Below are 57,671 nucleotides of genomic sequence, written 5' to 3' on the forward strand. Positions count from 1 at the left end.
GTGAGCTAACTTACTCGTCGATCACTTCGGGTGTCGCCGAGCGAACGTCGAACGCCGGGCTCTCGATGGGTTGAACGATGCTACAGACGTCGGCGTGCAGCGAGTAGGGCAGTCGGGCGACCCGCCGGCGATCGGCCGTCACGACGGGGTCGATCGGGATGTCGTACGTCTCGAGGAGGAGGTCGTTCAACACTTCGTGACTCTGCTCATCGTACCGGTGCGCCGGGTCCGTATCAAGGAGGTAGACGTGGACACCCTGCCCGCTGTACACGACCATCGTCTCCTCGGCATCGAAATCGTCTTCGAAGATATCGCGCACTTCGAACCCGTACTCGATGGCACGGTTGACGTCTTCGAAGGCGTACGGATACCCGGTTGGCTCGGCGTCGAGAATGCCGGCGGCGTCAAGAAGCGCCTCATCATCTCGATCGTCGACGTCGTCCGAGACGGCATCCGCAGCTCGTTCTCGGGCGATCTCCTTGGCGTCGATATCGACGAGGAGGACCCACGGTCGCTCCCAGTGATCCAGCGCGTAGTAAACGGCGTCGGGCCGTGGGTCCGGCTGCTCCAGTACCTCCGGATCAGCAAGCGCGAATTCACTCCGCCCCAGCGGGTCGTTGCGAGCTGGATGCCGAATGAACTCAACGACGTCCTCGAAGTCCTCGAACTCGGGCGTCGTTCGATCCTCTGACGCATCTGTCTGCCACGTATCCCGCCGGATGAAGCCCTTGTCCGGCACCTCGTCTTTGCGAACTGGGTAGGAATCCCGGAAGGCGACGGCGTACTGTTTCGGGCCGGTCGCCGTGATGAATTCCGGCAGATCATCCAGGTAGCGGGGGAACTCCTCGGCGTAGTAGGCGTGAATCTCCTTGCGGGTCGCCTGTCGCCAGGTCATTGGTTGAGGTCTTGATCGAGATTTTTGAAGCCTCGAACGGTGGTCAGGCCCGCAGCATCGAAGTCTCCAACGGCGTCTCTGATAGTCGCAAACGACCGGGCCGCCCGCCCGCTGACTCGCTCGTCGATCCGATCCACGTCGGCAAGGCTATCCAGAACGTCGAGCGCCGTTTCGCGATTGTTGAAGGCCCAGATCGCCTTGGCGTCCGCCGCGCTGAGTTTGTCGTAATCCTCGACCGGGGCGTGCCGGTTATTACTCGCGAGCTCTGCTTCGCCGGCCCAGACGAGATCGCCGTCCTCGTCGAAGCCGGCCACGTCCAGTACCGTGTCGTCGTCGGTTTCGTAGTACGGTTCCACGCGAACGACGTCGTCCCGCTGCTGGAGCCACAGCTCGAGGAGGCGGACACCCACTTTGTGTGGCGTTTTCTCGCCGAGATCGCCCGCTCCTGGGCCCGCTTTCAATTCTCTCCCAAGGAGGTCGCGGCCGTCCGGGAGGACAGTATAGTACTTGCGACCTGCTGCGGAGTCCGCTTCAACGAGGTCCTGCTCCGTGAGCCGCTCTATGTGGAGATCCTCGTATTCGTCCCGAAGCTGGCTCATCCTGTCCAGCAGCGTGTACTCGTCGTCTTCTCTGTTCACCACATCGAGGACGCGATTCAGGAACCGGACGTCGTCTCGACTGAGCCCGCGTTGTCGGAGCTCGTCATCGGGAACGGGCACGCTGCTTTCCTGAACGGGCGTTGCCCTGTTTTTCGGCTCCGCTGCTTGGTCACCAGCTGATTCCCCGTCCGTCTCGGTAGCCTGCCCGAACAGGGGGCTCATCTCTGACTCGTCTGCATCTGGGTTGCTGTCCGCCTCGGGCTGGGTGGTCGATGCGTCCTTGGTCGTCGATTCGCTGATGAACGCGGATTGCGTCGGGTCGGTTGCTGCATCGCCGTCGGCAGCCGAGCCTGCAGTGTCGGCTCCCGTACTCCCCCAGCCAGTCTCCTCCGAAGCAGTGTTCGACTCAGTCGCCTCTGCTAGCCCATACTGGGCCTGTGTCCGCTTGACCATCCGTGGCCGGGACACGGACTTGAAATGGTCTTTCTGGGGCTCTGTGAGCGGCTGGTCGCTTTCTGGATGCCCCGGCGCAATTGGGAGCGGCTGCAGCGAGAACGGCGGCGGCCCAGTCTCCCCGAACGACGGGCTCGGGAGCTGGGCGATCCACTCCCCACTCGGGAGCGTGTTGATTCGGTTACGGAGGTCGGTCGGGCTGAGGTCCTCGTGGGCAAGCGACTCTGCGAGATCACGCTCGATCGAGATGTTCCCGATGAGCTTCGTCTTGATGTTGTTCAACACCTCGTCGTAGGCCCGCTCGTTCCGATTCCGCACCTGCTCGGGGAACTGCATCACGAGCCCCATACTCAGGCCGAACGACCGGCCCTGCGGCAGGAGTTGCTCGGAGACGAGCTTCGTCGACGCCACCGGTGCAGCCTCCTCGATGATGAGGTTCGTGAGCTTCTCGTAGTCGGTCTGACCGTCGCGCCGGCGCACCTGGACGGCGTCCCAGAGGTTACTCAACAGGAGCAGGGTGATCGCTCGCTGTGCCTCCGGGCGAAGGTCGCCCAGATCGAAGATGATGGTCGCATCTTCATCGAGGAATTCGCGGAAGTCGAAGCGGTTGTCGACGTACTCGCCGGCGTCGTTCTGCTTGGGGACGTGGCTGAAGATCCGCCGGAGGTGCGCGTCCTCTTTGAGCTTGTCGAGGCGGTTCCCGACCGCGTCCATCGATACCTGGAACTGGTGGTTGTCCTTCGCGAAGTGGCGGGTCAGCGATTCCTCGATGTTCTGGTTGTCCGCAGAGACAAGGGGAATCGTCTGCTCGCGCTGCATTCGAAGCGCGGCGGCGAAGAGGTCGTCCAGCCCAAACACGTCACTCCCGTACTCCTCGTCGAACAACGCCTTGATCAGGTAGCTCAGAATCTCGTTCGCGACGAACGCCTGGCCGTACTGCTCGCGGCCCATAATCATCCGGAGGATGTCGTGGAAGTGATCGACCTTGTCCTGAATCGCGTCCTCACGGTTGCGACCGGCCTCGAGCGCGGGACGGATGTCGAAGAAGGAGAAGGCCGGAATGGTCTCCGGCACGCGGAAGTGGTAGACGTCGTCGAGGCCTTCGAACCGCTCGTAGTGGCAGCGCAGGTAGTTCTCACACATGCCGTCCCCCTTCGGATCGACGAGGACGACGGGGCCACCAGTCGACTCGCGGAGCGAGAGAGCGTCGTTGATGATGGCCTTCGACTTCCCACCACCAGTCGACGCGAACCGCCCGTAATGCGTCGGCAACAGGTCCGGCGGGATCTGGATCGGGTCCGGCCGTGGCTCACCGTTCTCGTCGAGGGCGTACCCGATCTCCATACCCTCCTGGAACTGCTGGATCAGGTCGGGATTGGGCCACGGCAGCGGATTTCGGCTCTGCTGTTCGGCACGAGTTCCCCGTGTCCCTTCGACGGTCAACTGTTCGGAGGAGGGGACGAGGACGAAGTTCGCGAGCTCCGTCCCACAGAGGACCAGTTCGGGCCGGGTCTTCCCCCGGCCAGTCGTCAACTCGCGATTGAGGAGGCGTTGAAGCGCGGCCCGTGCCTTCTTCTCCTTCGTTTTCTCACGGAAGCCGCTGTCCCGGAGGCGTTGCCCCTCGACCTCGTAGAACGGGCCATCAAGCGGGTCGAACACCGGGAGAAGCGAGTCCATCCGGCCATCGAGGTCGTCGCGGGTATCGTCGATGGGGACGCCGACGGCCCGGATGTTGACCGTGAACGACCGTTTGGCGTTCTTCGCGTCGATGTACTCGATCCGCTTCTCGACGGCCTCGCTGAGCTGCCGGTCGTCCTGATCGCTCCGCTGCTCCTCGACCTCGAACAATGATCCGACGACTTCCTCGAAAAACGTATCCCGGCCGTCGACGAGGCCCTCTTTCCGCACCTCCGCATCGGACTGCCAGCTGGCACGCCGCTGGAAGACGACCTGGAACGCGGTCGGCGCTATCGCCTCCATCAGATGGTCGATCAGCGACGCCAGCGCCGCGCCCGGTTCGTCGACGGACGAGTGGTCGCCGTTCGTTTCCTCTGCGGTGAACGGCGTCAGCAAGGTCATCCAGTCCTGCTTCCGAGATGTGGAGCCACACCACCGGACACCGAGCGGCGAGACAGCGTCTTGGGCCGGGCGAGCTAGAATCGTTCCTGCCGGTGTCATCGTTGGCTTCTCGATGGCCCGTCGCTCTTCGTTGTCGTCTGGAAGTGCATCGGGCGGCGCTAGTTCGAGGGCTGAGTCCCCGATAGTAACGTGATGATCGGGGACTCTCGTGGATGCCGTCCCGCCGTCGACGACGGGGTCTGCTTCGGCTGATTCGGCGTCCACTGATTCCTCGTCAATGGTGTCGTACTGTTCTGCCGGGCCAAACTCGTACTGCAGCCGTCCGGCCTCGTAGTGGTCGACGAATTCCTGCGGTGTGAGCTCGACTGGCTGGATGAGCCGGGCGGCAACGTCGACGTCGACGCGCTCGATGTCGAACGTGGCCGGATAGATGGAACGGAGGCGCTTTTCGAGCGTATCGAGGTGCGCATCGGCCCTGTAGATGAACTCTACTGGGTCGTCCGGGCCATCGCTGATCGCGAGGAACTCGAATCGGGGTGGTGTCTCACTGTGGAGCGGGTTCAGTTTCGCCCCGAGGCCCAACGAGCCGGGCGTGGTCAGTTTGTGGAGGCTGTCGAGGACTCGGGGGATACTCTCCGGATCGAGTCGTTCGGATGTCGGCGTGACGCGCAGGTACTCAGCCATCGTTAGTCTCTTCCATAGATCCGCCGTCTGGCTCAGCTTCGACGGCGTCTGAATCCTCGTTCAGTTCGCTCGTTTCGTCCGTTCCGTTCGTTGTTCGATGTTCGAGCTTTTCTTGGAACTCCTGCATCTCGGTATCGACGGCTTCATCTCCGGCACCGGGCAGCGAGGACCGAACTTGGGAGGTTGGGTCGAAGTCGATGACCTGCTTCTCTTTGGGCATCGCTTTGACCTGGATGCCGCGCCACTCGCCGTCGACGCCCACCAGTGCCTCGGAGAAGCCGGCGTCCTCGTTGCCGGGGACGGCGTCCTGGACGAATCGCATCTGCGCGTAGTTCAGCCCGAACTCGTCGGCCCACTCCTCGTCCATCCCGTCGAGGCGATGGAACTGCTTGACCGCACACTGGTCAAGGATCGCCTCGGATTCGGCGTGCTCGAAGAACTCGTCAACCGTCTGCGTGACCAGCCGGATCGAGAGGTCGTGATGCCGGTGGTGGCGGAACACCGTCTCGAGGAACGCCAGGCTCGCGGCGTCCTGCATGATGTAGCGGGCCTCGTCGATGTAGAACACGACCTCCTTCTCCGAGACCTTCGCCCGCTCGTACACCAGCGAGATGAGCAACTGCATCGTCAACGCCGTGCTGCTGTCGACGCTACCCTCCTGCTGGGCGAGATCGAGGTAGATGACTTTCTCGTCTCGGATGTCGAAGTCCGATTCTTGGCCGAGGTTGGCGTGGCGGCCGTCCGCCTCGAAAGGACGGAGTTGGTCAAGCAGCCACGTCGCGTCCTCCTTGATCTTCCCGGCCTCCTCATCGGACCGGACGACGAACTCCTCGGGGTTGTTGACCATATCCTCGAAGACGTCCATCATGCCCCGAATCGTCGGACTCGGGTTGTCGTGCGTCGAGATGTCGTCGGTGATCCCGTTGCGCTTGTACGCCCGCTTGAGCCCGAGTTCCAGTGTCGTCCGGCGGTCACCCAACGAGATGCCGCGAAGCGCGAAGAAGTTCGTGAGGAAGCTCATCGCGTCGTCGAGTTTCTCGTTGAACGGGCTGGCGTCTTCCCCCATCGCCCGTTGGACGTGCTCAGGCGTCTCCCGGATCTCCAAGGGATTCAGGCCGAGGGTTCCGCCGACGGTGATGCGTTTGGCGTCGAGCGCTTCGGCGACGCCGGCCCAGTTGTTCAGCGGTTCGAGGATGATGCCGATGCGGCCCTTGCTCTGCTCGACAGAGCGGATGAAGTTCTGCTTCGAACTGAACGACTTCCCCGAGCCCGTATCGCCGACGGTGAACATCGCGTACCCGTTGTCCCGGGCGAACGGGTCGATGACCACCGGGCTCTGGTTGTCCTTGTGAATCCCGAACTCGACGCCGCCCTCCTCGAGAATCGTCGCGTTGTGCGGCGAGGAGAGCAACGCGCCGACGGCGCCGCCGAGCGCAATCGACGTCCGTCCGAACTCGTTGTCGCCGATGGGCGCGGCGGACTGAAGGGCGAGGTCCTGCCGACAGATCGCCGTCTTTGGCGTGAGGTTCGCGGGGTCGTCACGGAGCGCGCTTTTGACCTTCTGGACAGCATCCTGGAGGTCGTCCTTCTCGTCGGCCCTGACCGTGATGAACATCCCCTGGTCGAAGACGTTCGCGCCGTTCTCGACGGCCTTGTACGTCGCTGCGGCCTCGTTGGCGCGCTCCTGCAGGTAGGCGCTCCGGACGCTCTGTTCGAGGTCGGCGTCGACCTGGAGGTCGTCAGCGATATCCTGCAGTTCGTTCCGGGCCCGCTCCTGGTTCTTCGGCGTGATGTGGGCCGTCAGGTCGAACTGCACGTCGGTCATCTCGAAGAGCTCGGAGAGATAGCCGTCGTTGGGGTAGTCCGGGTAGTTGGCGATGTACAGCGTCGTCGTCCACTGCTCGCCGACCTGTGCCGCACGCGTCTCCCACTCGATCGCCGCCGACGCGGTCACCGTCTTGTGTGACTCGGCGATGTCGTCGAGGAGCTGGCGTTCGGCCGCGCCCTGTTCGATGGTCTCCTCGTCGAGCAGGTCCGAGAACTCGACCTCTTCCTCGTCGTCTTCGCTGTACCAGTCCCAGAGGAATTTCCTTCCGGTTCCGACCAGTACCGCGAGCAGAATGTAGAGGGCTGTACCCTCGACTGACGTCGGATTCGTGAGCCACTCCGTGAGCTGGGCGACGGCTCCGCTGCCCGTCTGGAGGACGAGGTTACGCATCGTGGGCATCCTCCCGGCGTGAATGGCCGATGATCGGTTGTTCGCGAACGACGCGCTCGGCTTCGTCGTAGTCGTGTTCGCGGCCGTTCCAGAAGTCCATATTCAACACGAAGAGTTCGACCGTGCCGAGCCGGCGGGCGGACCACCCCGAGGCCTGCTGGATGAACTCCGACCGCACGTCGTTGACTCGGCTGTCCAGCTTCTCGAACATCTGGGCACGGCGCTCGACGTCGGTAAGGTCCTCTCGGCGGGTCACGAACGGATTGAAGAGGAATCCGATGACGGGGAACTGGGTCAGCTTCTCGGCCGGCGTGCCCTCGTCGCGGAAGCGGTCGTAGACCTCTATCGGGCTGACTTGGACGCCGATGTAGTACCGGACTTGCTGGATGCCCCGGTCACGCATCTCCTTCGGCCGTGTCTCCCGGTACTCCTCGAGGAGTTCCCGGAAGATCGGGTTCTCCGTGACGTCTTCGTCAGTGAGGCGCTCCTCGATGGTCTCGGTGATCTGCTCCACCGGAAATGAGCGGGTTGTCGCGTGGAGTTTGAGCTCGGAGTCGAGTTCCTTGTTGGCGAACTCCTCGCCGGCGTCCTGGAGCTGGGCCCAGTCGTCGGACATCGCGAAGTCCATGTTGTCCGGGTCGATCTCGATGAACGCCTCCATCGTGCCGTCGGCGCGCTGGATCGCACCAGCCCCCGGCCACGCCCGTTCGATGTTCGTGAGGTCCTGCGTTCGTTCGTCGGGCTTGAACGGCGTGTAGTTCGCGAGCCCGCCCTCGTTGCGCTCTGTCTCGTTGGTACTACTGTTGGCCTCCTCTGGGGAACTGAACGTGATCTGGGGGCGCTTGACGTAGCGATAGACGTCTTTCGTCCACGTCCACGCGTTGAGGTGGTCGGGCGAGACGTAGACGATTGCAACGCCGAACCCGAACCCCCCTGCGACGAACGGGAGAGCAAGTGATTCGATGCCGGTGAGGCCCGCGACAAACAGGCCGACGATCGGGAAGGCGATGAGGACGCCAACGTCGCCTTCCTCGATGTTGAGGGAAGGGATGCGACTCTCCTCACCGAACTGGTCCATGATGCGCCGTGCGGCTGCGTCTTGGTCGATGGACATGGATTGTTAGTAGCTTCCAGGGTCGTTCTCGGTCCGCCGGTAGGACGGCGTCCCGCTGTCTTCGTCGCTATTCGAGCCCCGAGATGCAGCTTTCTGCGCCACAGCGTGGCCCGCTGCGGCCTTCGGTCCCCATCGGGCCGCCGTCGTCGCGACGCCGGCGCCACCGATATAGGCCCCAGCGGCGACACCGCCGATGAGAGCCGCTCCCTTGGTCGCACCGCCGAGAACCTTCGCCGTGAGTGGGGTCGCGTATTTGAACGTCTTCCAAGTCAGGTAAAGTGCGATCAGTGGGAGTGATGCCGCGACTAGATACCGCAAAAACGGACTACTCGGAGCGATGGCGTTCTGAGAGTACAGCAAGTCGTATCCTTTGAACACCACTGCTGCAGGCAGAGGCAGGATCGCTAACGGGACGAATTTCTTGCTAAAGCCCATCGCGATATCCGAGAGCACGGGGATGTTTCCGTAGGCCAGCGCGAACGCAATCGGCATCCCATACACGTAGACGTAGAGCAGGACTTCGCGAATGTAGTAGAGGGCCTCCAAAGCCCACATCGAGAGTCCTCCAATAAGTGCGAATACGAGTGAAAGCCCAGGGTTTGTGATTGAGACTTCGAGCAAGTTGAGCATTGCATCGGCTAAAGAACCCAGACTCGGCATCAGGGCAATTGTGAACCCATCCACGATGTAGAGTCCAAGAATACTGACCCAGTACCAGCTGATAATCAGAAACGCGCCGACCCAAGCAGTTTTCTTGGTGCGTCTGGCCTCGTATGCACTTCCAATATTGAATATACGGATCGTGTGACGCCCCTGAACGCACATCACGAGGAGGAGCAGCGAGATCAACATGATCTCACCACCGACAAGCGCGTCCTGAATTGACGGCCACGGGGCATTACTGGGCTCTCCGAAGACGAACGCACCATCCGTCTCCGGCGTTGGTGTCCCAAACATCTCCTCGGTGAGGGTCTCATAGCCGGAACGCAGGCCGTGCATGAAGAGGCCGACAATCCAATCGACGGCCTCTTTGAACCCCTCAAGGACGACGTCGATTAGATCAACCATGGTTAGGTCTCACTGATGGAAATTTCGCAGTTATCGGTTTCTTGGGCGCCTGAATACTGGATACTGTACGTTTTGGTGACTCGGTCCCTGCTAACCCGCGTCTCGAGTATTAGTTCAAACTCACCAGTCTTCGACTCCTCCGAGCAGGACGTGCCTGCTCCAGGAACGAAAGCAAACGGGGAGCGTGAACTATAGAGCGTAATTTGCTCCCCGGGCACGATTATGATCTGCTTGACCTCGGAATCGGATTCCGGGTCGTAAGTCCCGCTTACGTCTTCATCATCGACATAGTTCGTTCCCTCTTCGTCGGACGGATAGGGGACATCACCGATGAAGAGCAATTTTGTAACCGCATCGGGCCCAGTTCCCTGGTTTTCGAGTGTGACGTAAGCCTCTTCATCGATTTCGCTTTCTGATTCATCCCACATCTCTTCGGGCTGGTTTCTACCGATGCCCATCTCGACGATCCCGAGGTTTGGCTGGACAGAAAGCGAGCTCTCACCAACTGTTTCCTCACCGCTGAGTGCTACTATTTCGTACTCACCAGGAGCGTACGTTGTGCCGATATCAAATGAGACTTGTTGGGAACCTGTGGCGACCTCCCGCTGTCCGAGCAGTTCGCCGTCCGGTTGGATGAGGTTGATCTGGTCGAACTCCGAATCCGAATCGAACTGGACTATGAGTTCTGTTCCTTCGACAGTCACCTGCCGGAACACACCGGATTCACCTTTTGGACTTGAACTACCGTTAGGGCCGGCACTTCCGTTGTCATCCATACAACCGGCCATGCTCGCCAGAGCGGTACCGGCGACTGTTCGGAGGGCGGTCCGTCTACTGATGTGGGGATTGTTTCGAGTCATGGGTTTTTCTGGAAGATCTCTTCGGGGCCGAGCATCCGCAAGAGTCGCTTGCCGGCGTAGAACATCACGAAGAACGGCAGCAGCTGCCAGCCGACCTCGAACACCAGCGTAAGCCAGCCGTCGATTGTCCCAAGTGGATGCCAGCGTGCCGTCGCGGAATCGCTTACGTACGCGGGATTATGGCCAAGCCACGAACCCGGATGGTACCGAGCCGTGTAGATCCCCGGCTCGTCGATCGTCACGATTGCAACGCCTGATTCGTTGGTCTCAACGCGCTGATCTGCGACGGTGATGTACCCGTTCCGGGTGGTTCCGCCAATCGGATACTGACGGCTATCGTCGAGCGTGATTGGGGCGTCGGTCTGATTGTCCCGTAGCTCGATTCTGAGGGTCGCCTGTGACTGATTCTGTTCGAGGACCTTGACCGTGAGGTTGCTGCGCCGGAGTTGGCGCTCGGAGCCCCCATCCGGTTCGACAATCGAGGCGTTCACACCCCGCACGATCCCCGCAACGTGGAGCGCTTCGCGGTCGATGGTCTCCGCCCGAACGGCGACGCCGTACGTCGTCGTGTACGACTGGTTGACGATGTCGATGTTGATGTTCTCGCCGATGGTGCCGACGGGGGACGGGCGGTCAGTCCCCCATGTCTCGATGAGTTCGGGGCCGTCCCGGACCGGCTCAGCACGCGGGCCGATGCGTGACGGATACGCGTGGACGTACACCGGAATCGCGTCTGACTCGACGGTGGCGCTATCCATCCGGTTCGACCGAACGAGTGTGTCCCAGTTGGTGTTCCGAGCCGTGTAGAACCGCCAGATGCCACGGACTCGTGCCTCACCGTCCTCGGTGAGCGTATATCCCTGCCACGGCCGCGACTGGAAGATGGCCACACCGCCGTCGCCGTCCGGGTACTCCGCATAGTAGGGATACGCCGAGAGGTCGTAGATCTCGACGGCGATCGAATCGGAGACGTTCCGTGATTCCGTCCGATAGGTGACGTCGGTGTCCGTCCGGTTACCACGCTCGGTCCTGACAGTCTTCTTCAGCCGAACGCGAATCTCCGCCTCCAGCGTGAGATCCGCACTCCAGTCGTCCTCGATTTGGTAGTCGAGGGCAGGCGTATGGGACCCGGCACGCTCGGCGATGGTCTCGCCGTCCTTCTTCAACCGGACTTCCTCGGTCTCGTGCTCCGTGAGCGACCACGAGATAGTCGTGTTGCCGGAGGAACTCCCGTTGGGCACGCGAACGCGGTAATCAACGAACCCCCGCATCGTCCCATTCGGCGCGATATAGAGTGGGGTTTCACCGGACTCGAGGTGCCCCCGAGTAGAGGGCTGGACCGCGAAAATCGTTGCGTGGGCGTCTTCGATGAAGACCCCGTCCTCAAGGTCCGCGTGCGGCGGATACACGGACGTATCTGCCCCGCCGGCGTCGAGGTTCTCGAAGTCGTTGCGCGTCCACGTCGCCGCGGTCGCGGGCGGCCGTTTGAACGTAACGTCCGTCCCGTTGGCGACCTGATGGACAGCGGAACGGTTCTCGCCGTAGCGCTGGCGGTACTCCTCCTGGCTGATGTAGCTGTCCGCATCACGTGACCACAGCGTTGCCGACTCGTTTTCCGAGAGTCCATTCCCTTCCGTACCTGGTCGCGGCGGGTCAGCGGCGACGAGACCCGTGACTAGGCTCGTCACGAGCAAGCCGGCCATGACCACGGCGAGCTCTCGATGGTTCATAGGGCTCGCGATGGGGACTACGGGGTGGTTACCAGGGGACGAGGTCGACACACTGCGCCAGCGGGAGGCCCATCATCGACCCAGCAACGGTGTACAGCGGGCCGAGGACGACGAGGACGACCGCGGACTTCATCGCCGAGCGCTTGTGCCGCTTCAGGCCCTTCTTCTGCTCTGGATTGAGGGTGAACATCTCGATGAGGGAGTCAGCCTGCCAGACGATGGCGAGACCGACGATCCCCAGCGCGGTGGTCAGTTGGAAGAACCCCTCAATCATGCTCGGAAGGTTGTCCGCGCTACAGACGGCGTTGCTTTGGGCGGCGACCGGCTGGACGGCGAACAGGCTCAGGAGAAAGACGGTGAGCGCTGCCTGCCGAGGGATCGTGTTGGTCAGCGGTGACTCGGTGTCGATGCTACGCTCAGGGTCGGAGGGACTCTGGTCCTGTGACATAGCGGGTCAATCATCGGTGGCGTCTCCAGCCGGTGGCTGGTTCTGCTGCTCTTCGACGAGCGACTGGAGGTCGTCGAATCGGTTGGTGTCCTCTGCGATCTCTTCGAGGGTGTACCCCTGCTCGCGGGCCCGTTCGAGGAGATCGCGGAGTTCGTCGGGATCAACATCGCGGACTTCCATTTCCTCGCGGAGGGCGCGGCGATAGAGGGCGGAGGCGTTGATGTGGTCGTTCCACATCAGGTACAGGTCATCGATGTCCTCAATGGTGACTGACCTCGTAATCATACGTGCGGGTATGGGTATGTACCGGCTGAGTCTCGGTACATATTGGTGCGGTAGCTGGATAGTGAATAAATACTTTCTGGCCATCAAGTGATACAAGTTTGTTGGGTAGATTATAACCAAATTATGAGTTGCTTCTACAGAAAACAGTCTTAACCAACAATCTGGAGGCTGGTGAGCACCTGTTGGTTAAGAAACAGCGCAAATTCACTTACTCGACCTCCACAACTTCGCCGCTGCCCTCGTCGAGGTCGTACTCGTCCGCCACTTGATCCGCGATGAGTCGGTCATCGGTGTGTCCAATCGCCGTAACCACCGGTATATTGGCTGTGAAGATCGCCTCTGCAACCCTCTCGGTGTTAAGTGCTTGGAGGTTCGAATCACTCCTGCCCCCACGACCGACGATGATCGAATCGACGTCCTCCAAGCGGCCGAGATGGTGAATGCCGTTCACGATGGACGTCGGCGCGTCCGACCCCTAGACGGTTGTGTCCTTCACCAAGATGTCGACGGTGGGGTCCTGCTCGCGAATCGCTTTCTGAATGTCGTACCGGGCGTCCCCTCGGAGGGAAGTGACAACGCCGACGCGATCCGGTCGTTGAGCTGGGACACGCTGAGGACCGCTCTCGAATCGGGGTTGACCGCCTGCCGTTCGGTATCCGGTGCGTCCGCCATCTCCGTTTCCTGACTTCTGAACAGGACCCTCAAAAAGCTACGTTCGAGTGCTGGGGTTGGCTGCGTTACGCAGGCCTACAGATCGCGGGGCTGGACCGTCTTCCGGTCGTTGGCTTCGGCACGCTCAATGACGTTATCAAGCAGTTCTCTGACTCTTCGATGAAAGTCTCGCTCGTGAACTTGATTAAGAAGCATAGATGAGTAGTAATACACACGCAGATGGGCCACGTCTACTACCACCACCTTGGTGACAAGCAGTTCTCTCTTGACTTCGTCCATCCAGATCCTGACGAAATCGTCTCGCAGATCGTCGGCTACGGCGATGACGTCGCAGTGAAGGTCCAGAAATACGATATTGACAAAACGTTCTACGTTATCTACACATCCCGCGTCGGCGGTGGACCTGTCCAAGAGATTGATTTTAACCTGAACGAGTCGCTCTCAGAGATGAGTGCCGACAACAGTACCATCGTCGTTCGTCTCCTCGAGATTTACCGCGCACTTATCGCTCAGAACGAAGAAGAAGAGGGAACTCCCGTTGAGGCGTACAAGAATATCGACGTCGATGCACTGCCGGACGTTCTCGACCGGACGTCGTGGGAAGGATCAGCAACAGATGTAGCGGGCCGACTCGCCTCGAATCTGATCCTCAAACACGCGCTTCCGAATGCCAACCATCGAACCGCTGTTGCATTGGTTCAGTTCTACCTCCGGCGTCTAAATCCGGATTTCGCTATGCCAGAAACCTCCGTAGAGACCGATCCAAAATCCTACGACTGGCGGGAATGGGTGAACCAGTACATCAACGAATCGAAGCGACTGTTGACCGTTCGACGGAAGAACGTCCTCTTCAAGCACCTGTATAGCTTCGGTGCGCGAACGCTTGAGCGAAAACACGCAGTTGAGATCGACCTGACTGAATACGAGCTGGATATGTACCCAACTGAGGCGAAAATCGTCTACGCGGAGAAGCACGAGGATCTCTGGGTCACGTTCGTTGAGGAGGCTGTCGACCGTGCCGGCTATCCGGAGCTAAAAGACACGTCTGGCCTCTCGAAAGCAGAATTCGCGGAAAAGATCCGGAATCTCGACTAAGCGGCTCTACTAGTCTTGAAGCGTGGCGACTGTTCGGCCCGTTTCCTCGGCCTCTTCGCTGCGCGACATATTGTGTGTCGCGAGCGCTTCGTCAACCGCTTGGTCAAGACTCATTGGTCAACCGAATCTTAGTTCTTCTACTGTATAAACGCTTGCCTCGCTCTGGAGAACAGAGATAGAGCCCCTCCCCAAGCCCTAGTCAACCAGTTCATAGTGATTGACAAGCGTATTATGAGCTATTTGTCTGGGTCGTATTTCAATTGTCTTGGGTAATGAATGGTGGCCTGGCAAAGATATCATAAGGAGTAGGCGAGAAGTGGCGACATATGGGTAATGGCCGGGTGTTACCGGTGCTCGCTGTAGAGGATCAGCATCTACTGGTCAATGAAAACGGTTCTATCATTCAAGTACAGAGTAATATTCAGCGCCAGGTGACCCCCGGAGACTACGTCAACGTTGAAAATACTCTTGGACAGGACAAAGCGGTCGGCGTGGCGAGAGAAGATGATCCGTCGGGCCAACATGCACGAGTAGAGAAAGTCACCGATGACTACATCTTAGTCCAGACGAACAGCAGATCACGGATACTCGCAAATCCGGCTGAGGATGTCTCACCGGGGGATGGCGTGTTGCTTACGGAACTAGGTGAATTCTACAAAGTATTTGAAGACGGTATCGTTGAACTCGACGATACCACCCTAGACCCCCTGCGAGAGGTAAACGAGACTGACTCGTCTGATCTCACACCAAAAAACGTTCCTGACAAAGAGTATGCGGATTTCGGTGGGATGGACGATGTCGTTGAGGAAGTGAAATACAAAGTGGAAGTCCCTCTCAAGGAGCCAGAACGATTCGAGGATGTCGGGATGAGTGCTCCGAAAGGCGTGCTGTTCTACGGCCCACCGGGGACTGGCAAAACGTATCTGGCGAAAATCGTCGCGAACCAAGTCGAAGATGCGTCATTTTACAGCATCAGAGGCCCAGAGTTGTCTCATGAGTTAGTTGGCGGGACGGCACGGAAGCTCCGCGGGTTGTTCGAGAATGCCAAGAAAAATCCGCCAGCAATCATCTTCTTTGACGAAATAGATTCGATGGCACCGCGACGGGACAAGACAAGGGATGCCGGTCGCCGAACCGTCGGCCAATTGTTGTCGTTAATGGATGGCATCGAGGAACGCGGGCGAGTGGTAGTCATCGGGACGACCAATCTGATTGGGGCAATCGACCCAGCCCTTCGGCGACCAGGTCGGTTCGGACGGGAAATAGAGTTCCCCCGTCCGTCGCGCGAAGGCCGACGAGAAATCCTCAATATCCACAAACCGGACGTTGAATTCGCTGACACCGTGAGTCTTGAGAACCTTGTCGAGAAGTCGAGTGGTTGGACTGGTGCTCATATTGAGTCGTTATTCGAAGAGATTGGAGAGATTCTGCTGAAGGGAGAACGGGACAGGGAGGGGAGTCCGACAATTCGTCGGATGGACGTTGAACGTGCCTATGAGAGGGTACAGGCACAAATCAATAACAAGGAGGCACAACGACGACGAGAGCAAGAAGCCGAGGAGGGCGCAGACTAATGGGACTAAAAGAACGGATTTCGAACCGGTTAGGAAGGGAGAATGGAGAGGACCAATCCCCAAGTGATGAGTCACCAGAGGATGATTCTGTTGAGGACTCCGATGACCGAGAGCCTAACGATGAGGAAGACGACCGCGGGTACGAGAGGGAACTTCGGGAGTTCGTCTACCTGGATCGGGATAGCGTTGTAAGTCTTCTTGCGTCGATCGAAGGAGCCATCAAACAAGAACGGATCGAGCAGATTGGGAGTCGGTCAACGAAGCGTGTTGCTGGTGGTGTGAACGCGAGTATTTCTGGGGTGGGCGCAAAGGTAGAGGGCGAACAGGTTGAGATGGGGGAGAATTCATCCGAAGTGGTACACAACTACGCGATTCAGTCACTCTTCGACCAGTTAGATCAGCATCGACGGCACGACGAGGATGTTGGCCTCATCGATTCGGACGAGGAAACCGAGATAGATGTGTCCGAAGTAACCCGAGGGAAGATCCTTCGGGTTGATGTTGAGCTGGAGACGCACTATCTATACCGATTTTATAAGGTGATGATGTATCTCCAAGAGAATATTCCGGAGGCAGTTGTTCCAGAGGACGAAGATGTCCTGGAGCTTATCGAATCAATGTTTGGGGCAAAAATCCCGGTGAGTGGACGCGTTCTCGATTACCAGGTGAAGAACGGGAGAATTCAGCCAGGTGACCCGGACGATTCTGACGGAGAGCCACTCCATATCGTGGGTCAGCTGAACGCCCTGAAGCTCTGGCAAGACGTTCCTGATGCCCTGTTTGACGAGGAAGAATACACAGTGTTCTGTCGTGTCGAGGAGACGTATGGCGAAGAGTCGTGGCACCCGCTAAGCCTCGCACAGAAAATCGAAACAGTCTCTCCGCCGCTGGCTCAGCTATTAACCCAATTTATGGAACGTGCGGCGTCCCTCGCCAAAGAGGAGGCGAGCGAACAGTTCAGTGACGATACAGACCTAGACGATTGGATAGATACGCTCGCTAAATTTGATGAACGAGCAGGGATTGACGAGGTCGGGGACGATCTTCATCGCGGGTTCATAACCGAGTATGTAGTTGAAGAAGGAGTCCCAACACTCTCCCCCTATGGCGGAACAGAACTGATTGACTTTTACACTGATTATGCGACGTATCTTCGAGACCACGATGTCTCCCTCTCGAAGGATGACGAAGCAGAAGCTACTGACTACATGATATTCGAGGAACACAGGTCTATGGGTGGTGAAGAAGAAGCTATCGATGTTGATGTCCTCCAAATCGAATCGCAAATAGTAGCCATCTATTGGTGACAGTAGATCAGGCAGATTCCAACCGGATCAGATGATATCTGCTCCGTTACCAGAGCTCCCCATTGAACTCGGAGAGGTACTACGCTGACCTCCAACAGTGCCTTTTTGCTATGATTGAGGGAGAGTCGATACCTTCACTCTTCAATCGATCTGTTCTAGTGCTTCGGTTGCGACATCACCGAGTTCACCAGCTTCAATATGCGAGTAGCGCTCCCGAACCATCTCCTCGGAGTTATCTAAGTAACGGGCAGCGACCGTATACCCAAACGCACGGACAAGTACCTCCCCCATTCCACGTCGACCACCATGCGGGGCAAGATAATCGTGTTTCGGATGGTCAATGCCGATCTCTGCGTCATCCGAGAGCCGTTGGAGAATCGACCGTGCGCCGTCCGTCGTGATCGACGGCGGCCGAATGTCCTCATCGAGCGCTAGCAGCAGGTCGCGAGCGTACTTATCACGGCGTTCACCGATTGCTTCTGGGCGTTCCCCTCGTTCAGCTAGCTCTTCCTGAACGAGCCCTGCGAGCGTCCGTTGGTCGAACGTCGGAAACACCGGCCAGCGCTCCGTCGGTGGATCCATCAGCTGGCGGTGGCTCCGCAGCGGCGAAATTACCGGATCAGGGAGGCTCGCCGCATCCCACTGCTGTTTCTTCCGGTAGACATCCATACTCCCGTCGTCAAGGGAGAGGTCCTCCCAGCGGACGCCGCGCCGGCGCGGGTCGTTCGGATCTCGGAGGAGTTCCCCGACGCGGACAGCTGTATACGCGAGAACGAACACCAGAGCCCGATCACGAGCCGCCTTCAGCGCCGCGTAGCGCGCTCGCTGCTTGTCGAGAGAGTCAGCATCCTCCGGCAGTGTCGTGTATGCCTCGATGGCATCGCGGGCCTGCTCGTCGACATAGCGGGTGAAGGTATGGCGCTGTTCGGACGTCCAGGCCTGCTGGTCACCGGGCTTGCGGCCGTCGTCCTCCGGCAACGGCGCCATCGCACTCGCCCGCTGCGCGTAATGCGTCTCGAGATAGCCCTCGTTGACACACCAGCCGCACCACGCAGAGATATATCGGTAGTAGGTTTGTACCGTGTTCTGCTTGAGTCCCCGGTCTCCACCGAGATGCCGGGCGTACTCCCGGAACACGCGTTCGTCGAGATCGCTGAAGGTCGGCTCCCGGTCGACACCGTCGGGGACGATCCCGGTCCAGTCCTCGTCGCCACGGTGGCCGGCGGCCCACTCCGCGAACCGCTCCAACTCGCGTGCAGCGTTTCGTCGGTAGTTCCCGCCGTCGCCACCGCGGCCTTTCCCCTTGTCTTGGAGGTAGCGCTCGAAGCTGTCGTTGAGAGAGCTTTTAGAACGGGAAGAAGACCGATCGTCGCTCATCGGGCCTCACCTCGGCGCTGCGTTATCGAAATTCCTCGGCTGTGATCGTCTCGAGATACTCCACACTGACGTACTGGAATTCGATCCGGTCGCTGAAGCCGTGTTGCGGCAGGAGCGTCTCGGCCGCCCGGCCCGCCGGTTTGTCGGTCGTGAGAAGAACAACGTGGTCTGACTCTCCGGTATCGAGTACCTGAGCAGCAAGCCCCACGAGTGCTGTGTCCGCTTTTTCGGTGATATCTTCGTCGCGGTCGGTCTCGTTGGCGATGAACCTTCGTGCTTCGTCCATCACCGTTGAGACGATCGGATTGGCGTAGTCGAGGTCGTCGGCGACGATGATCCACCTTTCCTCGAAGCCATCGGGATTGGGTATGTTCCCGGAGGGATACTCTTCGGCTGCCGGATCGCCCCCGATCTCTTCGTAGACACGCTGGGGGACATACAACGAGACACCTGCCTGTCGGAGTGCCCGACGGAGCCGTTGAAATTTGTCCTTGCCCGGGCCACCACACCGGACGAAGACGCCGGTATCGGCGATATAGACCGTCGTCATGCAACCGCGTCGGCGTACTCGGCGGCAACCGGTTCCAGTGCCTGGAGAATGATCTCGGCTTCAAGCGGTGAGAGGTCGAGTTCCCGGGCCGCAATCCGATGGTTGACCGTGCCATCGACGTACTCGTAGGCGTACTCAAGCGCGACGGCGAGGCCATCAAGACCGTGACGCCCGATGTAGATGTCGATGTCCTCATCATCGTCGCGGCGGGCAACGGCAGCGATGAGTGCTGGCGTGATCGTTTGTGTTTCGCCGTCCGTCGAGAGAGTAAGTGCAATCGACTCGGCGTCGTATTCGTACGGGCGTTGATCACGAGCCTTCTCCACTAACCCAGCAGTTTCGAGGTTCTGCACATAGTCGTAGGCGGTCCCCTGAGGGATGTCGAGTTCGTCGACAAGTTCGGATACGGTGACTGGACCGTGTTGTAGGATATGGGCGTATAGCCGAGCGAGTGCCGGCGTGTCGAGAAGGTCGGCCACCGTCTGAAGCTGCTGAATTGGTGGTCGGCCTGACCGCGGAGGTGATTGCGCCATCTCGATTACGAATTATCGATAATTCGCGATAAGGTTTCCGGCGACAGAGCGGAGCTCGCAACCGACCCGACACTCGCGGGGGATCAGCCGCTCGCAGTGGCTCTACTCTGGGGGAAGCGTCTTCCTGAGGCGATTGCAGCATTCGTGCTTCACCGACGGCGTCGGGGTACTTCAAAGTGGTCGTGATTATCAGAGTAATCACGAGTAGTTAGAGTATGGGGTGATTCCCTCGATTTCAGTACCCTCAGGGTGTGGAGCCACCGAAACAGACGTGTGTAGACCGTATAGTGCAATACAGAAATTCGCTTAATCTCCACGCAGAGGTTCGGAGGGTACGCCCATACAAAACGATTAATATCTGACAGAAGGTGAGTGGTGTCACCTCTCATCGAACCAATTCGAGCATCTCCTCCACACAAGATTCAAATAACCGAGAAATGACGATGACACAAGAGGTGCTGAAAAATGGTTGACAAACGAATGTCGCTCACATTTTCGGTCAGGAATAATCCCGGGCGATATGCACTACTTCTCGGGTCAGGAGTCTCCACTGGTGCAGGCGTCCCGACTGGGTGGGTAGTTGTCGAAGATTTGATTCGGAAACTGGCTGCAGCGAGAGAAGAAGATCTGCAGCACGATCCGTTCGACTGGTACAAAGAGGAGTACGGAGAAGAGGCTGCCTATGACGACCTGATTGGTGAGTTGGCAGGCTCGCAAGAGGAACGACGATCACTGTTGGAAGACTACTTCGAGCCGTCAGAGGAGGAAAGAGGTCGTGACGAGAAAACCCCGACCAAGGCACATGAGAGCATTGCCTGGCTTATCGACAACGGGTACATCGATGTAGTTCTCACCACGAACTTTGACCAGCTGCTTGAGGATGCGTTAGCCGAATACGGTGTCAAGCCTGTCGTGATAACAGGGCCAGAATCAGCTCGGGGCGCTGAGCCACTTGCACACCAGGATGCGGTTGTTATCAAGGTGAATGGCGACTACAAAGAAACCGATATCAAGAACCTTGCAACCGAGCTGGAGGAGTATTCAGAACCGATGCAGGAACTCATCGACCGAGTTTTCAAAGACTACGGATTGATTGTGTGCGGTTGGTCAGGGAAGTGGGATACACGCCTGCGAGAGTCGCTTAAATCATGCAAAGTACATCGATACTCGACTTACTGGTCCCACCACGGAGAACTTGAAGAGGAGGCAGAACCCCTCGTGTCGCACAGGGATGCCATCACTATCCAGAACGAGGGTGCTGCTCGGTTCTTTTCTGAATTGAAAGAGAGCGTCGAAGCACTGGAGGGCGCGGAGTCCGCGGCACCACTCTCACGCGAGGTGGCCCGCGAACGAGTGAAAAAGTACCTGACCCGGGAACAGCACAAGATAGATCTTGCCGATCTTATCAAAGAGGAAGCTGAGGAAGTGAGCGCGGAGATATTTGAGGAGGAGCGGTTTCCCCTACATAACGACTCCGGCGAGATCACTGTTGAGGACAGGCTTGAAGAATACGGCAGCGTAGTCGGAACCCTGGCTGTGGCTACAATGACTTGTTCTTACTGGGGAAACCAGACAGTGAATATCGGTCTCAAGCCGACGGTTCAGGCCATACAGCACATTGGCTCTACACCATCACCGGAGAATAAATATACTCCTGCTCTAAAGCTACTGAGGCGTTACCCCGCTACACTCGTTATGTATGGGGTGGGAATGGCGGCACTGGCTTCCGAGAATTGGAACGTCATCCAGAAGCTACTATCGCAGACAACAGTTGAGGTTCACCGTTCATCGTTATCGTATTCAGATAGATCTGGGAAGGAGGCCCAGTTCGCACTCCACCCGTGGAGAATATCAGATAAACTCGGATCGGGATTCGAGCGCGAACGTCAGGAGAAATCCATTCGGTCCCAAATAAAAGACCAGCTTCGAGAGCCGGCAATGGATTTCCTTTCCTCCTCGACTGCATATGAACAATCGTTTGAGGATTTTGAAGCGATAGCGGATTTAGCACTCATTGAAAGAGTCGAGAGTCGGGATGGCGAGATGAGACTCATGGGGACGACTTACTGGGGAGAAACTGTCTCACATCTAAGAGAGTCCCTTGATGAACAGGGTGAGGATTGGGGTCCTTTGCAGGTGGGTATGTTCGAAGCCTCTCCGGACCGGTCGAGGGACCTTCTTGATACGCTAGAAAATCTTTCCACAGCATAGCCGACGCCACAATCGGTAGATATGAGTGGTTGCGGTGGGCAATTACGCGAGAAATTGGACACACCAGAGAAGACAGTTCACAACCTAGACTATTTTAATATAGCTCGTAATATGTAGATGAAGATAAATGCCGAGTCGCAGTTCTGACCAGGAACTTGACGAGATAGGTGAAGCCCAACTCGTTACTCAACTTCGCCCATACCCGGTCGAAGCATACGAGAAAGACTACGGTCCTGATTTTATCGTTAACCTCACTGATGATGACACCGACGACTCCACCCATCAAAACATCCGCAGTGATCACTTCCTCATCCAACTGAAATCAACCGGTAAATTCGATTCTGATACCGAAACTGTCCATGCGAAACTCACAATTGAGCATCTCAAACAATACATGGGGCAACCCATTCCAGTTGTCCTCGCTATCTACGACGACACCACTAGAGAAATCTACTGGCGTGTCATTCAGGAATACGTCTGGGATACCCTCACCGACGAGAATCCGGACTGGCGGAGTCAAACAACTCATCGCATTACCATCCCGCGCTCACGCCTAATCACGGATCACGAACGTCTTGAAGCCGCCATCAACCGCACGCAAAGCAGGATCGACCGGCGACGACAACGAGCACTGAATATTGGCGAAGGTGTCGCATTCACACCCGAGGACTTCTCCGAGCTGGAAGAACACGCCGAACAGGAACGCCTCAGCTACCGTGGGCACAAACTCCTCATCGCGCAGCAGTACTTGAAGCGTGGTGACGAAAACGAAGCCACAGAATCCATCGAGGAAATCCTCAACGCCGACTATGACGACGAAGCGACGGTCAAAGCTCTCTTCGCGCAGATTTATATGCGAAATCCTGCGGATGGTGAAGAGGCCGTGGAGATGGCGGAATTCGCGCACAAAGCTCGTGAACTCGCTGCCAACCTTGAGATGGATGTCGATCAGCATCTCGCAACTATCTTCCAGCAGGTCGCTGCGCTGTTCGTGTTCGCTGAAAAACGCACAGAAATGATCGCCACGGACCGCATTCAATCACTCGATGAATTCGAGGTTCCGGAATATGGGTACCTGCGAGACGAACTATCTGCAGATCTGTTTCACGACGAACTTGCTACGATGAATGCACTCACTGAAGAACTCGCAGCCCTCCTTGATAACGAGGAATATTATGCGTATGCGGTTGCACTGCCAGAGATCATCAATTACCTCACCAAACGCAGACAACTTCAGGTGCTCTCCAAGAACGATCCAGAACCCGGAGATTCCGTCACTGTCGATACCGGCTCTGGTTCACCTAAGGGGGCAGGTAGCGACGACACAGAGGGTGAAGAAACTACACTCAACGAGACGCACCCATTAGTCAAGCAAGCTGAACAGCTTGCAGACTTTGTGACAGAACCAGAACTTGAAGCTAACCTCCGAAAAAGCGTTGGCCTATATCACTATTGCAGCCGAGATCCCGAGATCGCAACAGAATTTCTCAGTGATGCGCGAGAGCTTGCCATCGAAAGCGGTGAAACAGCCCTGGAAGATGCGCTCGACGATCAAATCGAGCGTATCGAAGACGTTCCGAACCCATACGATACCTCACAATATGATGAAGACGATGATCGTGACCGACAGGAAATGGCGAAGAAGATTCTGGAGATACAGGGTATCGAGGTTGATCTTGAAGATCCGCCGGACCCGTACGAAGCCGATCCCATGACTGTGATGGGATACCACGCGGTTCGTGATGCTGATCCGGAGCCGTTGTATCGGCACTGCGAACATCTGCATTTGGCATACTCACCAAGTGAAGCAGGCAAACTTCTCGGGATGGGCTCGTTTGGGTCCAAATATCTCTGGTGTCAACACGGCGGATTCAAGTATGGAACAAGTCTGACAGACATGTTCGACCAGTTCAAATCCGAGTATTGTGATGGCTGCAATCATCATTGCCCACGCCCCGATGACTGGGAGTTCTCGAAAGATCTGGAAGATGAGGTTGAGGTCGTTCGGTACGACCCGACTCTGAAGTCACGTGTCGTGCCGCACTCTCTCCACTTGGACGGGAATCGGACCCGGTATATCGACACGGAAAGTGATGAGACAGTCGGTGAGGACGGGTATAGTCACGACGTGAACTTCATGTACGTCCCAGCAGACCGGGATGACTGGGTTGTGGCTGAAGCGCAGGATATCCAGTACACGGTATTCACGACAAACCGGGACGACGTCGCAGCGGTTGACGCACCTGGATTTGTGGACCGGTACTCGAAGCGGTGGGACATTGAGATTGAGTACAAGATGATTCAGCCGATGGTCCCCTCAATCGCGTCACGGGATTACCGAATGCGGTATTTCTCCTTCATCTTCAGCTGTCTGCTGTACAATCTGTGGCGGCTAGTTGACCACTCGTTGAAGGTGCTGGTGACAGAAGCCTACGACGACTACGGCCGTTCATCGTTCGATGAGCGGTTAGACCCGTTATTGCCGATGGCGGATCTCCTAGCCTCCTCGCTCATACTGTTCATGTTGAGTGATGGGCTCGATCCACCGGACTAGTACTGGATAACTCCCGTGTTTGCTGAGACTCGGTAGCGACGCGTATCGTCTACACTCTTTTATTTCGTCTGTTCGTATCATAATTCGATAATTGTTTTTCGTGAGCCGCGCCCTAAGCAGCTCCAAGCGACTCAGATCGCGGTGAACCCCCGAACCCACCCGTCATTCGTTTGTAGCACCCCCTACCCTCCGAACCTTTGGAAGGACGAACTTTGGCTCTGAGTTCGTTGGATTTGAACCTCGATGCGCCACCCAGTATATATCAATAAAAAGGCAAGACGTGGCGGGAAGCCTGGATCCCCAGATATTCGTCGAGTTACAAACATTATCCGGGTCGCTGCATCCGATAATAGTGTTCCACTCCCTTGCCAACGGATTGTTTTCCTCCTGTACGCGGGCGTTACATGCTGTACTGCAATTCGGAAACAGTTCACCACTTCCAGTTTCCAGAAATCATTTCACTTGACCCGGTAGGAGAGGAGTGTGAGAGTTGAATCAGGCGTAATGGGGAGCGTCAGAGCAGAGATCTCTGTAGTTGCAGCCGGAACACTCGCTATTGATTTCAGTTGGGATGAGGTCGCGTTCGTCTCTCCAATACTCTAGGTTATGAATACGAAACGGACCGTGATCGTGTGGTATGAGTACCCCCGGTAGTAGGGTCCTATACGATGCTAAGGGAGGGGGCAGTTACCGTTTGCAATCACAGCGGGTATGATTGGCTTAGTCTTATAAGACGTCGAGGCATAGAGAAAATCAACAACCATGGGTTTGACTGCTGTCGATCTATTTAGCGGCGGTGGTGGCGCATCAATCGGGATTCACCGTGTTGATGGCGTCAACCTCCGCGCAGCGGCGGAGATTAATGATAAGGTCAGAGAGCCATACAACGATAATCTGCCAATCGAAGCTGCTGGCATTGACCTCACAGATGATGACGCATTAAATCAAATTTATGAGGAGTACGATCTCCAACCCTCCGAAATTGATCTCGTAATCGGCTGTCCACCATGCCAGAAATACAGCAGCCTACAGGATACGACACCACCCCTAGATAACGGTCCGAAAAACAAACTCCTCAACGTGTACATCGACCTCATCATTAGCATCTCCCCGAAGGTTGTCGTCTTTGAGAACGTCCCTGGCCTAATGACTGAGCAGAACGAGCAATACGTTGAGGATCTCAAACACTATCTACAGAAAGCAGGGTACGGCTTCGACATGGCCTTACTGAATACTGCCGATTATGGGGTCCCGCAAGGTCGTGAGAGAGCAATTGCAATCGGGATTAAAGGCGTTTCAGGTAAGGAGGTCTCCCTGCCGGAACCAACTCATGTTCCACCAGAGGACGCAGAAAACGACGCACGGCCTGCGTATCGAACGGTGGAAGACGCGATTGGTGACTTGCCTCCGTTAGAAGCGGGCGAAAAGCGAGACGACCTCTCATTCAACGGTCATCGCGCTCGAAATCACCGAAAGAAGACCATCGAGTTCATCAAGAAAATCCCGAAAGATGGTGGAAGCAGGACGGACCTCCCAATCGAGGAGCAGTTAGACTGCCACCAGAACCTGGAGAACAAGAACAGTGCGGGGAACGTGTATGGTCGGATGAAATGGGATGAACCAGGACCAACGCTCACTGGTCGGTGTACCTCTCCAAGCTCAGGCCGATTTGTCCACCCGGAACAAAACCGAGGAATTAGCCCCCGAGAAGCAGCACGTATCATGACGTTCCCGGATGAATACGATCTGCCTGAAGCAAACGGAACTGCAGAACGACTCATTGGGAACGCTGTTCCACCAGATTTCATCACCACGATTCTATCGAAGTTCCTAACGGAGCACAGCGAATTAATTGACCAGCCCCAACTGCAAGCAGCGGAATAAGTATCCTATTCGGATACCGTCGGTTTAGACTGGAACTGGGTCTGCGTGTGAGAATATCGCGTCAAACACCGCGGTGACTTCTGCAACTAGCGGGCCTTTCAGGATAACGCCGAACTCGAAGTTACCTCGAAGATTCAGGTCGGTAAGATTCGCACTCCCAATATAACACCGCTCATCATCGACTGAGATGATTTTTGCATGAACAGCACCGGTCTGATGCCCGGACCGAGATGTTTCATAGAAATCCCGTATGCTCATCAACTGGACTTCATCGGTAGTAAGATCCTCGACCAGAGCCGTAATCGCATCTAAAGCTCGCTGATCAGCAGACTCTCCCGTCATCTCCCGAGTCAACACCCGCGTTTCGACGCCACGCTTCGGTAATGCCGCGAGATCGTCAATTATCCACTGGTCAGGGTCAAAGTACGGATTTGCCACTCGAACAATTTCGGAAGCATCGACTAGCATCCGACGGAGTGCGATATCCAACCGTTCAACATCCACTGAGAGCGCCTTCTCAACTTCCTGAGGGACGGTCGCAACTAGCTGCACATCTGTTGATGGCGATCTCGCTGACTCGCGTTGCTGTGTCGCTAATGCAGCCACCACTTGTTGGTCAAGCACACGGACTGCGGCATCTGGTTTGACCGTGAACGTGTATTTCTCGTATCCCTCCGGGGTCGGTTGGGATTCAGTCGCAGCGTGTGTGTTTGCGAGAGAGACCATAACTGCATTAAATTCCGGTACTGACAACGGCTCAGTCGCTTCTGACCAGTCAAGGAGGTGCGAGTTTAGCGTTTCTTTCGTGAGTTCAGCTGTCTCCTCGGGAAGAGAGTTAAATACTGCTTGGAGCTGTCTCAGACGCGTTGTATCCTGAACGACTGCTGCTGCAGTAAAATCGTCACACAACGGTGATCCGTCAGAAAGTTCCAGAGAATCCATTGAATCGTCAGAGGTCCGCGATGTCGTCCGGGATACCGTTCTCAATTTCACGATCCCAGAACCCGACAATGTCGCTTTTACTACGGATAATCCGGCGGTCGAGGTGATGATTGATCGCTTCGCACGAGGTCTCCTCGATATGTAGGCAGGCATCACAGGCTGCTCCTGAGGGGTCTTCACGACATGTGGCATCAACCAAGCACTGGTCAGCCAAGTCCCGTGCATCAGACACCCACGGATGAAGCCGTGTTTTGAACAGGGTGAACATGCTACCGAGTGCGAAATTCTCGGTACTTGCAGCATAGATAGCGATCGCCGGAATCACCGGGAAAATGCGTTCGCTGAGGCTGGATGTTGCAAGTCCACACTGCTCGCCAGCCCGAGCAAGAAGGCAGTGACTCAACGAATGAAGGAGTCGGTACACCCACCGAGTTACGTCGTCTTCAATTGGGCTGAACGGATTATCTAACTCTGTCGTAGCGATATTGTTCAGGAACCACTCCTTCAAAGCCGCCTCATCCGAGGTGTCCGGACGTTCGTCCGCCGAGATCACTCCATTAGCCTGTAGCCAATTGATGATGGCAGTTCGGTCAATCTCGAAGATTATCGCTTCACTAGGTGTTCGATCGGCGAATATCGGTGTTGTTGCACGCTCACGTGGGTGCGGGAAACTCCGTAAATCCGCATTGTTTGATTGCGAATCTGCCCGCGTATACCCGTAGAGGATGTTCAGAAGCGGGAACTGATCGACGATCCACGCTTGGCGGATATGTGACTCTGTAAGCTGGGGGCGGTATCGGCCACTCTGAGGATGGCGTTCCCGGAACTCTGGGTCATTCAGGAATTGGTTGAGTGATTTCGGGATCGGATGGCGTGTATCTTCGAGTGCTTCGAGATCACCCTCATAGCCTTTCGTAGACCGTTGGAAGGTGAATAGTTGATGCGCGATGTTTGAGTATGCTAATGCGCGCGTTCCTTCATCGACATCTTCTGTTGTATCAGGTGGTGTGATGTGCTTGGTATCTGCAACCAGGGTTTCTCGCCCATGGATATTCTGGTCCATGTCATCAAACATCTCTTTGGCCTGTTCCTCGCCAAGCTTATCGACCCATTTCTGATACTTGTCTAACTTCCCCTCAGTCGTCGCTAGGCTCTCCAACGTATCACTCTCTAAATCAGCAATCCCGAGATGTGCTGCCATCAGCACGTGTGCCCATGCCTTATCATTCGGGATGTCATCGGCCTCATCACTCAAATATGGAATATCGACTTCCACTGCCTTCTCCGAATAGAATATGCGACTACTGGCCGTTGGCAGTGGCCCTTTCATATCGTTGCAGACTCCACAAGAGCTGCTTAGGACGTCAATTGTATCACCACACTCCCCGCATTCATACCGCCACATAGCGGGTTCACTCGCCCGTTTGTTAAGCCGGATATCATCAAACCCATGCGCTCCACACCCCGTATCTGGTCCTGGATCTTCGAGCCGACCGCACGGGCAGACGTTAACGAAGGGGAGCTGCGTGATTGACTCGCCACAGGCCCTACATTGACCGTCCGAGGGTAGATACCCTGGTTCAGTTGCTGTGTGGACTTTCCTACAGTCCTTGTTTTCACAGTAGAACACCAAGGGATAGAGTTGCCCTTCTACTTTCAGCGGACGATAGAGGTCAATATCATCAGCAGACAAGCTATCCCATTCATCTGCTGTCGTCCGATTTCGATAGCGTCCGATACGGCTCTGAATGATGTTGGCGACCCGCTCTCTATCAACGTCATCGAGTTCTTCAACCCGTCGCCACGGGTTCGTCTGCATGGTAAGACCCAGCTGACCGAAGTCGAAGACGTTCCGGGCCCCATAGCTGTTGAGTACTTGGGCAACCCCACGCTCCATCTCAAATTCAGTGTTTCGTGACATGGTTATTTCCGGTATTCTTTAACCAGCCGAGAGGTTTCGCTGTCCAGTGCGATCGTCAACTGTTCGTCGATGTCACGCAGGTTGCGCATGGGTGTCCGGACAGATTCATCGCGCTCCAGAACCCCCAGCGGGATGAAGTTATTTTCGTCCGTATTCCGGTCATTCGCCCGGCTATCGGGGATTCGGTTTTCTTTATCGAGGCAAGCGTCCCACAGCCGGTCGAACTCTTCTTTGATTTGTTGCCGATAGAGTTCTACACCGCTACGTGGGTCATCACCATCACTGGCGTCTGCAACGTTCGCGTCGTCGATTCCGTACGCATCAGTAACGAACTCAAAGAGTTCATCGTACGAGAGGTCGCCGTTCCGTGCGGCCTCCTCAAACCCATCGAACATATAGATGCGGTTCGATGTACTGGAGTTATTTTCTAACTGGGAATCGTAGTACTGGAGCAAAGCGGCGCAGAATATCCCACTAATTGTGCACTGAATTGCGAATTCCGCCCACCGTTCGAGAGGCGTCGATTCAACAAGCAGGTCTTGGTAGGCTTGGTATTGCTGGAACCGCGTGTAGTAGGAACGATCACGCACTCTAACCGGGTTGTGGAGCATGAAGACCGTCCCCGGCCACTCACGCCCGACCCGGGAGTACGACTGAATGTATTCAGCCGTCTGGCGTGGTAGTCCGAAGAACCCGATGAAATTGAGTCGGCCAATGTCCACACCGTGGCTGATCATTGAGGTTGCAATCAGCAGGTGAACCGGATCAAATCCGTCTTCGTCGTGGTTCAAGAGCCGTCGCATAATCTCCCGCACCTCTCCAAGTTCAGTTTCGCCGGTCAGGAGTTCACCTCGAAGTTCAGAATATGGCTCTTTATCGTCGCTGAGATGCTGGTTAATCATCGTGTTGAGCACCCGCATCATGAGGTCCGTGTTGTCCTTCGAGTAGTGGTATGAGACTTGGACCTCGTAATCATCCAGCACCTCTTGAAGGATCTCGTCCCGAAGTTCAGGATCCATTGGGATTTCGGCATCAGCAAGGCTGTATGCATCATCCACCTCTTGGATATCCTCGAAGAGCTTCTCGGAATCATCCCGGTACTCTTGAATGATTCTGGCGTACTCTTCGTGGACTTTCTCAATAGCGTATGTTCGACTCACACTACGTGGAATCGCCCCAACCATCTGTCGTTGCGTTCGGATGGGATCCGCAAACGCGTAGAACGACTGCCGTAGACGTGGTCCTTTCTCCGGGAAGATATTCGATGGTTTCTGGTAGAGAGCTCGAACCTGACGTTCAGCGCCTTCAATCGTTGCAGTTGCCGCAATGACCTTCATATTCCAGTCACCGGCAGTGACTCGGTCGTTGTACGCTTGCAGGAAGGTCTCGTAGTGACTATCGAAGGCCCCGAACTCTTCGCGGAGGAGGTGTAGCTCGTCCTGGATGACTAGCGATGGCGGATCAACGGGGTCCACTTCTTCCCAGTCCTCTTCGGAGCAACTACCGCTCCCCAGAATGGCGCTGTTCTGTACGACGCACTCGCTTTCGCCCGCGTAGCCATGTTTTTCACACCGGAGCTTTGCTTGGCCGAAGAGCGTTCGCATCCGGCGCTGCATGCCAATAATGCTGATTTTGTCGATCGTGGAAACCACGAACGTCGGTGCATACCGGTATACCTCTCTGTCGCTGATGTATATCGGCAGCTCATCCTCCGTGCAGCCGTCATTCGTGCATTGATGGATGATTCGTCCCCGTTCCCGATCACCGGTTATTTCGACCGTCTCCTCGTGGCAGAACGGGCACTCGTCCACGTAGAGAAGGTTCTCTTGAACCTCTGCATCCTGCTGTGCTTCCCGAAGTTTGTTCCGCCCCTCCTCTTTGAGAGCGTTCGGCGTGTTCTGTTTTCCAACTAGATACCCAATCGAGAACTCTTCGCCACCGAAATCATGTTGACGTCGGAGAAGCTCCGCCTGTGCAAGCACATTTGCTGCACGCTGAAGCTGCTGGAGGGACAGGAACCGAAGCGGGAATTTTGTGAATGCGGTCATCCCGTACTCTTTCCCACGAATCCGATCGTGGAACGCAGTGAACGTGACTACACCAAGATACGCTTCGGTCTTTCCTCCGCCGGTCGGGAAATAGATGATATCAGCAGCGTCCAGACTATCCGTCATTTCTCCGGACTCGAAATCAATATTAACGTCATCATCCACTCCAGCAGCCTGTTTCAACATATCTGGAATGGACATGACGATGAAGACGATTTGGAACATCCGCCAGCGGTCGAACCCTAAGTTGGCGAACGCCTGATTGCAGAGCGTGAACGATGTGTACGCTCGTTCGTCCTGCCGTAGGCATTCAATCCCTGCTTCGAAACGCTCGTGCTCATATTCGAACGCTTCGACCGCGTCTTCGAAGTCATCTTGTGCATCGCTGGATTTCCCAGCCGTCATCTCATCCTTGATATTTCGATAATCCTCAGCTGCAGACTCCATCGCAGAAGAGATGTCTTCTAAGGCTTCGAAGACTGCCTCACGTCCCTCTTCGCCAGCAAAGACTTCCATCGGAGCTACGATATCGGCAGGATTCCGACTCAAATACTTCGCTTGTTCGTATGTAGGAACCGTCTCCGTTCGAACTCCGGTTGCATCACTTGGGTCAGGGTTCTCGATATCACCGAATACAGGCTCTATTGCACAGTTCTCCCCCACCCCATGGATTGTGCCTTCGTATTGGTACTCGTCCTCAATCTCTTTTGATTTGAATGCCCCCAAATCACAACCATCTGCTTCCGCTTTCACTTCAACGTCAAAGAGAGTGGAACGCCAGTCTTCGTACTCGGGATCGACTGCTTCCTCAACGTTTTCCCCATGCGTATTCACAAGCCGTGCAGTTACCGTGATGTACTCTTCGCCAGTATCATCTGGAGTATCGTACCGGGCATTAAGCTCCATCCGCGCACTCCAGAGCGGATCCACTGTAGTATCGGTGTATACTTCATCCAAATAACTCTCAAAGGCTGCTTCACTTTGAAGCGCATCTCCAGGCACTTGGTTTGCGCTTCCCTCTCCGACGTCGGATTTCCGTTCTCGGAATTGGTTTGGCGTGTCCTCTGCCTCTTGTATTGGTTCAGAAAGGTCAAGCGAGATTTCACGGGGAGTATCTCGATCGATAAGCGCACGCACCTCAGATCCGGTAAGCGTATAGGAATCTAAGTTGAGGGGAATCTTCTCGTAGACTCGCGTAAGAAGTTCGAATCCGGCTGGGTCAACTTGTTGCGGGTCGCTTTCTATATCTGCATTCTCGCTATCAGGCTGTGTTTCTTCAGCTAGAACATCTGCGTCTTCCCGGTCATTAGTCACCCCTAATTGCTCTTCAAGCGTAGGAAATCGACGTTGATACCCAGCGGCACTTGGTGTGATTTCAATAGTTGCATCATCCTCGATCTCAGCGGGAATGCGGAATTTAACACCGATCGTGAACGGGGAAATATCGTCAGCAAAATTCTGGAAAGCATCATCCTCTTCTTGTGCCTCTCGATACTCGTACTGACTTACCAGCGACCCCGCAAAGTATTGATTCGAAGGTTGAGCACCGTAGAGTGTGTCTGACTCCTCCCCGCGCCCTGTCAAGCGTTGAATGAGCTGTTCAGTGATTGCACTGTTTACTAATTGATGACGGGGATAGGCCGGGTCATCATCGGCATTGTAGGCATCCTCTGGAGGGCGGGTGAATCGAGGTGCATGTGGCTGGGGGAGAGAGCGTTCCATCGGCTACTCTGCCTTATGGGGGAGTTACGGATAAAACCAATCCCCAGTGTCACTTTAAACTGTGATCTGCAATCGAATCTGGACTACCCGATATCTCTCCACTGACCTACTTGGCTCCTAGAGAACGTTCCCACGTCTGCGACCTCGGTTACGAAATATACTTGGACAAATGGTGTGCCAGCCTCATCAGTCGGATTCAGGTCTGAGAGACGGATATCTAGTTCCTCATCGATTACTGGGTCACCTTCCTCATCGGCGGCTAAGGCCTCTTGGCTCTGGTGCTTTAGGCGGTCAAGGAAGCCACGCTTGATTTTCCTGATTTTGTGATTGGCTGTCCACACGTTTTCGAACTCCTCTAACACCTCGTCTATCTCGTATGCCTGCGCCAAAGCATACAAGCTATCTTTCGCTCGTGGAAGATGGAGGTCACCGTAGTACCACGAACGGTATGTCGAACGAGTCTTGTCCAGCCCTTGTTCTTCTAAGCGTTGAATGAAGTCCTCCAGGCTATCATCACGCCGTTCAATCTCCGTATGTAACTGGTTCTTCCATAATCGAGCATAGCCGATAAGATCGATATGACCACTATCTAGGAGAAGTTCCTCTACTTCATCCCGGACCCTATCTCGATCTTCGACAACAACCACACGGTCTCCCGATTGAATCGAGCTTACTGGTTTCTCGACAATTGTCCCAGCATCAGTATTGACCACTTCTAGACTGGCTGTTGGCGGCAGTGCAATCGCTTTCCCATCCTGCACCCGGATCCCGATACATCCCTCTACTTGACGACTATCATTGGTGGGTTCCCGCGAATTTGTCGTCGAAGATCGTGTTGTATCAGGGGTGTACGTTGCATCTCCAGTGAAATCGGGGACATGGTCTTCAATCAAGTCATCAACCGACTCACTGGAGCCGCCTTCGACTAACTCATAGTCATCAAACGGCGTGGCTTGGGTGTTGTCCTCAGTATCAGGATCAGGAATATCTATAGAGACACCGTCATACTGACCTGGATCTGTAGGGCTCGAAGTTGTTGAAGCCGTATTTTCTTGGTTTTCTGGGAGTGGGGCCGGTGCGGAAATCGTGTTCAAAATCTGTGTCTGTAACCCAGCCTCGCTCATATCCGGTGTTGAGTGCTCCATCTCCCGGTTCAAATCCCTCACTTGCGAGTGGAGCAGTCCTAATTCGTGATCATAGGCTAAAACACCGATATCTGGCGCATGCGGTGCTCGAAGAAGCCAGCGGTGGTCGTATTTTGGTGGTCCATAGAGGAGGAGGTAGTCTGCCGGGTCAGCATTCGGTAATGATTGAGGTGTATGGAGGTGAACGTGGCTACGCGCTTCCGAATAGAAATCTGTGAGTTTAATTCGTAAATCAGCTTGGAGTGCCTGGCGGGCTGGCTCATCTGGTAACACGATAATCAGATCTTCATTCTCGTCAGTAACCTTCTGAATCGCCGTTAGGACTGCACCTCGCTTCCACTTCTGTGATTCCGTATCTGTAAGAGTATCTCGAAGCTCGGATAGTGCGTGATGGACATGTTCCACGGGAGTACGACCTGCTGCAGCATCCCCGGATAACCCATCCATGATGTGTTCGAGTTGGCTCACACGTCCAGAGAGTGTCGTCGCTTTCCCATGCTTAGACCGGTAATTGTCGCTGTATTCTAAGCTTGAGAGTAAGCGGGTGAACCCGTTAATCGCGCGTTTTGCGACACCAACAGCGACGTACAGATCGTGCTCGTCAATATCGTCTGCCGCGTCCTCTAACTCTTCAAACGCACTCCATAGGTCAGCAAAGGCTTCAACAACATCACCTTCTGTACAGGCGTGAATCCGATGAGTTTGCCCGCTTGCTTTCTGCTTGAGGAATTGGCGCTCTCGATTAGTAGTTTCCAGAACTGAGGGTACGTCATCGTCTACTGAGCTCTGTTGGTCACCGAGTGTTGACTGGATACCGGTGGGCGTCCAAGCCCACACCACGTCAAGATCATCTTTTACACGCTGGTATACTGGCCCAAGCGGGTCACGAATGAGATAGACGACACTGGGAATGTCATTCCGATCCTGCCAGCTTTGAAACTGCTCCCATCGTTCTTCCTCGAATTTCACTGCGTCATCATAGAGGACTGTCCGAATCTCGCTACTTATCTCGTCATTCGGTAACCGAGTGCTGAAACGAGTGAAAATAACACCTGGCGGCGCATCGGAACTGTGCACGTGCTCGGTCCGATAGCTAAGCTCTTTGTTTGCTTTTACCGTTGCTAGCGGCCAGCGCTCTGTACTGTACTGCATCCCATTCCTCAGTTGCTCATAGCGGTCACGAACCGACGTATTTGGCGTGACGATAAACGTCAGTGTGAGGGAGGACATATCCTGAAACATCGCTGCTAACGCGTAATAGTCCAAAAACCCGCTATGGAGAGTCGGTGTTATAATCCCAATATCCTTTTCCAATCCAACACCGGATTGGACCAAATCAGTGTGCACAGATTCGGTTTCAGGACGTTCATATTCGCCCTCGTCAAGCCTGAGTGCGGGTAAATCAATAAGTTCTAAATCGGTTAGCGAATCATCTATCCGACTCATTATAGACTCACCTGAAGCCGAAGGCTAACTCCAAGAAGATTGCACCTATGCTGTGAGTGGCTCTGCACGGGTCGCTTTGACACTTTGATTTGTGGTAAGACCAGTACAAGTAAAAGGGATTGGGTGGGCGGCACATAGCATTCAGAAGATTCGGAAACGACACCCTTCCAATTATAATGTTGGCAGCCTGCGTCGACGCAAACCCATGATCACCGACGCACGAGTACTCCAGCCAGAATTCATCCCACGCGAGGTGCAACACCGGGACGCAGAAGTCAACTACCTCTCCAGCGTCCTTAACCCACTCACGAAAGGCGAACGCGCCGACTCTGCGCTCCTATACGGGCCGTCAGGCGTCGGGAAAACCTGTATCGCGCAGTTCCTCGTCGAACAACTCCGTGGTGAGGTCGTCGCGCTCAACTACCAGTACGTCAACTGCTGGGAAGACCACAGCCGGTTCCAAACCCTCTACCGCCTCCTCGACGGTATCGGGAAAACCGTCGATATTCACCGCCAATCCACACCCACTGATGTCCACCTCAATCGTCTCCGCACTGCCGACGACACCTCGTACGTCGTCATTCTAGATGAAGTAGACCAGCTGGAGGACAAGTCCCTGCTGTACGACCTCTACCGCATTCCCCATATCACGATGATTCTCATCGCCAACGATGAGGAAGACTTGTTCGCGTCTCTCGACCAGCGACTCAATAGCCGCCTCACCGACTGTGAACGCATCCACTTCGACCCCTACCACGAAAACGAACTCATCCCCATCCTTCACGACCGCGTGCACTGGGGATTAGAAGAAGACGTCATCAGTGACTCACACCTCCAACTCATCGCCGCGAACGCCGGCGGCGATGCCCGCGTCGTCATCGGAATCCTCCGCCACTCTGCGCGCACTGCACGCGAAACCGGTAGTGACCAGATTACTGCGGACCTCATCGAGGAGGTGACTCCGGAAGCGAAATCGGAAATCAAACAACGAACCGTCGATCGCTTCACCCCACACCAAGAACTCCTGTACAACATCATCACCGAACACGGGGAAATCTCACCGCAGGACCTCTACGACGCCTACTGCACACGCACGGATGACCCCAAGACCAAGCGGATGGTCCGAAACTAGCTCTCCAAGCTCAAACACTACAACCTCATCACCGCCGAAGGCAACACGAAAGCCCGAACCTACCTCGTACAGGCGTAATTCATCCCGCTACACGCGGTCGCAGGCGTGGATTCGGAAACGACACGCCCCTCCCTATTGCCCCGAGGACTCTCACTCGATATGTAATGACCGACCCACCAGGAGACGACCATCCAACCCCACCATCATCGCAAATCGAAGAGGTATCCGAGATCGGGCCCGTTGTCCGAGACCAGATTACGAACCAGTCGTTCACCGAGTGGTACAACGAGCAGAATTCCAAACCAACATCCTCGAAGGCAACCTGTACTACAACGGCCCAGCCCCGCCAAAAGACCCGAATCGACACACACTGAGCAGACTGTTGCAGTGCCATCGGAAAGCAATCTACGCCCGACAGAAGACCCTCCTCTCCCCCTCGCTTCTCCTATATCTTCCGTCTACTGTGCCTCCCCCACCTTTCCTAAAGTAGTTATCTGTTGTATCTATCTCATCTGCTGTACAGTAGATGGCTACTGTCCTCTATCAGACTCTAAAAAACCAATCTACTACGTCTACTTCGTCTACTGTGTCTACTGTATCTGTTCTGTCTACTGTGGCTTTCCTGTCTGTTGTGTCTACTTTGGAAAAGCTAAAGGAGTTGTCTACTGTCGTCTCGGGTGAGGCAACCGATATGGCACAAAGCAACACCAGCAAAACCCCGCGTGCGGTCTGTGTGGGCATCCTGAAAGGCGGATTCGGGAAAACGACCACCGCGCTCAACCTCGCTCGCGAGCTCGCGCACCGCAACGAAAAAGCACTGCTTGTCGACCTCGACGACAACGGCCACCTCACTCTCAACCTCGGCCATCGCGACGCTTACCAGAACGGCTCCGGGGGCGACAACGAGAACCACGCCGAAGCAGTCCTTGTCAACGAGGCCGACCCACGCGACTACATCGTCAACGTCGCTGGCGGCCTCGACCTGTTCCCGTCCCACGCGGACTTAGAAGGCGTCGAATCCACGCTCAAAGACGCTGTGCAAGGCTCTGCTCGCCTCAAACAGCATCTTGTCGAACCGCTCCTTGGTGAGGACTACGACTACGTCGTTATCGACTGCCCCGCGAACCGCGGGAAGCTCAACGACAACGCGATGTTCGCGACCGGGAACCTCATCATCCCGCTGCGGCCGGAACTCGGCTACGAAACCGGCCTCGACAACACAGTCAACCGGCTCGTGAAACCCGCACGCCGGTACTTCGACCTCGACATTCTCGCCGTCGTTCCGTCCGACCTCCAGCGGCGTATCGACCAAGCAACGCTCGACCAAGAACTCCTCAAGGAGATTACCACGCGGGACGGTGTGGCGTCGAAGGTCCCGAACTTCGCGTACATCTCCCCGGAGGACTGGGAAGCCACCGAGGCCGGCGAGTATGACGACGGCCTGCCGGGCATCCGGCACCGGGACGCCATCAACAACTCGCTGCGGGACGCGAACGAGCCGCTGCGGGACTTCGACCGCGAATGCGACCAACTGGCAGCGTATGATGAGCTCGCGCAGATCGTCGAACAAGGTGAGGTGATTCGTGATGAGTGATGGCAACCCCTTCGACGACCTCAACGAGTCCATCGAGGACCAGGACTCCGAGGAGACTGAGGATAGTGAGGCGACCACGACCGCGTCGACGTCGACGGCGACGAGTGAGGAAACGACGAGTGATGATGATACGGATGAATCGATGACGACTGGCGAACAGACTGTGACTGAGGAAACGGCGGACCCATTCAAGACGCGAGCGTTCGAGTACGGGGAGGAAGCGACACAGTTCCCGTTCTACGTCCGAGAGGCAACTCTGGAAGCGTGGCAGGATGCTGACGACGTGGAGATCACACCGGCGCTCGTGCAAGACGGCGTGAAAGACGTCTCAACGTCGGAGAAACACGACGCAATGGTCCAGATGGCGCTAGATCATCCCGACCTGCTCGTGGAGTACATCAAGGAGGCACGCGGCATCCCTGACGCGGATACGGACACATTCAGCGACGAGTAGCGGCGACCTGGTGTTTTTCGACTCTCGACACCCCGACGAATAGCTTTTAACGCACGGGCAGTAAGTGGGGACTGCGAGGGTGCGTGCGGGTGTCGCTTTGTGCCACTATTGGGATGCACGCCCGCGCTCTCGCTTCCCTTCACGCTGAGTGACTTGTCCGTAGTGGGAGCATCGCTACGCCATCCACGGCCGTCGTTAGGTGACCACTTCGGGTACCACACGTTCTCCCGTCTATCCTGTCGTTGACGGCTTCGTAGATCCGAACGATCCCGAGGTCCTGTTCGACCGTGACGGCTCCATGGAGGACCTCAAACGGGACGGCAACCGGTTTGAACGCTCTATCAACGATATCCGAGACGAAAACGAATGAACGACAATAGCGACGTAGACCCTGAGAACCCTCGGTCGAAGGGGCCAAGCAATCAAATATGCCGGTGGCGAACAGCGAGGCGACATGCTTCCTGATGGCCTCTCTGTCGATCAAGACAAGTTACTGACGTGGCAGACCGAGTGCTGGCAGTGCGGTGAGGAGACGCCAATAGTCTGGCCCCGCGACGACCATCTCAACACCCCTATTGGTGGCGTGCTTGCAAAGTACGATACTCCTGTCAAACGTGTCTACAGCAACACGCTTGAAAAAGAGGTGTGGGGAAACGTCTGCCAGCACTGCGAGGCATACCAAGGAAATCACTACATGGAACAAGAAGCGGTTGAGATCGACCCGCCGTACGTGGAGTGCCCGAATTGTGGCGAGGAGCATAAGTGGCGGCCAGACGAGGGACTTGGCGCTGCTTTTAGTCAGGGCTGGGTCTCCTGTCCGGAGTACGGCGAAGTGCCTGTTGGCGATCCACGCAAAAAGTGATCGAGAGATGTCCGACGTAGTTTTTTATGCGCGGGGTGGCAAAGGCTACGCAACCAAGGTAGGCTAACCGCACGACGTGCCTAGTCGTCGGGGATGCCTCTGGTCGGTGATGCAAACTGTGATAGCCTTTTATCGCCGTCACCGAGGCTCTCGGCGATTTAGCAAAGGCGATATCCACCACGAATACACCCCCCACAGGGAGTAACGCCCGGTCGAAACACCACATTGAGAACTATGTCCTAAACTGGAATCATATTGTGTGAGAGTGTGAGCAACGAGGTGGACATATCGGTCAATCTCACCGAGGGGTCGGATGCGGAGATCCGTCTTCTCCTGCATTAATATCCGAGATAGGATACAGGTTAGGAGTCGTTGCTATCAACGCCTATTCTGGGGATTTAGGAGTGAGCCGTCCGTGGTTCTTGAGTTTCGTTTTAGGAATTACTTTGTCTGAAACTCTCTTTTCCTCGACGATCGGGGCTTCGCGCTTCCCGGACACTCCATTAACATCAACGAGTTCGGTACCTACGATCTTCTGCGAGATATACTCGATTTGTTTCGGCTGTTCTTGATGCGCGGTTTGTTCCGTGGGCTTCAATTCTGAAGCGCCCTTCTCAGATTTGATTCCGACGCTATCTTTGCCAGTTGCAACTTCCGCACGTGGGTGTTCGATTTCAGAGGCGATCTCAAGCTCGTGACTTCGGCGTTGACCGATTTTCGGGTCCAACTTAATTGAACTAGTGGAACCACCCCCTGAGAAGTTCCGAGGGTGGTGAAGTTCATCAGTCGCGACGATGACATTCTCTTCGTTCAGTAGTTCCACGTCAGCGTCGGTTGCGTACCGAGTCAGCTCAATTTCACCGGACTCAATACGATATTTACGAGGTAGTTAAAATCAATATACGATTGCCATAGTGTGCAGATAATAGAAATTATTTCAACCAGAACCTTCTCTGATTTCAACATTCTCTCTAATCGAAATTCCAAGCTGACCGCTAGTCTTTGGGTCGGATGACGCACTCCATGTCTTCTCTTCTGACCCTACCCCCGGGACGCTCACAGTAATTTTTTTCTCACCATCCCGTTCAAAGATATCGCCAAACACTTTCTTCCCATCTGGATCAATAGAAAATTCAGTATCAATAGCTACGTCGCCAGACCCGACATCAACAACACGCATATCAACTGTGACCATTTCATCTCGATAATTGTAAACGGTAATTGACCTCGCCTCACCCTGAGAAAGGCATCCCGCAATACCAACAGCGGAACACACGCCTATTGAACGCAGCAATACCCGTCTGGGCATGTCATCCCCAAACCACTGACGCATATTATTTCCCCTACCGTTCATCCTAAATACTTTGTTGGTTTTATAAGGAATAGAGATCACGACTGCAAGCCCCCCGGATTTGGGATTGGCCAACCCATTCTCAATAAGAAACTCAGGGATAGAGAATTGTCTGTAATTAGTGTTCAGGAGATCGTCTTCACTCACTACTCCCTTCGGCTTGATCGTCCGCAATGGGCTCAAGTGATTCTTCCATGCGTTCGAGCTTGGCTTCACGAAGTTTCTCCTCTGACGGAGCTTTCGGGACGAACGATGCGCCCTCTAGGAGGTCTGAATCCGCGACCATCTTGCGGATCTCCATATCTCGGTTGAGCTTCCCGATCAGCTGCTCGAAAACTGTAGAGGCATACTTTCGAGATCTATGAGAAGAAAGTCAAAAACTCCGGCCTCGAAGTTCACACGTCACCGGAACGGACGCTGAAATTCGCGCGGCAACAGCTTCAGGACGGATAGTGGTCATTTGTAACGTCTCGGTCTCAGATTAGACGGCCAAACTACTGGAAGCGTAACGCCAACAGCGACCGGCGAGGTCCCCGCTTCTCTGGGGAATCCACTAGCCGTTCGTTGAAGGAAATGGAGGCGTCGTGTTGCGCGGAGGGATTATCAGACTATCTTACCTTCGAGCGGAGTGACTTCAGGAATGCTCCGCCTTCTCTGACGAGCGTGTAGTAGAACCCGGCGACGACGAGGAACGCCACGACCATCGTGCCGAGCCACATGATTTGACTCAAATCAGCCATGTGCGTAATGATGTTGTGGGTGCGTAAATACTTTGCTCAGAACTCGATTTCGACGTCGTCGACGTAGAGACCCTGCTTCGGATTCCCGTTATCTCCGTCACCCGGACCGAAGTCACAGGCTGCATCGGCTAGACCACCCACCGACGCAAAGGCGTGAATCTGGGCGTACGCGCGGTACGTATCCCCAGCATTCAGCTCCGGGGACAGCGTCTCAGAATATGAGGACATGTTGTAGACGTAGCCGTCGATGAACGAGCCGCTGTTCTGGTGAATTTGAGACTCCCAAACAGCACCGGTCGTCTGGTTCTCAACGAACGCCGTGATGATCACCTCGATGGAACCAGAAGGCGTGGTCAAGACGCGACCCTGCCAGTCCCCCGAGATGGTGACATCTGCTGTCTGACTACCATTCCCGGTCACCTGGAACGGTTTCCCGACCCAGGCGTATTGGTCGATTTCGCCGAGACCACTTGCAGCCAGTGCAGATGCTTCTGCTCGATCAGCGCTCAAGTCAGTACTAGCGCCAGCGTTCCCGACGACATCACCCGACCAGTTTCCCCAGGAATCCCCGATCTCCATGTCTCCGAAGGACTGGTCTTCTCCGAGGGGGACCTCTGGCGGCCCACCGGCAATCTCCTGAGTTCCCATGGACGAGGTCGAGTTGTCGACCATGTCCTCTTTCCAGGAGGAGGGAGTCTTCTCCGAGAGAAGCATGATCTTGTACTTGTCCTCGCCGGACACCTCAGAGACTCGCTGGTAGTCGAGTTCGCGCGCTCTCTCAATGAGAGCGTCGTTTGCTGAGTCGTCTTTCACTGTGATGGTAGTGTTCTTCTTATCCTCTGCGCTCACAGTGGCAGCGGACGAAAGGGCGATTGCTGTGGTACCTGATGCACCGACGGTCTTCAGGAACGTGCGACGGTTTTGTTTGGAAACCATCACCCTTACCCAGATGTCCCAATATATTAAATTAATACATGTATTATATGATTGTGCAAACTATAGAAGGAAATAAATGTGAGGGCTGTTGATGATCCAGAACCGAGGCCAAGGCCCGAACCAAACGCAGAGCGACAACCGCCCAGCACGGCAGCTGAGAGCGGTCCTCCTGTGCTCGTCTCTGGCAGTAGTTCTGATTTTACCAGCTATATTTCGTCGCATGGACTACTCCCCGGCCTCGACTACCACGGCCGGCGTACCCGCTCCGCGGCGACCGCGCCGATAGCGTTGGCTACCCCTGACAGCCATGGCACGGCCTCAACGACGCCAACCCCAGTTTTTTCACCGCGTCGGCTCGCGTTCCCGGCAGGCGGGCTGACTGCGTTCGAGGGCGACACTCGGATGGTGATGTTCACCGAGGGGTACGACACCCCGGTGCTCGTTACGCGAAACGAACGAAACGAATTCACCGAATCGGTCGCGACGGTCGCCGATGACCACCTGAAGTGCGAGCAAACCCGAATGGGGCCTCGGATCGTCGGCGAGGACAACTTCAAAATCAGAGGCATCGAAGCCCGGCAGCGATCGACCCCGCCGTTCATCGAGGACGTCCAGCGGGACTGTCTCGACCGGCTCGATGCCACGCGGTCACCAGACGCAGTGCTCGGACGGCTTGAACGAGCAGTCAACGAACTGCAGGCGGGCAACGTAGCAGTGAGCGGCTCGTCGAACGGAATTGTGTCTCCAAGCCGCTAGAGGGGTACTCTCAGAATACTCAGAACGTGGCCGCTTTGAAGCGAGCGCGTGAGCAGGAACTGGCAGTCCACCCGGGCCAGGATATCGAGTACGTGGTCGTCGACGACGAGAAATCCTCGCGGTTGAACATGATCTCCCGGAGCTGGTTGGCGTCGTATGGCTTGAAGAACAGCTCCTTGTGCTGGAAGCTGCTTTTCACGCGCTCGTTCACGTTGTCGACGTACTGTATCTTGTTGCTGATCGCGATGACGCCGACGCTACAGTCGATTTTCCCCGCCTCCTCAGCGCGCGAGAGCTTCATCAGCACGCTGTCGTCGTTCATCAAGTCGATCTCGTCGAGGATGATGATCACAGAATCGAATTGAGCGTCGAGCGTCTTCCAGAGGAGTTTGTAGTATTTCGACGTACTGAGGCCGGTATGAGGGACGGAGATTCCGGTCGAAGATTCATTGTTCAGCTTCGCGGCAAGTGAGGAGATTGCTTGGGTCTCGGTATTGTCTTCAGCACAGTCGATATACGCTGTTCCAATCTCGACGCCATCTTGAGCGGCATTTTGAGCTCGCTGGCAGACGTGTTTTGAAACGAGAGATTTACCGGTCCCAGTTTTCCCGTAGATCATCACGTTCTCCGGGGAGTACCCGTGGACAGCACCGTTGAGACGTTTCGCGAGCTTCGAGATTTCCTCGTCACGACCGACGATCCGGTCAGCCTCCGGCACGTGGCCGATTTTCAGGAGATCCTTGTTCGCGAAGATACGATGCCCGGATTCAAAGAGTGGATCGTCGACAGAACTGGGTGAAGAGTCGGGCGTCATTGAATATCACACGGTGTGAGCGGGGAGGGGGTATAAATCTAGTGGAGAACGCCATCCCACGTTTCCGACGTTTCTTGTCCGATATCAGCGGGAAAATGCCGTAATTCGGTGGAGTTGGATTGCTGACAATATAGCCTCGTTTCCGACGTGAGAAGGGAAACCCGTAGACGGACGCGTCGCCTCGATGTCGAATCCCGAACCCACACACCTCACGTTTCCGTCGTAATCACTGAATAGGTGGGGAGGGGACTCGAAGAGGACGTCCACGACAAGATTCCAAAGACGAGAGCGGCCTAGCCGTCCAAAGTTGGCCGTCTATAGAAGTAGCTGGAAAGGATTGTTTCGTCTGAAGGGGCGAAGTACTTCGCTCCCTCCCTACTCAAAGTACGCTTAATGAGCGTTTCTCAGCTATACTACTTTAATCTATGTTTTCCAGAAGTTGGTTCATCTCTAGATTGGTTTTAGGTCAACAGAATTAGTGGCTGCATACTACCAATCGTAGCCTCTCCCTACGCCGTCGTGGAGAAACGACGGAAACGTGGGGTGGGTGTCCTCCTCATCGAGTTTTACTCGTCCGGGTTGACCGGTCCCTTGTACTGAGAACGAATCTTCTCTCCCTCTCGCCACTGCCAGTAGTAGTAGCGATTGTCGTTGATCTCCTTGATCGTGATCGTCGCTTCGGCAGGGACATCATCCGAGAGATCATCTGGTCGCTCTTTGACCTCTTCTTGATCTGAGGACTCCTCAAGACAGGCCTCTCGTTCCTTGTGCTCGGCGAGCGCTTCAGCGTACGAAGCTACGTCTCGGAGCTGCTCCGGGTCCGACTCGTCGATCGTGTTGACGATCTCCGTCGCGAGGGTCGCCGGTGGGGACGGTGGTTCGGAGGACATCGACTCTCTCCGTCTTAACCAACACAGACTCTCTACGCATAATTTTGTTGATTAAGACGATGGGCCAAGCCCTGCTGTCACACGCTGCTGATCGACGACGGCAGCCGCCATCGTTCGTATTGTCTTCTCCTGTTCAGCCACATCGACGCCAACGAGGCGGACTTCCGAGCACAGGCGGCGACGCATGGCCTCAAAGCCGAACTCGACGCTGTGCTGCGCTACCTCGAGACGCACGGCGAGGTCAACGATGCCCGGCCCCCGGCGTGGGACAAGTTCGAAAAACTGGCGACTGACTACAAACTGCGACTATCTTGAGCCTGTACTTCGTTCCCCAACCGTGTCGTCTGTGCGCATCAGGTTGAATTGTAGGGATTTGTCGCTGTACCGAGGCGATAGATGTCCTCGACGGCATCGAAGTCGTCATCGAACGCGTACAGATGGCCGAGCCCTTCAGTTTGCATATACGCGACAATGCAGGCATCGACGAACGAGAGTGGTTCGTGCTGGCGAAAGAGTGCCTTCCCTGTCGCGAGGGCGCTGGTGGTGAGCGAGTCGATGTGGAAACGAGCGTTCTCTTCGATGCGATCGAGGAGATCAACGGCTGCGTCGTGTCCGGCGTGGGTCGTGAGACCGTTGAGCGTCTCGGCGAGAACGTAATCAAGGACAACTGCTTCCGGGAGCGTTCCAGTGTCGATGCCATGGAGCGCCGGAAGTGCGGTGTCGTGTGAATCGTCCCGCTTGTACGCGGCTGCAAACAGAACCGATGTATCGATGAGTGCGCGCGGCATTTACTCGACGTTGACGCCCCAAGAGTCGTGATTGCTGGTCACGTCAGTTACCTCCTCACCAGCGTAGCCGTCGAAATTGGCGAATGTGCCGGTCTGCTGTTGGATGACTTGCACCCGGATACTCCCGTCATCTTCGAGCTGCCAGCGGAGCTGATCACCGTCGTCAATATCGAGTTCACGTCGTATTCGAGCAGGGATGTTCGCTTGGTTCCCAGACACTTTGCTTTCGGCGTCGATTCTGTCGCTACTCATACCACCACGTATGTGACAGACCACGAAAGTCTAGTGTGTCGCCACACCACCCAGTACGTAACGGGAGATTCGACGAAGAGGCTGCTGATTTATCTTGAGATCGTTGAGAGCCCGCCGTCTGGGCGGGGAACGCGGCGGCAAACATCGCCGGTCGCGTAGATCCGTGGGAGAGAGCGTTCCTTGGGAATCGGAACGCGATGGCTCACCACGGAATGGGAGCGCCAGTGATAGCGCCACAGTCCACCGCAAGACGAGCGAGAACCCCAGGACCCGAGATGGAAACGACGCCGTGTATGTCCCCAACATCGACGAGCACACGGTCGATTCGTTGGCGGAGTCCGAGGCGGAGACCATCGACTCGGTACTGCTCCTCGTCGGAACCGGACCACACTCCGAACTCGCCGCAGAAGCTGCTCGTGCGATAGCTAAGGCGGCTGATGCACCAGTGACGGTTCTACACGTAGTCGATCCGGATGGCGCTGGTGAAAAAAGAGCGGACGCCGATGATCTCCTCAAATTCGCAGAGTACGTCTTGGGCCCAGACGTGACGGTGAACACGGAGCTTCAGGAAGCGCCAGAGGCGACCGAGGTAATCCTCGAGAAAGCCCAAGCACACGATCTCACCACGATTGGGGCACCCGAACAGCAGTCTCGACTCGAGGAGGTCGTGTTCGAACCGGTCCAGGAAACACTGACTCAGCGAAGTGGCGTAACAGTGCTCATGGCCAGGGACTCGGATCGAACGATACGGTCGCTCTATTACCGGTGGAAGCCGGGCATGGACGCGATAGAGGACGGTGATGAAGTTGACTGAAAGCCAAGCGGCAGTAGCGATTCGCATTCGTGAGGAGGCCCCCCGGTGAGATTCTGCGGCTTGGCTCGGATCTGGAAGGGCTCCGCGTTGTTCAGCAGTTGTCGGACAATTCACAGCCGGTTCTGTACCGGGCAACTCTCGAGGAGCAGATCGATGGGCCTGAATCCCTCCACTGGGCCGATCTTGGCCCTGTTAGGGATACCAACGAGACGCCCACTGAACGCTGAGATTGGATGTCTATCGACGAAGCTAGTAGGAGTAGACTACCCCATCCTGCAACAATTGGGGAAGTGCGTCTCTCAGGTTTACGTCGAGCCGAACACTGCTAAGAACCGTTACACTCGTTAGATAGCGGGAGCTTGAGTGTATTAATGACGTCTGAGGAGACCCAGCCTTGTTGTAAAATCGTCCGCGTCGCTGACGACTACGACATTTCAGAGATCGACGCGAAGCTGATCGAGCGACGGGATCACGGCGATAGCCTTCGAGACCTGGCTACATATTTGAACAAGCAGATTCTCTCAGAATCTCTCAATACGGGAACGCGAGAAGTGGTCGGTGATGCAGATAGTATCTATAATGTCCTGAGGGGGGATGATGTCAATCGAAGCCGTCAGGTAGAGTTGCGCTCGAAACTCGACAGGAACGGGATCGATGTTGAGGCGGTCGAGCGCGACTTCGTCTCCCATCAGACGGTTCGGAACCATCTGCACGACTGCAAAGCAATCGATACTGGGCGAAAATCGACGGTAGATGTCGACGATGCTCAAAAAACCATCGAGTGGGCTCAAGCACGGTCAGAAGGTGTGATCGAGCAAACCATTGAACGCCTTCGGAACGCAGGAAATGTATCCGACACCCCAGCTGAGATCACTCTGTCGGTACGAGTGGGGTGTTCTGCCTGCGGACGGACCTACCGGATCGGAGAGTTCCTCGAACAGCGGGGGTGCGACTGTCAAACCGATGCGAAGTGAGCCAGCAGTATGGAGACGAATGCCGTGTCGCTTATTTACCGCTGTCGAGTAGGGGAACGTATGAGCCAACATGACACGGACGGGCGTGTTTCTGTATACGCCGAAAACATCGGCGGTATCTCGCAGTGCGACGTGACGTTCAAACCCGGAGTTAATGTCTTACGGGGGCGAAACGCCACAGGCAGAACGTCACTCCTCAACGGTCTCGCTGGTGTGCTTGGAGGGACCGCCCCCGTACTCAAGGGGGACGAACAAGAGGCAGAGGTCCGGCTCGAGTTCAATGGGACCACGTACGACCAGCAGTATACACGCAAGAACGGGACAGTGCAAGCCGCCGGTCAGCCTGTCACAGAGCGTCGTGATCTGGTCGATCTGTTCGTTTGTTTGACCGCGGAGAACCCTGCCCGTCGGGCAATCGTTCAGGACGGAAACTTGCGAGACGTGATTATGCGGCCTGTCGACACTGGTTCAATCCAGCGCCGTATCGAGGACCTCCAGAGCGAGCGAAACCGAATCGGACAGCGGATCAGAGCAATTGAAGACGATCTCGACCAACGCACGTCGCTCACGAGCCGAAAAACAACGTTGGTGAGTGACCTAGACGAGTGTGACCAAGAGATCGAGGAGTTACGGAACCAACTGGAACAGTTTGATGCCGACCCGGAAGAAGCAGAGGAAATCGAACAGGCACTCACGTCGTTGGAAGAGCGAAAGCAAGAGCTTGAATCGATCACAAATCGAATCCGAACCCAAGAAGACACACGCGAAGCTTTGCGGGATGAGCAGAGCGAGCTCCAAACGGAACGAGAGGCTATTGAAACCTCAGAGGAGGAACTGAAACGGATCGAAACGAGGCTGTCTGAACTCACTTCTCGCGAGCGCTCGCTTGCAACGACAATTAATGACCTCTCTGCCATCGTCGATTTCAACGAAGATCTGGTTTCAAACGCTGATTCAGACCTTCTTCGTTCCGGAGACGCAGCGGAGTCACCGGTCTCGAAACTCAACCCAATGTCGGAGACCGTCGAATGTTGGACATGTGGAACGGAAGTCGAACGAAACCGAATTGCTGGTCGGCTGGACGACCTCCGCGATCTCGTTGACGAGAAACGGACCGAGCGGTCCGAGGTGCAAACAGAGATTGAGGAACTGCGTGAATCACAGCAGGAGTTGCAGGAGGTAATCCACCGACGAGACGAAATCGGACAGCGTCTTAGCGAGATTTCATCGGAGATTGCACAACGAGACCAGACTCTGGAATCACTGAGCGAAGAGCGCGAAGACGTCCACCAACGACTCTCTGAACTCGAAGAGTTTGTCTCGGAGCGAGAAGCTCTGCAGGAGAGCGAACTCACCGAGCAGTACCAGCAGCTTAGTGAACTCGAATACCAGCGGGGGCAACTCGAGGAGGAGTTATCTGCTGTTCGAGAGGAGCTCGCGGAATTGGACCGGCTTGAAAACGAACGAGACCAACTCCAGGCACAGCAGGATGAGATTCAAGCAGAATTAGTGAGTCAACGAACCCAAATTCGGGACCTCGAGGAGAGCGCAATCACTGCATTCAATGACCATATGGAGGAGATTTTGGATGTGCTTCGCTACAAGAACATCGCCCGTGTCTGGATCGAACGGAAAGAGGGTGCAGAATTCAATTCGAGCCACGGAGGGTATCGAGGTGGATCTGCGACCAAATTCGAGTTACATGTCGTTCGCGAGACTGATGAAGGGCGTGGATACGAGGATACCGTGCAGAGCCTCAGTGAGAGTGAACGGGAAGTAGTGGGACTAGTAGTAGCGTTAGCGGGATATCTCGTGCATGATGTCTACGAGGTCATTCCGATGATGTTGTTGGATTCGCTGGAGGCAATCGACGCCGACCGGATCGCTGCGCTGGTTGATTACTTCGCTGATTATGCGCCTTATCTGATTGTCGCTCTCCTTCCCGAGGATGCAGACGCCCTCGGTGGCGACGAAACTTCTGTTGTCCCCGCGAGTTTCGCCTCGGAGGAGTGAGGGATTCGACGACCCAACTCGATTTACAACAGAATTGCTGTAAAACACTCTGGATGCTACTCCGTATCAGAATCACCGGTCCGTTTTGCTTCAGGTTTGAACGGTTCAACCACCTCGTTAATGATCCCCTCCTTGGAGAACACGGTAACGAGGTCGTCCGTCTCTATCTGTGTGTTACCTCGGGGGATGATGATTTCACCGTCACGTTCGACTGCAACGACAACCATGCTGGGCGGAAGGAACCCCGCGACGTCTGCCTGTTCAAGCGTCTTTCCGATGATTGGCGCCCCATCTGCAACTGAGATCTCAAAGACTTCAGCTCCACCGTCTCTATCGCCAACGTGCATGAAGCCCTGAATGCCCGGATCATGGGTGCCTCGAAACAGATATTCCGCGATCAATCGTTGTGGGTTCTCGATGATAGTGGCTCCTAGCTGTCGAAACAGTGGAATGTTTTCCTCCGCGTGGACAACACTGACGAGTGTTTCACAGCCCAACTCACGGGCTAACATCAGCACCATCAGGTTCGTGGTGTCTTGATCAGTAGTTGCGATGATTGCATCAGCGTTGCCCACCTCAGCCTCGTGCAGCGTTTCGCGTTCGGTGGCGTCATCGTGGATGACGTGGCAGTTCTCGTCCGCTTTAAACTCGTGAGCTCGCTCGTGCTCCTGTTCGATTACAGTGACGCCGATGTTGGCATCGGCCGCTAGTTCGATTACACTCGAACCTATTCTGCCGGCACCAACGATTACTGTCGTCATAGTGATATCGACTTTGCGGAGGGGAAATATAAAACACTGGTAGATCCAGAACTGTGGCAGCGAGCATCTTCATCGGGAGCGAAAGAAAACATCGAGGCTCACTGAACGCTATTTTTAAGCGAAGTGTTGCGTTGGGCTCGGATTAAGGGATGTACACCACCGTGGCTTTACACTGAATTTGTTGTAAAACTCCGTCCATACTCCGACAAATATAAATAAGGAGAAATCATCCGGGCCAGTTGCACATGCTAATCGGCGAAGCGGTACTGGCAGTAGTGACTGTAGCGGTCGTGGCGTACCTGACGTACGTCATGATGTACCCAACGAGGTTCTAACAATGGCGAGTCCACCACCAATCGTCGAGTACGCGGTGTTCTTCACCATCCTTGCCGTCCTCGTTTTCGTGGCCGGCGAGTACCTCGCGTGGGTGTACCGCGAACAGGCGAACAGCGACCATCGACCACCGGGTTACTTGTCCTGGTTCGAACGATTAGACGAGATATTCACACCCATCGAGAACGGCTTATATCGCCTGTCCGGAATTAATCCGAGACGGGAGATGACCTGGAAAGGGTACCTAAAGGCGGTACTCGTGTTTAACGTGTGTATCTGGGTGTTGTTGTTCGTTGTGTTGATGTTCCAGGATGCCCTCCCGATGAACTTCGTCGGAGTTGGCGGTGAGAGCTGGGACCTCGCATTCCACACCGCGAGTTCGTTCACCTCGAACACGAACCAGCAACACTACAGCGGTGAGACCCTCTCGGTGTTCACCCACACGTTCGGTATCGGAATCGCGATGTTCTTGACGCCCGCGACCGGGCTGGCACTCATGCCTGCGTTCGCCCGTGCGTTCACGAACAAAGAGGACCCGCGGCTCGGGAACTTCTACGAGAACGTCGTTCGGGGGCTCGTTCGGTTCCTCCTCCCGATCTCGCTGCTCATCGCGATCATCCTGATGGCTGAGGGATCCGTCCAGACGATTCTGGGAGGCCAACTCACTGCAAACACGTTCACGATGGGCATCCAGAACATCCGCATCGGCCCCCATGCGGGGATCGAGGCGATCAAGATGTTCGGAACGAACGGCGGTGGGATCAACGCTGCGAACGCGGCGACAGCGTTCGAGAACCCTACCCCCCTGAGTAACCTCGTCCTGACGCTGGCGATGCCGATCGGCACGTTCAGCGCAATCTACGCGTGGGGCGCGTGGGTCGGCAATCGAAGCCACGGAGTCGCAATCGTGGCCGCGTTCTTCGTCATCTACATGGCTCTCACTGGTGTCGCGGTCGTCGGTGAGACCGGCACGAACGCCGGCATGGTGGTTACTGGAAATGGCCTGCACGTCGACCAGACCGTTGGGAACATGGAGGGCAAGGAGACACGCTTCGGACCGACGGCCAGTGCGATCTGGGGGCTGTCGACCACGGGTACGACGAATGGGGGTGTCAACAGCATGCACAACAGCTGGACCGCACTCGGTGCGTTCTCCTTGCTGTTCGCGTTCGCCACCAACAACATCAGTAACGGTGTTGGCACGGGGCTGTTGAACATCCTGATGTTCGTCATCCTCACTGCCTTCATCGGCGCGCTGATGATCGGCCGCCGCCCGCAGTACCTCGGGAAGAAGCTCGAGTGGCAGGAGATGCGGTACGTCTTCGTCGTTATCCTCGTACTCCCGATACTGGTACTGATCCCGCAGGCAGCGGCCGTCGTGTACCAGGGCGCGATCGATTCGATGAACAACCCCGGGTTCCGCGGGTTCTCCGAGGTGCTCTACGAGTTCTTCTCGGCATCCGCGAACAACGGGAGCGGGTTCGAGGGGCTCGGCGACGGGACGCTGTTTTTCAACCTCGTCAACGGCGTCCAGGTGCTCCTGGCCCGGTACGTTCCGATCACAGCACAGCTCGCGATCGCCGGCTATCTCGCCAACAAGAAGGTGAGCCCCGAATCAAAGGGGTCTCTCGACACTGACACGCCGGCGTTTGTTGGACTCCTGATCGGTGTCATCATCATCGTTAGCGCGCTGGTGTTCCTGCCGGCGCTGGTGTTCGGCCCGATCGGTGAACTACTGAGCGGAGGGATCTGACATGGCAGAGATCACAGTCACAATAGACACGGACCAACAGAAGCAGGCGATCAGCGATTCGTTCGCCAAGCTGGACCCGCAGTACCTGGTTAAGAACCCGGTGTTGTTCGTCGTCGAACTCGGGACGATAATCGGCTTGGTGATGACGATCGCTCCGGGACTGTTCGGCGCGACCGGCTCGCGCGTGTACTACGCGGTCATCACGGTGTTGCTTGGCTTCACCGTAATATTCGCGAACTACGCCGAGGCGTACGCGGAACTGGAGGGTGAAGCGCAGGCAGATAGTCTCCGTGCATTGCAGACGGAAGCCGAGGGCAAACTACTCCAGAACGACGACGTCGACATCGAAGACATCAGCGAAGACGACTACGAGGTGGTCGCGAGCACTGAGATCGAGCAGGATGCGGTCGTCTTCGTCGACGAGGGTGACATCATCCCACGCGACGGGACCGTCGTCGAAGGCAGTGCCTCGGTCGACGAATCCGCGATCACCGGCGAATCCGAACCGGTCATCCGCCAGTCCGGCGGTGACCGGACGTCCGTGGTCGGTGGGACCGAAGTGCTCTCCGACCGGATCAAGGTCGAAGTGACCTCCGAGGAGGGCGAATCGTTCCTCGACCAGATGATCGGCCTCGTCGAGGACGCTCAGCGGCAGAAGACGCCGAACGAGATCGCGATGACGATCCTCTTGAGTGGACTGACCCTCGTGTTCGTCGTCGCCGTCGCAACGATGTTCTTCTTCGGCGAATACCTCGCCAGCTTCGTCGGTGGATTCGCTGGCCTGGACGTCGCCGAACTGGTTGCGCTGCTCGTCGCGCTCATGCCGACCACCATCGGTGCGCTGCTGGCAGCCATTCGCGTCGCCGGGATGACTCGCGTCACGCGGCGCAACGTCATCGCGAAGTCCGGACGGGCAGTCGAGGCAGCCGGTGATCTCGACGCGCTGATCCTCGACAAGACGGGGACGATCACGACCGGTGAGCGCGTCGCACAGGACTTTCACCCGCTCGGTGACGCGGACGACGCAGACGTCGTCCGGGCGAGCTATCAGTCGTCACTGTACGACGAGACGACCGAGGGTCGTTCGATCGTCAAGCTCGCTGAGAAGATGAACGGGAAGGTACAGACCGACGGCGGACAGTCTGCTTCCGAGGAGCTCGACGAACCCGGCGATTCCGTCGACGCACCTCGTGACGTGTCTGTCACCCTCGATGCCGAGGGGCTGTCCGAAAGCAACTTCGTCCCGTTCTCTGCGGAGACGCGGATGAGTGGAATCGACCTTTCGGATGGGACGGAGATCAGAAAGGGTGCCGTTGACGCAGTTGAAGAGTACGCGACTACCGTGCCGGGGAAACTCCGGCAGAAGTCGAACGCGATCAGTGAGAGCGGCGGGACGCCGCTGGCAATCGCCGTCGACGGGCAGGTCGTCGGCATCATCGAACTGCAAGACGAGCTGAAGCCGGGGATCGCCGATCGGATCGCGGAGATACAGAAGATGGGTGTCGAGACGATCATGGCGACCGGTGACAACCAACGGACGGCACGCTGGGTTGCCGATCAGGTCGGCATCGACGAATTCCACGCGGAATTCGACCCTGAGGAGAAAATCGAACTCGTGGAAGACATCCAGGACGACGGGAAGCTCGTCGGTATGACCGGCGACGGGACGAACGACGCCCCGGCACTGGCGAAGGCCGACGTCGGCCTCGCAATGAACGCAGGGACGAACGCTGCGAAGGAAGCCGGTAACATGGTCGACCTCGACTCCAACCCCTCGAAGATCATCGAGGTCGTCGGTATCGGGAAGCAGCTACTGATGACTCGCGGGTCGCTGACGACGTTCTCGGTCGCAAACGACGTCGCGAAGTACTTCGTGTTGCTTCCGGCGATCCTCGCGGCCGCGATCCCCGGACTGGGGGCGATGGACATTTTGAACCTGTCCACGCCAGCGAGCGCGGTGACGGCGACGCTGATGTACAACGCGTTCATCATTCCGCTGCTTATTCCCCTCGCACTCCGTGGTGTTGATTACAAAGCCCAGAGCGGTGCACAGCTGCTGCGGAAGAACCTCATCGTATACGGTGGCGGTGGCCTCATCGCCCCGTTCATCTTCATCAAGGCGATCGACATGCTGTTCGTTGCCTTAGGGGTGTTCCAATAATGAACCGCCAAGATCTCGCAGTGCCACTGCGGCTCCTCGGTGTGAGCCTGCTCGTTTTCGGGCTGCTCTACCAGGGGTCGCTGATGGCCATCGGTGATGCAGTGTTCCCGAACAGTTCCGCTGGTAGTCCCGTCTACGTTGACGGCCAAGAGCAGCCGGTCGGCTCGCAGATGATCGGCCAGCAGTTCCGTCCCGGCCAGCCTGAGGACGTCCAGTACTTCTGGTCGCGTCCCTCGGCGAACGATTACAACGCGATGACGTCTGCCAGCACCAACTGGGGCCCGACGAATCCGCTCTTGAGTGAGCGGGTCCGTGCGGACCTCCAGAACATCTCGCAGTACGAGACTCCGGACGACTCCGTCCCGGTCAATCTCGTCTCCGAGTCGGGCTCCTCGTACGACGCCCACATTTCCCCGGCGGCGGCGGAGTATCAGGTGCTGCGAGTTGCCAATCAGACTGGCATCTCCGAGCAGCGCCTGAACGAGATGATCGACGAGGCGACGAAGGAGCCGTGGCTCGGTATCTGGGGTCACGAGCGTGTGAACGTACTCGAACTCAACCTCATGGTCCGAGACGCACTCAACGAGCAGAACGAGACTGACCAGAACAGCGATATGAACGCGTCCGAAATAGCGAACGGTGACCACTAATGTCAGCACGAAACGAAACCGGTTACGAGCGCGTGCTCGTTCCAGTCGGCGACAAGTCGGATCCGAACATGCTCACCGAGCTGTCGAGCATCCTCGTAGACCCGAGGCGCGGTGCCGTTCGGTTCACGCATGTGACGACAGATCGGAGTTTCGTCGGAAGCCAAGAGAACTGGCGCACGGGGTCCGATAGCGTCGCCGAAAGCCAACACACCCTTCGCGAAGAAGGGATCGAGAGTACAGGGACGATCCGGACGGCCTCCTCAGCCCTAGACGGGATCCTGGAGGAAGCCGAGGAGTACGAAGCGGATGCCATCCTCATCGGGTGGACAGACAAGGACTCGGTGTCGAGTCTCGTCGACAAGCTCCTTCGGAAGGCGGGCTGTGACGTCATCGTCTTCAGTGCCGACCGGGATCCGATAGACACTGACTCGATACTGGTGCCAGTGGTCGTCAAACCCGACGCAAACCGCCTCCAAATGCTTGCGATCATGAGCCAACGAACTGGCGCCTCGATAACCTTCACGTACGTCACGGGCGACGAGGGAACGGACGAGGAGGGACGCGGCCTCCTCGATCAGTCGGCCGAACGGCTCGCCGAGTACGGGGTTCAAGCTGAGACTGAGCTCAAGAGCGCAAGCAGTGCTGTCGACGCACTCGGCCAACTGTCCGAGGACTACGACGTGATGGTTATCGGGACCTCACGCGGGTGGTGGCTTCGGAAGACGCTGTTCGGCCGGAAGACAGACAAGATCGCGCAAGAAGCGCAGTGCTCGCTTCTAATGCACAAGTGGCAGGGGGAGGTGCCACCGGAGTCCTGAGGGCCGCCGTGACAGACTCACGCAACGCGGCCGACGCTATCAACGCGTGAGCCGGCTCGTGTCGAACAGATTCAGACCGCGAGAGCAACAACAAACAAGGAGCATTTCCAAGCGACGTACATCGCCCGAGGAACCGACCACGACGCGGATGCTGCCCGTTCTGGTATGAGCGCCCCTTGATCGCGGTCGGTTCGTAATCGCGGATCTAGAACGGGAAGACCGGTGGATGTCCGTTGCACAAGAAGTCACTGATAGCCTAGAAACCACCCGGTGAGTTGTGGCACGTTCACCCGGTTGACCCCACCGAGACCCGCTCACCCCTCAGGGTGACTCGGATCTGTATTGGTTCTTCTGCCGTGAGCAACAGAACCACACATCAATCGTTATGAGGGGTGGATTCGATACCCAACTATGGATCGCTCGCATCCACCCCTCGGGATCAGCGTTGTCTCCGGCATCTGGTTGCTGATGGGGCTGTTGAATGGAGCACAGACCGTTCGAGTTGTGACCACCGGACCAGTGTCGTCCGAACTTTTGCTCCCGCTTGGTCTGGTCAGCGGAGTCTCGATTGCCTACCTCGTGGTCGGGATCGGTCTCTGGAGAACCCGGTCATGGGCATGGAAAGGTGCCATCGTACTGGCGGTCATCGGTATTGTCGGGAGTTTCCTTCAGCAACCCGTGGGACTGCTCATTGCCCTCTTGTTGCTCTGCGTTGGGGGCTATCTGATACTTGAGCGTGACCAGTTCCTGTCTGCCGAAGGTGCCATTTGACTTTCAGTCACGAAACGATGACTGGGTTTGAGTCCGCCAAGACTGTAGATGCCCCACCGAACGATGTGGACGGCTGGACTGGTGTCTTCGTCACGGCCCACCGTTCGCATTGGGTTCTTCTCTGCGTTCGCGGCTTGCTTCGCTCGCAATCGACTATTCCGGGAGTGAATCAACACTCACATAGTGTGTAAAGACTACCCGTAGCAACATCACGAAAACCAGGCAGGAAGCGGGGATTGCCAGCGAGGGTGGCAGGACTCGCATCGTGACTATCCACTTGGCCGCTACTGCGTCGCCTCTGAACTCCGAGACGGGACCCCGGAAGCGGTATCTCGAGCCCGATTGGGCAAGACGACTATTCCTTCGGTGATCACGGCTTGTCGTGAGTGGCCTCTTCTGTACTTCCAAACCCCAAGAATTGGAGTCTCTCCTCAGAGTCAATCAACGAAACTGCTTCGATCTTGATATCGAACCCGGCCAGATCGTTTTGAATGGCCGCAGGTTGGCTTTGGCAGTTCGCGATAGCGACGACATGGAAGCTGTGGCTGCCACTGTGGTTGATCCGAGTACGAGTTACTGCGGAAAGTTGTCCGACCTTCTGGGAGATACTCTCGTATCCATCCGGCAATATTGTGCAAAC

General features: G+C 56.2%; 45 protein-coding genes and 4 pseudogenes. 21 read left to right on the top strand and 28 right to left on the bottom strand.

The features are described 5' to 3' along the window. Window positions 1-10 precede the first annotated feature (10 nt). The 11 genes and pseudogenes from JT689_RS00005 to JT689_RS12475 all read right to left on the bottom strand — a co-directional run. Entirely contained in the window at window positions 11-895 is an 885-nt protein-coding gene (locus tag JT689_RS00005; RefSeq protein WP_010904031.1) for a DNA primase, read from the bottom strand. Continuing rightward, complete coding sequence (locus tag JT689_RS00010) at window positions 892-4,710, bottom strand: ATP-binding protein (protein WP_010904032.1); 3,819 nt, start codon at window positions 4,708-4,710, stop codon at window positions 892-894. The genes JT689_RS00005 and JT689_RS00010 overlap by 4 nt, the downstream gene beginning before the upstream one ends. Next, window positions 4,703-6,937, bottom strand: coding sequence for a VirB4 family type IV secretion system protein (locus JT689_RS00015; RefSeq protein WP_010904033.1), 2,235 nt, complete (start codon window positions 6,935-6,937; stop codon window positions 4,703-4,705). Before JT689_RS00015 ends, JT689_RS00010 begins: the two co-directional genes overlap by 8 nt. Next, window positions 6,921-8,042 (bottom strand): hypothetical protein, encoded by a 1,122-nt coding sequence (locus JT689_RS00020; protein ID WP_010904034.1) that lies wholly within the window; start codon window positions 8,040-8,042, stop codon window positions 6,921-6,923. Before JT689_RS00020 ends, JT689_RS00015 begins: the two co-directional genes overlap by 17 nt. A 6-nt stretch (window positions 8,043-8,048) precedes the next feature. Beyond that, a complete protein-coding gene (locus JT689_RS00025) occupies window positions 8,049-9,110 on the bottom strand; it encodes a hypothetical protein (protein ID WP_136361216.1) in 1,062 nt (353 codons plus the stop codon). Window positions 9,111-9,112: 2 nt separating this feature from the next. Further along, window positions 9,113-9,826, bottom strand: coding sequence for a hypothetical protein (locus JT689_RS00030; protein ID WP_049892760.1), 714 nt, complete (start codon window positions 9,824-9,826; stop codon window positions 9,113-9,115). A 140-nt stretch (window positions 9,827-9,966) separates the two neighbouring features. Then, window positions 9,967-11,700, bottom strand: a complete 1,734-nt coding sequence (locus JT689_RS00035; RefSeq protein ID WP_205250724.1) for a hypothetical protein — start codon at window positions 11,698-11,700, stop codon at window positions 9,967-9,969. 28 nt (window positions 11,701-11,728) lie between these two features. Continuing rightward, entirely contained in the window at window positions 11,729-12,148 is a 420-nt protein-coding gene (locus tag JT689_RS00040; RefSeq protein ID WP_049892758.1) for a hypothetical protein, read from the bottom strand. A gap of 6 nt (window positions 12,149-12,154) precedes the next feature. Then, entirely contained in the window at window positions 12,155-12,433 is a 279-nt protein-coding gene (locus tag JT689_RS00045) for a hypothetical protein (RefSeq protein WP_012289712.1), read from the bottom strand. Window positions 12,434-12,641: 208 nt separating this feature from the next. Continuing rightward, window positions 12,642-12,884, bottom strand: coding sequence for an exodeoxyribonuclease VII large subunit (locus tag JT689_RS12285; RefSeq protein WP_229373324.1), 243 nt, complete (start codon window positions 12,882-12,884; stop codon window positions 12,642-12,644). Window positions 12,885-13,180: 296 nt separating this feature from the next. Continuing rightward, window positions 13,181-13,258: pseudogene (locus tag JT689_RS12475) on the bottom strand (DUF1931 domain-containing protein); the annotation flags it as partial. Window positions 13,259-13,324: 66 nt separating this feature from the next. On the opposite strand from JT689_RS12475, the gene JT689_RS00055 reads away from it, so the two are divergent. The 3 genes from JT689_RS00055 to JT689_RS00065 all read left to right on the top strand — a co-directional run bounded on the left by JT689_RS00055 (window position 13,325) and on the right by JT689_RS00065 (window position 17,081). Next, a complete protein-coding gene (locus JT689_RS00055; protein ID WP_012289710.1) occupies window positions 13,325-14,200 on the top strand; it encodes a hypothetical protein in 876 nt (291 codons plus the stop codon). Between the two features lie 350 nt (window positions 14,201-14,550). Further along, window positions 14,551-15,774, top strand: coding sequence for an AAA family ATPase (locus tag JT689_RS00060; protein WP_158308649.1), 1,224 nt, complete (start codon window positions 14,551-14,553; stop codon window positions 15,772-15,774). Continuing rightward, entirely contained in the window at window positions 15,774-17,081 is a 1,308-nt protein-coding gene (locus tag JT689_RS00065; protein ID WP_205250678.1) for a hypothetical protein, read from the top strand. Before JT689_RS00060 ends, JT689_RS00065 begins: the two co-directional genes overlap by 1 nt. Window positions 17,082-17,222: 141 nt before the next feature. Here the strand turns inward: JT689_RS00065 and JT689_RS00070 are convergent, their stop codons facing one another. The 3 genes from JT689_RS00070 to JT689_RS00080 are packed head-to-tail and all read right to left on the bottom strand — an operon-like array spanning window position 17,223 to window position 19,541. Continuing rightward, window positions 17,223-18,458, bottom strand: coding sequence for a phage integrase SAM-like domain-containing protein (locus tag JT689_RS00070; protein ID WP_012289707.1), 1,236 nt, complete (start codon window positions 18,456-18,458; stop codon window positions 17,223-17,225). Between the two features lie 22 nt (window positions 18,459-18,480). Next, window positions 18,481-19,008 carry a hypothetical protein gene (locus JT689_RS00075; RefSeq protein ID WP_012289706.1) on the bottom strand — a complete coding sequence of 176 codons (528 nt, stop codon included), beginning with the start codon at window positions 19,006-19,008 and terminating at the stop codon, window positions 18,481-18,483. Next, on the bottom strand, window positions 19,005-19,541 hold the full coding sequence (locus JT689_RS00080) for a helix-turn-helix domain-containing protein (protein ID WP_012289705.1): 537 nt from the start codon (window positions 19,539-19,541) through the stop codon (window positions 19,005-19,007). The genes JT689_RS00075 and JT689_RS00080 overlap by 4 nt, the downstream gene beginning before the upstream one ends. A gap of 465 nt (window positions 19,542-20,006) precedes the next feature. Here JT689_RS00080 and JT689_RS00085 point away from each other — a divergent pair, with 465 nt between their 5' ends. From JT689_RS00085 to JT689_RS00095, 3 genes are all read left to right on the top strand, one after another. Next, window positions 20,007-21,752 (top strand): SIR2 family protein, encoded by a 1,746-nt coding sequence (locus tag JT689_RS00085; protein WP_136361728.1) that lies wholly within the window; start codon window positions 20,007-20,009, stop codon window positions 21,750-21,752. Window positions 21,753-21,879: 127 nt separating this feature from the next. Further along, window positions 21,880-24,306: a DUF4365 domain-containing protein gene (locus JT689_RS00090; RefSeq protein ID WP_205250679.1), complete on the top strand. Its 2,427-nt coding sequence runs from the start codon at window positions 21,880-21,882 to the stop codon at window positions 24,304-24,306. 762 nt (window positions 24,307-25,068) lie between these two features. Continuing rightward, window positions 25,069-26,190: a DNA cytosine methyltransferase gene (locus tag JT689_RS00095; protein WP_205250680.1), complete on the top strand. Its 1,122-nt coding sequence runs from the start codon at window positions 25,069-25,071 to the stop codon at window positions 26,188-26,190. A 24-nt stretch (window positions 26,191-26,214) separates the two neighbouring features. Here the strand turns inward: JT689_RS00095 and JT689_RS00100 are convergent, their stop codons facing one another. The 4 genes from JT689_RS00100 to JT689_RS00115 form a co-directional block, all read right to left on the bottom strand. Next, window positions 26,215-27,132, bottom strand: coding sequence for a phospholipase D family protein (locus JT689_RS00100; protein ID WP_205250681.1), 918 nt, complete (start codon window positions 27,130-27,132; stop codon window positions 26,215-26,217). A gap of 7 nt (window positions 27,133-27,139) precedes the next feature. Further along, a complete protein-coding gene (locus JT689_RS00105) occupies window positions 27,140-28,951 on the bottom strand; it encodes a hypothetical protein (RefSeq protein ID WP_229373326.1) in 1,812 nt (603 codons plus the stop codon). Between the two features lie 104 nt (window positions 28,952-29,055). Then, entirely contained in the window at window positions 29,056-32,823 is a 3,768-nt protein-coding gene (locus JT689_RS00110; protein ID WP_205250683.1) for a helicase-related protein, read from the bottom strand. 83 nt (window positions 32,824-32,906) lie between these two features. Next, complete coding sequence (locus JT689_RS00115) at window positions 32,907-35,414, bottom strand: DrmE family protein (RefSeq protein ID WP_012289609.1); 2,508 nt, start codon at window positions 35,412-35,414, stop codon at window positions 32,907-32,909. A gap of 205 nt (window positions 35,415-35,619) precedes the next feature. Here JT689_RS00115 and orc1 point away from each other — a divergent pair, with 205 nt between their 5' ends. From orc1 to JT689_RS00135, 4 genes are all read left to right on the top strand, one after another. After that, a complete protein-coding gene (gene orc1 / locus JT689_RS00120; protein WP_010904037.1) occupies window positions 35,620-36,546 on the top strand; it encodes a DNA replication protein Orc1 in 927 nt (308 codons plus the stop codon). Between the two features lie 691 nt (window positions 36,547-37,237). Next, window positions 37,238-38,140 carry a ParA family protein gene (locus tag JT689_RS00125; protein ID WP_012289610.1) on the top strand — a complete coding sequence of 301 codons (903 nt, stop codon included), beginning with the start codon at window positions 37,238-37,240 and terminating at the stop codon, window positions 38,138-38,140. Further along, window positions 38,133-38,594 carry a hypothetical protein gene (locus tag JT689_RS00130; protein ID WP_012289611.1) on the top strand — a complete coding sequence of 154 codons (462 nt, stop codon included), beginning with the start codon at window positions 38,133-38,135 and terminating at the stop codon, window positions 38,592-38,594. The genes JT689_RS00125 and JT689_RS00130 overlap by 8 nt, the downstream gene beginning before the upstream one ends. A gap of 454 nt (window positions 38,595-39,048) precedes the next feature. Beyond that, entirely contained in the window at window positions 39,049-39,456 is a 408-nt protein-coding gene (locus tag JT689_RS00135; RefSeq protein WP_010904041.1) for a hypothetical protein, read from the top strand. Window positions 39,457-39,841: 385 nt separating this feature from the next. Here the strand turns inward: JT689_RS00135 and JT689_RS00140 are convergent, their stop codons facing one another. From JT689_RS00140 to JT689_RS00155, 5 genes are all read right to left on the bottom strand, one after another. Continuing rightward, a complete protein-coding gene (locus JT689_RS00140) occupies window positions 39,842-40,279 on the bottom strand; it encodes a hypothetical protein (protein ID WP_012289612.1) in 438 nt (145 codons plus the stop codon). A 114-nt stretch (window positions 40,280-40,393) separates the two neighbouring features. After that, the gene (locus tag JT689_RS00145) at window positions 40,394-40,954 is read right to left on the bottom strand and encodes a hypothetical protein (protein WP_148265513.1); all 561 of its coding nucleotides are present in this window, start codon (window positions 40,952-40,954) and stop codon (window positions 40,394-40,396) included. Then, window positions 40,947-41,108, bottom strand: a complete 162-nt coding sequence (locus tag JT689_RS00150) for a hypothetical protein (RefSeq protein ID WP_010904043.1) — start codon at window positions 41,106-41,108, stop codon at window positions 40,947-40,949. Before JT689_RS00150 ends, JT689_RS00145 begins: the two co-directional genes overlap by 8 nt. Before the next feature lie 307 nt (window positions 41,109-41,415). Then, window positions 41,416-41,547 carry a hypothetical protein gene (locus JT689_RS12380; protein ID WP_010904044.1) on the bottom strand — a complete coding sequence of 44 codons (132 nt, stop codon included), beginning with the start codon at window positions 41,545-41,547 and terminating at the stop codon, window positions 41,416-41,418. A 36-nt stretch (window positions 41,548-41,583) separates the two neighbouring features. After that, window positions 41,584-42,483: a hypothetical protein gene (locus tag JT689_RS00155; protein WP_012289614.1), complete on the bottom strand. Its 900-nt coding sequence runs from the start codon at window positions 42,481-42,483 to the stop codon at window positions 41,584-41,586. 531 nt (window positions 42,484-43,014) lie between these two features. Between JT689_RS00155 and JT689_RS00160 the strand changes: the two are divergent. Further along, window positions 43,015-43,361: pseudogene (locus JT689_RS00160) on the top strand (DNA polymerase domain-containing protein); the annotation flags it as partial. Here JT689_RS00160 and orc4 read toward each other — a convergent pair. Together orc4 and JT689_RS00170 are read right to left on the bottom strand one after the other, a co-directional pair. After that, window positions 43,352-44,053 (bottom strand): annotated as a pseudogene (gene orc4, locus JT689_RS00165) (DNA replication protein Orc4); the annotation flags it as partial. The pseudogenes JT689_RS00160 and orc4 overlap by 10 nt on opposite strands. A 566-nt stretch (window positions 44,054-44,619) precedes the next feature. Beyond that, window positions 44,620-44,943, bottom strand: a complete 324-nt coding sequence (locus tag JT689_RS00170; protein WP_010904049.1) for a hypothetical protein — start codon at window positions 44,941-44,943, stop codon at window positions 44,620-44,622. Between the two features lie 63 nt (window positions 44,944-45,006). On the opposite strand from JT689_RS00170, the pseudogene JT689_RS12290 reads away from it, so the two are divergent. Further along, window positions 45,007-45,258 (top strand): annotated as a pseudogene (locus JT689_RS12290) (transcriptional regulator TrmB); the annotation flags it as partial. A 38-nt stretch (window positions 45,259-45,296) separates the two neighbouring features. Here JT689_RS12290 and JT689_RS00175 read toward each other — a convergent pair. Beyond that, window positions 45,297-45,731 carry a PIN domain-containing protein gene (locus tag JT689_RS00175; protein ID WP_010904050.1) on the bottom strand — a complete coding sequence of 145 codons (435 nt, stop codon included), beginning with the start codon at window positions 45,729-45,731 and terminating at the stop codon, window positions 45,297-45,299. After that, window positions 45,732-45,983 (bottom strand): AbrB/MazE/SpoVT family DNA-binding domain-containing protein, encoded by a 252-nt coding sequence (locus JT689_RS00180; protein WP_010904051.1) that lies wholly within the window; start codon window positions 45,981-45,983, stop codon window positions 45,732-45,734. A gap of 163 nt (window positions 45,984-46,146) precedes the next feature. Between JT689_RS00180 and JT689_RS00185 the strand changes: the two genes are divergently transcribed. The 3 genes from JT689_RS00185 to sph2 all read left to right on the top strand — a co-directional run bounded on the left by JT689_RS00185 (window position 46,147) and on the right by sph2 (window position 49,784). Next, window positions 46,147-46,797 carry a universal stress protein gene (locus JT689_RS00185; protein ID WP_012289615.1) on the top strand — a complete coding sequence of 217 codons (651 nt, stop codon included), beginning with the start codon at window positions 46,147-46,149 and terminating at the stop codon, window positions 46,795-46,797. 371 nt (window positions 46,798-47,168) lie between these two features. Continuing rightward, window positions 47,169-47,771, top strand: a complete 603-nt coding sequence (rdfA, locus tag JT689_RS00190; protein ID WP_010904053.1) for a rod-determining factor RdfA — start codon at window positions 47,169-47,171, stop codon at window positions 47,769-47,771. A gap of 60 nt (window positions 47,772-47,831) precedes the next feature. Next, window positions 47,832-49,784 carry an SMC-like protein Sph2 gene (sph2, locus tag JT689_RS00195; protein ID WP_227970948.1) on the top strand — a complete coding sequence of 651 codons (1,953 nt, stop codon included), beginning with the start codon at window positions 47,832-47,834 and terminating at the stop codon, window positions 49,782-49,784. A 56-nt stretch (window positions 49,785-49,840) separates the two neighbouring features. Here sph2 and JT689_RS00200 read toward each other — a convergent pair whose 3' ends face one another. Continuing rightward, window positions 49,841-50,545 carry a TrkA family potassium uptake protein gene (locus JT689_RS00200; RefSeq protein ID WP_010904055.1) on the bottom strand — a complete coding sequence of 235 codons (705 nt, stop codon included), beginning with the start codon at window positions 50,543-50,545 and terminating at the stop codon, window positions 49,841-49,843. Between the two features lie 245 nt (window positions 50,546-50,790). On the opposite strand from JT689_RS00200, the gene kdpF reads away from it, so the two are divergent. From kdpF to JT689_RS00230, 6 genes are all read left to right on the top strand, one after another. Beyond that, the gene (kdpF, locus tag JT689_RS00205; RefSeq protein ID WP_012289616.1) at window positions 50,791-50,880 is read left to right on the top strand and encodes a potassium-transporting ATPase subunit KdpF; all 90 of its coding nucleotides are present in this window, start codon (window positions 50,791-50,793) and stop codon (window positions 50,878-50,880) included. Window positions 50,881-50,882: 2 nt separating this feature from the next. Further along, window positions 50,883-52,631, top strand: a complete 1,749-nt coding sequence (gene kdpA, locus JT689_RS00210; RefSeq protein ID WP_010904056.1) for a potassium-transporting ATPase subunit KdpA — start codon at window positions 50,883-50,885, stop codon at window positions 52,629-52,631. A 1-nt stretch (window position 52,632) separates the two neighbouring features. Continuing rightward, window positions 52,633-54,792, top strand: a complete 2,160-nt coding sequence (gene kdpB / locus JT689_RS00215; protein WP_010904057.1) for a potassium-transporting ATPase subunit KdpB — start codon at window positions 52,633-52,635, stop codon at window positions 54,790-54,792. Further along, a complete protein-coding gene (gene kdpC / locus JT689_RS00220) occupies window positions 54,792-55,442 on the top strand; it encodes a potassium-transporting ATPase subunit KdpC (RefSeq protein WP_010904058.1) in 651 nt (216 codons plus the stop codon). The genes kdpB and kdpC overlap by 1 nt, the downstream gene beginning before the upstream one ends. Next, window positions 55,442-56,260, top strand: a complete 819-nt coding sequence (locus tag JT689_RS00225) for a universal stress protein (RefSeq protein WP_010904059.1) — start codon at window positions 55,442-55,444, stop codon at window positions 56,258-56,260. The genes kdpC and JT689_RS00225 overlap by 1 nt, the downstream gene beginning before the upstream one ends. A gap of 411 nt (window positions 56,261-56,671) precedes the next feature. Continuing rightward, entirely contained in the window at window positions 56,672-57,031 is a 360-nt protein-coding gene (locus JT689_RS00230) for a hypothetical protein (RefSeq protein ID WP_010904060.1), read from the top strand. The last annotated feature ends 640 nt before the right edge of the window (window positions 57,032-57,671 follow it).

The sequence above is a fragment of the Halobacterium sp. GSL-19 genome (genome assembly GCF_016917855.1).
Taxonomy (GTDB): Archaea; Halobacteriota; Halobacteria; order Halobacteriales; family Halobacteriaceae; genus Halobacterium; species Halobacterium salinarum.

Excerpts from the sequence above, each read along its gene's own strand:
- JT689_RS00055 (WP_012289710.1), top strand. The coding sequence starts at position 13,325 with ATGGGCCACGTCTACTACCACCACCTTGGTGACAAGCAGTTCTCTCTT.
- JT689_RS12380 (WP_010904044.1), bottom strand. The coding sequence starts at position 41,547 with ATGGCTGATTTGAGTCAAATCATGTGGCTCGGCACGATGGTCGTGGCG.
- JT689_RS00225 (WP_010904059.1), top strand. The coding sequence starts at position 55,442 with ATGTCAGCACGAAACGAAACCGGTTACGAGCGCGTGCTCGTTCCAGTC.
- JT689_RS00070 (WP_012289707.1), bottom strand. The coding sequence starts at position 18,458 with ATGAGCGACGATCGGTCTTCTTCCCGTTCTAAAAGCTCTCTCAACGAC.
- JT689_RS00115 (WP_012289609.1), bottom strand. The coding sequence starts at position 35,414 with ATGAGTCGGATAGATGATTCGCTAACCGATTTAGAACTTATTGATTTA.
- JT689_RS00040 (WP_049892758.1), bottom strand. The coding sequence starts at position 12,148 with ATGTCACAGGACCAGAGTCCCTCCGACCCTGAGCGTAGCATCGACACC.
- JT689_RS00200 (WP_010904055.1), bottom strand. The coding sequence starts at position 50,545 with ATGACGACAGTAATCGTTGGTGCCGGCAGAATAGGTTCGAGTGTAATC.
- JT689_RS00175 (WP_010904050.1), bottom strand. The coding sequence starts at position 45,731 with ATGCCGCGCGCACTCATCGATACATCGGTTCTGTTTGCAGCCGCGTAC.
- JT689_RS00100 (WP_205250681.1), bottom strand. The coding sequence starts at position 27,132 with ATGGATTCTCTGGAACTTTCTGACGGATCACCGTTGTGTGACGATTTT.
- JT689_RS00065 (WP_205250678.1), top strand. The coding sequence starts at position 15,774 with ATGGGACTAAAAGAACGGATTTCGAACCGGTTAGGAAGGGAGAATGGA.
- kdpC (WP_010904058.1), top strand. The coding sequence starts at position 54,792 with ATGAACCGCCAAGATCTCGCAGTGCCACTGCGGCTCCTCGGTGTGAGC.
- JT689_RS00020 (WP_010904034.1), bottom strand. The coding sequence starts at position 8,042 with ATGTCCATCGACCAAGACGCAGCCGCACGGCGCATCATGGACCAGTTC.
- JT689_RS00130 (WP_012289611.1), top strand. The coding sequence starts at position 38,133 with ATGAGTGATGGCAACCCCTTCGACGACCTCAACGAGTCCATCGAGGAC.
- JT689_RS00010 (WP_010904032.1), bottom strand. The coding sequence starts at position 4,710 with ATGGCTGAGTACCTGCGCGTCACGCCGACATCCGAACGACTCGATCCG.
- JT689_RS00110 (WP_205250683.1), bottom strand. The coding sequence starts at position 32,823 with ATGGAACGCTCTCTCCCCCAGCCACATGCACCTCGATTCACCCGCCCT.
- JT689_RS00150 (WP_010904043.1), bottom strand. The coding sequence starts at position 41,108 with ATGGAGATCCGCAAGATGGTCGCGGATTCAGACCTCCTAGAGGGCGCA.
- JT689_RS00135 (WP_010904041.1), top strand. The coding sequence starts at position 39,049 with ATGCTTCCTGATGGCCTCTCTGTCGATCAAGACAAGTTACTGACGTGG.
- JT689_RS00005 (WP_010904031.1), bottom strand. The coding sequence starts at position 895 with ATGACCTGGCGACAGGCGACCCGCAAGGAGATTCACGCCTACTACGCC.
- rdfA (WP_010904053.1), top strand. The coding sequence starts at position 47,169 with ATGACGTCTGAGGAGACCCAGCCTTGTTGTAAAATCGTCCGCGTCGCT.
- orc1 (WP_010904037.1), top strand. The coding sequence starts at position 35,620 with ATGATCACCGACGCACGAGTACTCCAGCCAGAATTCATCCCACGCGAG.
- JT689_RS00180 (WP_010904051.1), bottom strand. The coding sequence starts at position 45,983 with ATGAGTAGCGACAGAATCGACGCCGAAAGCAAAGTGTCTGGGAACCAA.
- JT689_RS00025 (WP_136361216.1), bottom strand. The coding sequence starts at position 9,110 with ATGGTTGATCTAATCGACGTCGTCCTTGAGGGGTTCAAAGAGGCCGTC.
- JT689_RS00035 (WP_205250724.1), bottom strand. The coding sequence starts at position 11,700 with ATGAACCATCGAGAGCTCGCCGTGGTCATGGCCGGCTTGCTCGTGACG.
- sph2 (WP_227970948.1), top strand. The coding sequence starts at position 47,832 with ATGAGCCAACATGACACGGACGGGCGTGTTTCTGTATACGCCGAAAAC.
- JT689_RS00155 (WP_012289614.1), bottom strand. The coding sequence starts at position 42,483 with ATGGTTTCCAAACAAAACCGTCGCACGTTCCTGAAGACCGTCGGTGCA.
- JT689_RS00170 (WP_010904049.1), bottom strand. The coding sequence starts at position 44,943 with ATGTCCTCCGAACCACCGTCCCCACCGGCGACCCTCGCGACGGAGATC.
- JT689_RS00105 (WP_229373326.1), bottom strand. The coding sequence starts at position 28,951 with ATGCAGACGAACCCGTGGCGACGGGTTGAAGAACTCGATGACGTTGAT.
- JT689_RS00080 (WP_012289705.1), bottom strand. The coding sequence starts at position 19,541 with ATGGCGCAATCACCTCCGCGGTCAGGCCGACCACCAATTCAGCAGCTT.
- JT689_RS00075 (WP_012289706.1), bottom strand. The coding sequence starts at position 19,008 with ATGACGACGGTCTATATCGCCGATACCGGCGTCTTCGTCCGGTGTGGT.
- JT689_RS00015 (WP_010904033.1), bottom strand. The coding sequence starts at position 6,937 with ATGCCCACGATGCGTAACCTCGTCCTCCAGACGGGCAGCGGAGCCGTC.
- JT689_RS00125 (WP_012289610.1), top strand. The coding sequence starts at position 37,238 with ATGGCACAAAGCAACACCAGCAAAACCCCGCGTGCGGTCTGTGTGGGC.
- JT689_RS00085 (WP_136361728.1), top strand. The coding sequence starts at position 20,007 with ATGGTTGACAAACGAATGTCGCTCACATTTTCGGTCAGGAATAATCCC.
- JT689_RS00095 (WP_205250680.1), top strand. The coding sequence starts at position 25,069 with ATGGGTTTGACTGCTGTCGATCTATTTAGCGGCGGTGGTGGCGCATCA.
- kdpB (WP_010904057.1), top strand. The coding sequence starts at position 52,633 with ATGGCAGAGATCACAGTCACAATAGACACGGACCAACAGAAGCAGGCG.
- JT689_RS00230 (WP_010904060.1), top strand. The coding sequence starts at position 56,672 with ATGGATCGCTCGCATCCACCCCTCGGGATCAGCGTTGTCTCCGGCATC.
- JT689_RS00090 (WP_205250679.1), top strand. The coding sequence starts at position 21,880 with ATGCCGAGTCGCAGTTCTGACCAGGAACTTGACGAGATAGGTGAAGCC.
- kdpF (WP_012289616.1), top strand. The coding sequence starts at position 50,791 with ATGCTAATCGGCGAAGCGGTACTGGCAGTAGTGACTGTAGCGGTCGTG.
- JT689_RS00045 (WP_012289712.1), bottom strand. The coding sequence starts at position 12,433 with ATGATTACGAGGTCAGTCACCATTGAGGACATCGATGACCTGTACCTG.
- kdpA (WP_010904056.1), top strand. The coding sequence starts at position 50,883 with ATGGCGAGTCCACCACCAATCGTCGAGTACGCGGTGTTCTTCACCATC.